The organism is Aquabacterium sp. NJ1, assembly GCF_000768065.1.
Classification (GTDB): Bacteria; Pseudomonadota; Gammaproteobacteria; order Burkholderiales; family Burkholderiaceae_C; genus Aquabacterium.
In genome coordinates, this window is sequence record NZ_JRKM01000001.1 from 285,316 (window position 1) to 342,986 (window position 57,671).

General features: G+C 63.7%; 46 protein-coding genes and 1 tRNA gene (1 of these 47 running past the window's edge). 20 read left to right on the forward strand and 27 right to left on the reverse strand.

Features of this window, described 5'->3' with window-relative positions; genetic code table 11:
- Nucleotides 1-49: 49 nt before the first annotated feature.
- Both JY96_RS01245 and JY96_RS01250 read left to right on the forward strand, forming a co-directional pair.
- On the forward strand, nt 50-1,543 hold the full coding sequence (locus tag JY96_RS01245; RefSeq protein ID WP_035034268.1) for an acetyl-CoA hydrolase/transferase family protein: 1,494 nt from the start codon (nt 50-52) through the stop codon (nt 1,541-1,543).
- A gap of 126 nt (nt 1,544-1,669) precedes the next feature.
- Nucleotides 1,670-4,009 carry a heavy metal translocating P-type ATPase gene (locus JY96_RS01250; protein ID WP_081960946.1) on the forward strand — a complete coding sequence of 780 codons (2,340 nt, stop codon included), beginning with the start codon at nt 1,670-1,672 and terminating at the stop codon, nt 4,007-4,009.
- 74 nt (nt 4,010-4,083) lie between these two features.
- Here JY96_RS01250 and JY96_RS01255 read toward each other — a convergent pair whose 3' ends face one another.
- Nucleotides 4,084-6,429 (reverse strand): Tex family protein, encoded by a 2,346-nt coding sequence (locus JY96_RS01255; protein WP_035034271.1) that lies wholly within the window; start codon nt 6,427-6,429, stop codon nt 4,084-4,086.
- 87 nt (nt 6,430-6,516) lie between these two features.
- The gene (locus JY96_RS01260) at nt 6,517-8,349 is read right to left on the reverse strand and encodes a PAS domain-containing methyl-accepting chemotaxis protein (RefSeq protein WP_052162020.1); all 1,833 of its coding nucleotides are present in this window, start codon (nt 8,347-8,349) and stop codon (nt 6,517-6,519) included.
- A gap of 245 nt (nt 8,350-8,594) precedes the next feature.
- On the opposite strand from JY96_RS01260, the gene JY96_RS01265 reads away from it, so the two are divergent.
- On the forward strand, nt 8,595-9,632 hold the full coding sequence (locus tag JY96_RS01265; protein WP_035034274.1) for a quinone-dependent dihydroorotate dehydrogenase: 1,038 nt from the start codon (nt 8,595-8,597) through the stop codon (nt 9,630-9,632).
- Here the strand turns inward: JY96_RS01265 and JY96_RS01270 are convergent.
- The 3 genes from JY96_RS01270 to JY96_RS01280 all read right to left on the reverse strand — a co-directional run bounded on the left by JY96_RS01270 (nt 9,619) and on the right by JY96_RS01280 (nt 17,767).
- Nucleotides 9,619-11,388, reverse strand: coding sequence for an HDOD domain-containing protein (locus JY96_RS01270; protein WP_052162021.1), 1,770 nt, complete (start codon nt 11,386-11,388; stop codon nt 9,619-9,621). The two genes, JY96_RS01265 and JY96_RS01270, sit on opposite strands and share 14 nt — an antisense overlap.
- A 152-nt stretch (nt 11,389-11,540) precedes the next feature.
- A complete protein-coding gene (locus JY96_RS01275) occupies nt 11,541-14,870 on the reverse strand; it encodes an exodeoxyribonuclease V subunit beta (protein ID WP_035034276.1) in 3,330 nt (1,109 codons plus the stop codon).
- Nucleotides 14,867-17,767, reverse strand: coding sequence for a PD-(D/E)XK nuclease family protein (locus JY96_RS01280; protein ID WP_035034277.1), 2,901 nt, complete (start codon nt 17,765-17,767; stop codon nt 14,867-14,869). The genes JY96_RS01275 and JY96_RS01280 overlap by 4 nt, the downstream gene beginning before the upstream one ends.
- A 157-nt stretch (nt 17,768-17,924) precedes the next feature.
- Between JY96_RS01280 and trxA the strand changes: the two genes are divergently transcribed.
- From trxA to JY96_RS01300, 4 genes are all read left to right on the forward strand, one after another.
- Complete coding sequence (gene trxA, locus JY96_RS01285; RefSeq protein WP_035034279.1) at nt 17,925-18,254, forward strand: thioredoxin TrxA; 330 nt, start codon at nt 17,925-17,927, stop codon at nt 18,252-18,254.
- Between the two features lie 287 nt (nt 18,255-18,541).
- Nucleotides 18,542-19,819, forward strand: a complete 1,278-nt coding sequence (rho, locus tag JY96_RS01290) for a transcription termination factor Rho (protein WP_035034282.1) — start codon at nt 18,542-18,544, stop codon at nt 19,817-19,819.
- Nucleotides 19,820-20,039: 220 nt separating this feature from the next.
- Nucleotides 20,040-20,297 (forward strand): type B 50S ribosomal protein L31, encoded by a 258-nt coding sequence (locus JY96_RS01295; RefSeq protein ID WP_035034285.1) that lies wholly within the window; start codon nt 20,040-20,042, stop codon nt 20,295-20,297.
- 120 nt (nt 20,298-20,417) lie between these two features.
- A complete protein-coding gene (locus JY96_RS01300; RefSeq protein WP_035034287.1) occupies nt 20,418-22,121 on the forward strand; it encodes a hypothetical protein in 1,704 nt (567 codons plus the stop codon).
- 32 nt (nt 22,122-22,153) lie between these two features.
- Here JY96_RS01300 and phoR read toward each other — a convergent pair whose 3' ends face one another.
- From phoR to pstS, 7 genes are all read right to left on the reverse strand, one after another.
- The gene (gene phoR / locus JY96_RS01305) at nt 22,154-23,485 is read right to left on the reverse strand and encodes a phosphate regulon sensor histidine kinase PhoR (protein ID WP_235333819.1); all 1,332 of its coding nucleotides are present in this window, start codon (nt 23,483-23,485) and stop codon (nt 22,154-22,156) included.
- 25 nt (nt 23,486-23,510) lie between these two features.
- Nucleotides 23,511-24,212, reverse strand: a complete 702-nt coding sequence (phoB, locus tag JY96_RS01310) for a phosphate regulon transcriptional regulator PhoB (RefSeq protein WP_035034289.1) — start codon at nt 24,210-24,212, stop codon at nt 23,511-23,513.
- Between the two features lie 38 nt (nt 24,213-24,250).
- Nucleotides 24,251-24,958 carry a phosphate signaling complex protein PhoU gene (gene phoU / locus JY96_RS01315; RefSeq protein ID WP_035034290.1) on the reverse strand — a complete coding sequence of 236 codons (708 nt, stop codon included), beginning with the start codon at nt 24,956-24,958 and terminating at the stop codon, nt 24,251-24,253.
- Nucleotides 24,959-25,009: 51 nt separating this feature from the next.
- The gene (gene pstB, locus JY96_RS01320) at nt 25,010-25,795 is read right to left on the reverse strand and encodes a phosphate ABC transporter ATP-binding protein PstB (RefSeq protein ID WP_035034292.1); all 786 of its coding nucleotides are present in this window, start codon (nt 25,793-25,795) and stop codon (nt 25,010-25,012) included.
- A gap of 39 nt (nt 25,796-25,834) precedes the next feature.
- Nucleotides 25,835-26,692: a phosphate ABC transporter permease PstA gene (pstA, locus tag JY96_RS01325; protein WP_035034294.1), complete on the reverse strand. Its 858-nt coding sequence runs from the start codon at nt 26,690-26,692 to the stop codon at nt 25,835-25,837.
- A complete protein-coding gene (gene pstC / locus JY96_RS01330) occupies nt 26,689-27,648 on the reverse strand; it encodes a phosphate ABC transporter permease PstC (protein WP_035034296.1) in 960 nt (319 codons plus the stop codon). The genes pstA and pstC overlap by 4 nt, the downstream gene beginning before the upstream one ends.
- Before the next feature lie 189 nt (nt 27,649-27,837).
- The gene (gene pstS, locus JY96_RS01335; protein WP_235334009.1) at nt 27,838-28,860 is read right to left on the reverse strand and encodes a phosphate ABC transporter substrate-binding protein PstS; all 1,023 of its coding nucleotides are present in this window, start codon (nt 28,858-28,860) and stop codon (nt 27,838-27,840) included.
- 250 nt (nt 28,861-29,110) lie between these two features.
- Between pstS and JY96_RS01340 the strand changes: the two genes are divergently transcribed.
- Entirely contained in the window at nt 29,111-29,617 is a 507-nt protein-coding gene (locus JY96_RS01340; protein ID WP_035034300.1) for a fasciclin domain-containing protein, read from the forward strand.
- A 68-nt stretch (nt 29,618-29,685) separates the two neighbouring features.
- Here the strand turns inward: JY96_RS01340 and glmM are convergent, their stop codons facing one another.
- The 4 genes from glmM to JY96_RS01360 all read right to left on the reverse strand — a co-directional run bounded on the left by glmM (nt 29,686) and on the right by JY96_RS01360 (nt 34,811).
- The gene (gene glmM / locus JY96_RS01345; RefSeq protein WP_035034303.1) at nt 29,686-31,017 is read right to left on the reverse strand and encodes a phosphoglucosamine mutase; all 1,332 of its coding nucleotides are present in this window, start codon (nt 31,015-31,017) and stop codon (nt 29,686-29,688) included.
- 61 nt (nt 31,018-31,078) lie between these two features.
- Nucleotides 31,079-31,912, reverse strand: coding sequence for a dihydropteroate synthase (folP, locus tag JY96_RS01350; protein WP_035034308.1), 834 nt, complete (start codon nt 31,910-31,912; stop codon nt 31,079-31,081).
- Between the two features lie 94 nt (nt 31,913-32,006).
- Complete coding sequence (gene ftsH, locus JY96_RS01355) at nt 32,007-33,911, reverse strand: ATP-dependent zinc metalloprotease FtsH (RefSeq protein ID WP_035034310.1); 1,905 nt, start codon at nt 33,909-33,911, stop codon at nt 32,007-32,009.
- A 225-nt stretch (nt 33,912-34,136) separates the two neighbouring features.
- Nucleotides 34,137-34,811 carry an RlmE family RNA methyltransferase gene (locus JY96_RS01360; protein WP_035034313.1) on the reverse strand — a complete coding sequence of 225 codons (675 nt, stop codon included), beginning with the start codon at nt 34,809-34,811 and terminating at the stop codon, nt 34,137-34,139.
- Between the two features lie 17 nt (nt 34,812-34,828).
- Between JY96_RS01360 and JY96_RS01365 the strand changes: the two genes are divergently transcribed.
- Complete coding sequence (locus tag JY96_RS01365) at nt 34,829-35,296, forward strand: YhbY family RNA-binding protein (protein ID WP_035034315.1); 468 nt, start codon at nt 34,829-34,831, stop codon at nt 35,294-35,296.
- Between the two features lies 1 nt (nt 35,297).
- Here the strand turns inward: JY96_RS01365 and JY96_RS01370 are convergent, their stop codons facing one another.
- From JY96_RS01370 to carA, 4 genes are all read right to left on the reverse strand, one after another.
- The gene (locus JY96_RS01370) at nt 35,298-35,747 is read right to left on the reverse strand and encodes a DUF4149 domain-containing protein (protein ID WP_035034316.1); all 450 of its coding nucleotides are present in this window, start codon (nt 35,745-35,747) and stop codon (nt 35,298-35,300) included.
- A gap of 19 nt (nt 35,748-35,766) precedes the next feature.
- On the reverse strand, nt 35,767-36,243 hold the full coding sequence (gene greA / locus JY96_RS01375) for a transcription elongation factor GreA (RefSeq protein WP_035034318.1): 477 nt from the start codon (nt 36,241-36,243) through the stop codon (nt 35,767-35,769).
- A gap of 167 nt (nt 36,244-36,410) precedes the next feature.
- Complete coding sequence (gene carB / locus JY96_RS01380) at nt 36,411-39,686, reverse strand: carbamoyl-phosphate synthase large subunit (protein ID WP_035034319.1); 3,276 nt, start codon at nt 39,684-39,686, stop codon at nt 36,411-36,413.
- A gap of 87 nt (nt 39,687-39,773) precedes the next feature.
- Nucleotides 39,774-40,946, reverse strand: coding sequence for a glutamine-hydrolyzing carbamoyl-phosphate synthase small subunit (gene carA, locus JY96_RS01385; RefSeq protein ID WP_035034322.1), 1,173 nt, complete (start codon nt 40,944-40,946; stop codon nt 39,774-39,776).
- Between the two features lie 225 nt (nt 40,947-41,171).
- On the opposite strand from carA, the gene bfr reads away from it, so the two are divergent.
- The 5 genes from bfr (at nt 41,172) to JY96_RS01410 (ending at nt 45,019) form a co-directional block, all read left to right on the forward strand.
- On the forward strand, nt 41,172-41,651 hold the full coding sequence (gene bfr, locus JY96_RS01390) for a bacterioferritin (protein WP_035034325.1): 480 nt from the start codon (nt 41,172-41,174) through the stop codon (nt 41,649-41,651).
- Nucleotides 41,652-41,746: 95 nt separating this feature from the next.
- On the forward strand, nt 41,747-41,974 hold the full coding sequence (locus JY96_RS01395) for a bacterioferritin-associated ferredoxin (protein ID WP_035040704.1): 228 nt from the start codon (nt 41,747-41,749) through the stop codon (nt 41,972-41,974).
- A 174-nt stretch (nt 41,975-42,148) separates the two neighbouring features.
- Complete coding sequence (locus JY96_RS23050) at nt 42,149-42,700, forward strand: hypothetical protein (protein ID WP_152606328.1); 552 nt, start codon at nt 42,149-42,151, stop codon at nt 42,698-42,700.
- Between the two features lie 75 nt (nt 42,701-42,775).
- Entirely contained in the window at nt 42,776-43,783 is a 1,008-nt protein-coding gene (locus JY96_RS01405; protein ID WP_035040706.1) for a D-2-hydroxyacid dehydrogenase family protein, read from the forward strand.
- Between the two features lie 45 nt (nt 43,784-43,828).
- Nucleotides 43,829-45,019 carry an MFS transporter gene (locus tag JY96_RS01410; RefSeq protein ID WP_052162855.1) on the forward strand — a complete coding sequence of 397 codons (1,191 nt, stop codon included), beginning with the start codon at nt 43,829-43,831 and terminating at the stop codon, nt 45,017-45,019.
- A 28-nt stretch (nt 45,020-45,047) separates the two neighbouring features.
- Here the strand turns inward: JY96_RS01410 and rlmB are convergent, their stop codons facing one another.
- Both rlmB and JY96_RS01420 read right to left on the reverse strand, forming a co-directional pair.
- A complete protein-coding gene (gene rlmB, locus JY96_RS01415; protein ID WP_035034327.1) occupies nt 45,048-45,785 on the reverse strand; it encodes a 23S rRNA (guanosine(2251)-2'-O)-methyltransferase RlmB in 738 nt (245 codons plus the stop codon).
- A 9-nt stretch (nt 45,786-45,794) separates the two neighbouring features.
- Nucleotides 45,795-46,508: an ABC transporter ATP-binding protein gene (locus tag JY96_RS01420; RefSeq protein WP_052162856.1), complete on the reverse strand. Its 714-nt coding sequence runs from the start codon at nt 46,506-46,508 to the stop codon at nt 45,795-45,797.
- Between the two features lie 33 nt (nt 46,509-46,541).
- Between JY96_RS01420 and JY96_RS01425 the strand changes: the two genes are divergently transcribed.
- Nucleotides 46,542-47,192, forward strand: a complete 651-nt coding sequence (locus JY96_RS01425) for an arylesterase (protein ID WP_035034331.1) — start codon at nt 46,542-46,544, stop codon at nt 47,190-47,192.
- A gap of 20 nt (nt 47,193-47,212) precedes the next feature.
- Here the strand turns inward: JY96_RS01425 and phaR are convergent, their stop codons facing one another.
- The 5 genes from phaR to JY96_RS01450 all read right to left on the reverse strand — a co-directional run bounded on the left by phaR (nt 47,213) and on the right by JY96_RS01450 (nt 52,331).
- Nucleotides 47,213-47,785: a polyhydroxyalkanoate synthesis repressor PhaR gene (gene phaR, locus JY96_RS01430; RefSeq protein WP_081960948.1), complete on the reverse strand. Its 573-nt coding sequence runs from the start codon at nt 47,783-47,785 to the stop codon at nt 47,213-47,215.
- Nucleotides 47,786-47,868: 83 nt separating this feature from the next.
- A complete protein-coding gene (locus JY96_RS01435; RefSeq protein ID WP_152606329.1) occupies nt 47,869-48,831 on the reverse strand; it encodes a hypothetical protein in 963 nt (320 codons plus the stop codon).
- A 158-nt stretch (nt 48,832-48,989) separates the two neighbouring features.
- Nucleotides 48,990-49,066 (reverse strand) — tRNA-Val (locus JY96_RS01440).
- Nucleotides 49,067-49,086: 20 nt separating this feature from the next.
- On the reverse strand, nt 49,087-51,384 hold the full coding sequence (locus JY96_RS01445; protein WP_035034336.1) for a bifunctional (p)ppGpp synthetase/guanosine-3',5'-bis(diphosphate) 3'-pyrophosphohydrolase: 2,298 nt from the start codon (nt 51,382-51,384) through the stop codon (nt 49,087-49,089).
- Nucleotides 51,381-52,331: an alpha/beta fold hydrolase gene (locus tag JY96_RS01450; RefSeq protein WP_052162023.1), complete on the reverse strand. Its 951-nt coding sequence runs from the start codon at nt 52,329-52,331 to the stop codon at nt 51,381-51,383. Before JY96_RS01450 ends, JY96_RS01445 begins: the two co-directional genes overlap by 4 nt.
- A 76-nt stretch (nt 52,332-52,407) precedes the next feature.
- Here JY96_RS01450 and JY96_RS01455 point away from each other — a divergent pair, with 76 nt between their 5' ends.
- From JY96_RS01455 to dnaK, 5 genes are all read left to right on the forward strand, one after another.
- Nucleotides 52,408-53,190 carry a 3-hydroxybutyrate dehydrogenase gene (locus tag JY96_RS01455; protein ID WP_035034339.1) on the forward strand — a complete coding sequence of 261 codons (783 nt, stop codon included), beginning with the start codon at nt 52,408-52,410 and terminating at the stop codon, nt 53,188-53,190.
- Between the two features lie 14 nt (nt 53,191-53,204).
- Complete coding sequence (gene mnmC / locus JY96_RS01460; RefSeq protein WP_035034341.1) at nt 53,205-55,406, forward strand: FAD-dependent 5-carboxymethylaminomethyl-2-thiouridine(34) oxidoreductase MnmC; 2,202 nt, start codon at nt 53,205-53,207, stop codon at nt 55,404-55,406.
- Between the two features lie 14 nt (nt 55,407-55,420).
- Nucleotides 55,421-55,852, forward strand: coding sequence for an RNA-binding S4 domain-containing protein (locus tag JY96_RS01465; RefSeq protein WP_200883419.1), 432 nt, complete (start codon nt 55,421-55,423; stop codon nt 55,850-55,852).
- 204 nt (nt 55,853-56,056) lie between these two features.
- Nucleotides 56,057-56,602, forward strand: coding sequence for a nucleotide exchange factor GrpE (grpE, locus tag JY96_RS01470; RefSeq protein ID WP_035034344.1), 546 nt, complete (start codon nt 56,057-56,059; stop codon nt 56,600-56,602).
- Nucleotides 56,603-56,744: 142 nt separating this feature from the next.
- Nucleotides 56,745-57,671, forward strand: partial view of a molecular chaperone DnaK gene (gene dnaK / locus JY96_RS01475; protein ID WP_035034347.1) — the 5' end (the start) only. It continues 1,011 nt past the right edge of the window; the window shows 927 of its 1,938 coding nt (coding positions 1-927); its start codon is at nt 56,745-56,747; its stop codon lies off the right edge, out of view.

Consider the following 57,671-nt stretch of genomic DNA (forward strand, 5'->3'; position numbering starts at 1 on the left):
AAACAGGTAGCCGCGCTCACCGACCGCTACCACCGCTCGTGGAGACCACATGTACGAAGACCGAATCCGCCTGGCCAGCTTGCGCAACAAGGTGATGTCCGCCCACGACGCGGCCGAACTGTTCGAAAACGGCATGACGGTGGGCATGAGCGGCTTCACGCGGGCGGGTGACTGCAAGGCCGTGCCCCTGGCGCTGGCAGACCGGGCTCGCCAGGAGCACCTGCAGATCACGCTGATGACAGGCGCCTCGCTGGGCAACGACACGGACAAGACCCTGACCGAGGCCAATGCCATCTCGCGCCGCCTGCCCTTCCAGGTCGATGCCACGCTGCGCCAGAAGATCAACGCGGGCGAAGTGATGTTCCTGGATCAGCACTTGTCTGAAACCGTGGAGCAGCTGCGCAGCAAACAGTTGCCTGGCGTGGACATCGCGGTGATCGAAGCCACGGCCATCACGGAAAACGGCGCCATCGTGCCGACGACTTCGGTGGGAAACTCGGCCAGCTTCGCCATCCTCGCCAAGAAGGTGATCGTCGAGATCAACCTGAAGATGCCGACGCAGCTCGAAGGCCTGCATGACATCTTCATCCCCACCTATCGCCCGCACCGCCAGCCCATCCCGCTGATCTCGCCGGAGCAGCGCATTGGCGTGCCGTACATCGCGATCGACCCGGCCAAGATCGCCGCCATCGTGATCACCGAGAAGGCAGACAGCCCCTCCAATGTGCTGCCACCGGATGCCGAAACGCAGGCCATCGCGGGTCACCTCGACGAGTTCCTGCGCAACGAGGTGCGCGTCGGGCGCCTGTCGGCCTCGCTGCAGCCGCTGCAATCGGGCATCGGCACGATTTCCAATGCGGTGCTGCACGGCCTGATCGACTCGCCCTTCCGGGACATCCGCATGTACTCCGAGGTGCTGCAAGACAGCGCCATCGAGTTGCTGGACAGCGGGCGCATGACCTTCGCGTCGGCTTCGTCCATCACCTTGTCCAAGCCGACGTACGAGCGCGTGCTCAACCACATCAATGACTACAAGCCGCGCCTGGTGCTGCGCCCACAGGAGATCAGCAACCACCCCGAGGTGATCCGCCGCCTGGGCCTGATCACCATCAACACGGCGCTGGAGTTCGACATTTATGGCAACGTGAACTCCACGCACGTGAGCGGCACGCACATGATGAACGGCATTGGCGGTTCGGGCGACTTTGCGCGCAATGCCCACCTGTCGGTGTTCGTGACCAAGTCGATCGCCAAGGGTGGTGCCATTTCAAGCGTGGTGCCCATGGTTTCCCACGTGGACCATACCGAGCACGATGTGGACGTGCTGGTGACCGAGCATGGCCTGGCCGATCTGCGGGGCCTGGCGCCGCGCGAGCGGGCGGTGGAGATCATTCGCCACTGCGCAGACCCCGCCTACCGAGGCGCCCTGGAAGACTATTTCACCACCGCCTGCCGCCTGGGTGGACACACGCCCCACATCCTCACGGAAGCGCTGGCCTGGCACGCACGGTTCAACGAATGCGGCACGATGCAGGCGCGCTGAGCTTGCGCTGAGGATGCGCTGAAGGCGCATGTCAAGCGGGCTTTACCTTGAACCTCGGCGCAAGCCGGGGTGACATGCCAGAATCGGGTGACACCAGGGCAAGAAGGCCCTCAAGCAGCACCCGTCATGAGCAATTCGACCCGCCGCCCGATCAACATTCCCATCCGCGTTGAAGCGCCGGTGCAGCGTGAACACCATCACGCGGAACACCAGCACAGTGGCGACGCGTGCTGCTCACATGAGCACGATCACGGGCACGAACATGGACATGCGCACGCGCAAGAAATCGACTGCTGCGTGCCCGGCGATTTGCTGACGCCGGCGTCGCCCCCACAAGCGGCCCCCGAGGGCGCCAGCAAGGTCCGGTTCCGCATCGACAAGATGGACTGCCCGACCGAGGAGCGGCTCATCCGCAACCGGCTGGAGCCCATGACGGGCGTGATCCGGCTGGACTTCAACCTGCTGGCGCGCGAACTCACCGTTTTTCATGAACTGGAAGGCACGGCCAAGCTGGAGGCCGCGCTGACCGAACTCGACATGGCGCCCCGCCTGCTCGAAGCCGGGCAAGTCGCCGCGCCCTTGCCTGAGGCCCTGCCGCTTCATGCCCGGTTGCAACTGGGCGCAGCGGGCCTGGCGGCACTGGGCGCCGAGGCGCTGCACTGGCACATGGGTGAGGAACAGACCTGGGGCGTCGCCTTGCTGGCCGGGCTGGCCGTGGCCCTCGCCGGTGGCCCCACCCTCAAGAAGGGCTGGATCGCGCTGCGGCACCTCACACTCAACATCTACTTCCTGATGACGCTGGCGGTCGCTGGCGCCGTGCTGATTGGCAACTGGTCCGAGGCGGCCATGGTGATCGTGCTGTTTGCGATTGCCGAAGCCATTGAAGCGCTGTCGCTGGAGCGAGCACGCAAGGCCGTGCACGCCTTGAGCGCCCTCGCGCCGGATACCGCCATGGTGTGGCGTCAGTCGCGCTGGCAAAACAGCGAGGTTGGGCACATTGCCGAGGGGGACATGATCATGGTGCGAACCGGCGAGCGCATCGCGCTGGACGCACGCGTGATCAAAGGCCATGCCAGCGTCAACCAGGCGCCGATCACCGGCGAGAGCATGCCCGTGGACAAGCAGCCTGGTGACACGGTGTACGCCGGCACCATCGTGTCGGATGGCGTCATCGAAGCACAGGTCACGGCCACAGCCGGGCACAGCACCCTGGCGCGCATCGCCTCGGCCATCCAGGAAGCGCAGGCCCAACGCGCACCCACCCAGCGTTTCGTGGATCAGTTCGCGCGCTATTACACGCCCGCCGTGGTCGTGCTGGCCGCTCTGGTCGCGCTGCTGGGGCCGTGGTTGATCGGTGGCGGAGCCCATCACTGGGTCTACCAGGCACTGGTGTTGCTGGTCATCGCCTGCCCATGCGCGCTGGTGGTGTCCACACCGGTCACGGTGGTCAGCGGCCTGGCGAATGCGGCCCGCCAAGGCATCCTCGTCAAAGGGGGCGTGCACCTGGAGCAAGGCCGCCTGATCAAGGCCGTGGCGCTGGACAAGACGGGCACCCTGACCAAGGGGCAGCCTGTGCTCACTGACGTGGTGCCGCTTCAGCGCATGAACGCGCAGCACGCTTTGCGCGTGGCTGCCAGCCTGGAGCAGCGCAGCAGCCACCCCATCGCGCAAGCCCTGGTCGAGGCATGGCGCGAGCGTGATCCACATGGCGCCTTGTGGCCTGTGGATCAGTTCAGCGTGCTGCCTGGGCTGGGTGTCAAAGGGCGGCTGCAGGATCAGGACTGGCAACTGGGCAACCACCGCCTGGTGGAAGACCTGGGCCTGTGCTCGCCAGAACTGGAAGCCCGGCTGGAAACCCTGGAGCTGCAAGGCAAGACCGCCTTTGTGCTGATGGACAGCCAGGGGCCGACGGCCGTGCTGACCATGGCTGACACGCCCCGCCCCGAGAGCCGCCGCGCCATGGAGGCGCTCAAGCAATTGGGCGTGCGGGCCGTGATGCTCACCGGCGACAACCAGGCCACGGCCCAGCACATCGCGCAGCAACTTGGCATCGAAGACGTGCGCGGCAACATGCTGCCGGCCGACAAGCTCAAGGCCATTGAAGAGCTAGCACAAACGCACGGCCCCGTGGCCATGGTGGGCGACGGCGTCAACGACGCCCCTGCCCTGGCGCGCGCCACCGTGGGCATCGCCATGGGCGCCGCAGGCACGGCCACCGCGCTTGAAACGGCGGATGTCGCCATCATGGACGACGACCCGCTCAAGGTAGCCCAGTTCATCCGCCTGAGCCAGGCCACCAGCCAAGTGCTCAAGCAGAACATCGCGCTGGCGCTGGGCATCAAGGCCGTCTTCCTGGCCCTGGCGCTGGCCGGTCAGGCCACCTTGTGGATGGCGGTGTTCGCTGACATGGGCGCCAGCCTGCTGGTGGTGTTCAACGGTTTGAGGCTGTTGCGCGCCAGAGCCTGAAAACAAAAGCGCCCGGTTGTAGCCGGGCGCTTCCACTGCTGCATGCTCAGGCGCCTCAAGCCGCCCGGCTCAGCTCATCGCTTGGGCTGCAACTTCGCAAACGCCGCCGCCATGGCGGATTGCCCCTGGGGCTGAGGTGCGCCGCGCCCTGCCCCACCACCACTGCGCTCGTTGCGCGCCGCCGGCTTGAAGCTGTTGTCTCGCGCGCCACCAGCGGCCTTCTGGCCCGTGGGGGCATCGAGCTTCATGGTCAGCGAGATGCGCTGGCGAGCCAGGTCCACCTCGATCACCTTGACCTTGACGATGTCACCCGTCTTGACCACCTCGCGCGCGTCACTGACGAACTTGTTGGCCAGCTGGCTCACGTGGACCAGACCGTCCTGGTGCACGCCCAGGTCCACGAAGGCGCCGAACTGCGCCACGTTGCTGACCGTGCCCTCCAGCACCATGCCTTCCTTGAGGTCCTTGATGTCTTCCACGCCATCGTTGAAGCGGGCCACCTTGAAGTCGGGGCGCGGGTCGCGACCGGGCTTTTCCAGCTCACCGATGATGTCCTTGACCGTGATTACGCCAAACTTGTCGTCGGCAAACAGCTCGGGTTTGAGCGTGCGCAGCACGTCGCTCTTGCCGATCAGCTCGCTGGCGCTCTTGCCGGTAGAGGTCAGCATCTTTTCGACCACCGGGTAGGTCTCGGGGTGCACGCCCGAGATGTCCAGCGGGTTGTCGCCATCGCGGATGCGCAGGAAGCCGGCCGCCTGCTCGAAGGTCTTGGCGCCCAGGCCAGCCACATCCATCAGCTGCTTGCGGTTCTTGAAAGCACCGTTGGCATCACGCCAGCGCACGATGCTGTTGGCCACGGCCGAGCTCAGGCCCGACACGCGTGACAGCAGCGGCGCCGAGGCGGTGTTCAGGTCCACGCCCACGGAGTTCACGCAGTCTTCGACCACGGCGTCCAGCGTGCGCGCCAGCTCGCTCTGGTTGACGTCATGCTGGTACTGGCCCACACCAATGCTCTTGGGGTCGATCTTGACCAACTCGGCCAGCGGGTCTTGCAGACGGCGGGCAATGGACACGGCACCACGCAAGCTCACGTCCAGCTCGGGCAGCTCCTTGCTGGCGAACTCGGAGGCCGAGTACACCGAGGCACCGGCTTCGGACACCACCACCTTCTCGATGGGCGTGCCCGGTGCCATCTGCTGGATGCGTTTGATCAGGTCGGCGGCCAGCTTGTCGGTTTCGCGACTGGCCGTGCCATTGCCAATGGCGATCAGGTTGACGCCATGCGCCGCACACAGGCGGCCCAGCGTGTGGATGGAGCCTTCCCAGTCCTTGCGCGGCTCGTGCGGGTAGACGGTGGAGGTATCCAGCACCTTGCCGGTGTCGCTCACCACGGCCACCTTCACACCGGTGCGGATGCCGGGGTCCAGGCCCATCACCACGCGCTTGCCGGCGGGTGCGGCCAGCAACAGGTCACGCAGGTTTTCAGCAAACACCTTGATGGCGGTGGCTTCAGCCGCCTCGCGCAAGCGGGTGAACAGGTCGCGCTCCAGGCTCAAGGAGAGTTTGACCTTCCAGGTCCAGGCGATGCATTTGCGGATCAGGTCATCACCCGGGCGCTTCGCATGGCTCCAGCCCAGATGGATGGCGATGCGGCCTTCAGCCATGGTCGGTTTGCCGGGCACCACTTCTTCGTCCAGCACCAGCTTGGCGTCCAGGATCTCTTGCGTGCGGCCACGGAACACGGCCAGCGCGCGGTGCGAAGGCACGGTGCGGATGGGCTCGTCGTAATCGAAGTAGTCGCGGAACTTGGCCACGTCCGCATTGTTCTCGTCCTTGCCGGCCATCAGCTTGGACTTGAACAGGCCCTCGCTCCACAGCCAGTCGCGCATCTTGCCGATCAGGGCAGCGTCTTCGGCCCAGCGTTCCGAGAGGATGTCGCGCACACCGTCCAGCACGGCGAAGGTGTCGGCAAAGCCGCCATCGGCGTTGATGAAGGCGGCGGCTTCAGCCTGCGGGTCCAGCGTCGGGTCAGCAAACAGCTTGTCGGCCAGCGGCTCCAGGCCGGCTTCTCGGGCGATCATGCCCTTGGTGCGCCGCTTTTGCTTGTAAGGCAGGTACAGGTCTTCCAGCTCCTGCTTGGTGGGCGCGATCTCGATGGCCGCACGCAACTCGGGCGTCAGCTTGCCCTGCTCTTCAATGCTCTTGAGCACGGCCGCGCGGCGGTCTTCCAGCTCGCGCAGGTAACCCAGGCGCGCTTCCAGATCACGCAGCTGCGTGTCGTCCAGGCCGTCCGTGGCCTCTTTGCGGTAACGGGCGATGAACGGCACCGTGGCGCCACCGTCCAGCAGTTGAACAGCGGCATTGACTTGGGCGGGGCGAACGTTCAGCTCGGCCGCCAGTTGCATCAGGATCTTGTCCAAAAGAAAGCCCTCTCAAACGAGACTCAGTGGTTGAGGGGGCGCAGTTTGCCATAGGCCCACGCCGGGGCCGGCGGCCTGGACGGCGAATCAGAGCGAGAAGAAGGACACCGCCTGCTGCAGCTCGATGGCTTGCCCGGACAACTCTTCCGACGTGGCAGCCAGCTCCTCCGAGGCCGCAGCGTTCTGCTGCGTGGCCAGGCTCAGTTGGGCCATCACCCGGTCGATCTGGCCAACCGACTGGTTTTGATCCTGCGAGGCCACCGAGATCTCCTGCACCAACCCGCTGGTTTTCTGGATCGAGGGTACGATTTCATCTAGCAGCTTGCCCGCATGTTCCGCCGTCGACACGCTGCTGGACGCCAGATTGCCGATTTCCCTGGCGGCCTCCTGGCTGCGTTCGGCCAGCTTGCGCACCTCGGCCGCCACCACCGCGAAGCCCTTGCCGTGCTCGCCTGCTCGCGCCGCTTCAATGGCCGCGTTCAAAGCCAGCAAGTTGGTCTGGTAGGCGATGTCGTCGATGATGCCGATCTTCTGGGCGATCTGCTTCATGGCCTGCACGGTCTTGCCCACGGCCTGGCCGCCGTCCACAGCTTCCTTGCTGGCCTTGGCGGCAATGCCATCGGTGATGGTGGCGTTGTCCCGGTTCTGGGCAATGGAGGTGGCCATGGCCCCAATCGAGGTTGAGACCGCATCCACCGACGTGGCCTGCTCGCTCGCGGAGATCGACAAGGACTGCGCCGTGCTGCTGACCTGATTGGCGGCGCTCGTCAAGGCCAGCGAGGCGGCATGCACCTGGCTGAGCACGCCAGAGAGCTTGTCGCAACTGGCATTGGCGTCCAGCTTGACCTGGTTGAAGACGCCCTGGGCATCTCGCGTGATGCGCTGGCGCAGGTCACCCGAGGCCAGCCCACTGAAGATGCGGCCGATGTCGAAGAAGATGTCGGCGTTGGTTTCCATCAAGGCGTTCACGCCGGCGCACATGGCAGCGATCGGGCCGCTCTTGCCCTCCAGCGAGATGCGTTTGGACAAATCCCCGTTCTGGGCGGCAGCCGTCACCTGCTGGGCTTGCTCGACGGCGTCACGCAGCATGTTGGCGGCCTTGACCTCGGCCGTCACGTCGGTGGCGTACTTGACGACCTTGAACGGCTTGCCATTCATGTCCATGATCGGGTTGTAGGAGGCCTGGATCCAGACCTCCTTGCGGTTCTTGCCAAACCGCTTGTACTGCCCGGCGTCGTACTCGCCCCGCCCCAGCTTTTCCCAGAAGCGTTGGTATTCAGGGCTGTCACGGTAGGCAGGGTCCACGAACATGGCGTGATGCTGCCCCTTGATATCGGCCAGCGTATAGCCCATCACCGCCAGAAAATTGTCATTGGCCCACAGCACGCATCCGTCCAGCCCGAATTCGATCACGGCTTGCGCCTTGCTGATGGCGGCAAGCTGCCCCTCGAAATCGGCATTGCGCAGCTTCGCCGCGGTGATGTCGGTCGCGTACTTGACCACTTTGACGGGGCGTCCGTTGGTGCCGATGATGGGGTTGTAGGAGGCCTGAATCCAGACCTCCTTCCCACCCTTGCCCACGCGCTTGTATTCACCAGCGTCGAATTCGCCATGGTTGAGCTTGACCCAGAACTGACGGTACTCGGAGGTGTCCGCATAGCCTGGCGCGGCAAACATGCTGTGGTGTCGCCCCTGGATCTCATCCAGCCGGTAACCCATCAGCTTGCAGAAGTTGTCGTTGGCGGTCAGCACCGTGCCGTCGAGGTTGAACTCGATCACCGCTTGCGCGCGGCTGATCGCGGCAATCTGGGCAGCGTGGTCGCTGGCGACATCACGTTGTGCCTGCAGCGCGTCCAGATCGGCGCCGGGTCTGAAGAAAGTCTGCAACCAGCGGGGGCGGGCATTTTGAAGGGCGGCCATGGGGGGACTCCAGGGAGTAGCGTGGTCAACATCAACCCTGCACAAGCAAACTTCGCTGACGGACACGGGGCTTTTTGCGGCAACAGGCAGGTTAGCGGGCCACCTTGAGGACGGCCGGTGAAATAAGCCCGGAAACGGCCCCCTGTCCGGACGACGCAGACGTGGGAGGCCCTGGCCGCGCCGGAACCACGATCAGATCAGGGACAATACGCGGTTCAACCTTCCACCCGACTCCTTTCGCCGCCATGGCCCTGCTGCCCTATTCCCTGCCGAAATCCGTGCTGTTCAACCTGGACCCGGAGGCCGCTCACGAGCTGACCATGGCTGGCCTGGCCCGTTTCCAGAACACGCCCCTGGCTTGCCTGTGGGGCGCCGCCCGCGTGCAGGACCCGGTCGAGGTGGCCGGCATCACTTTCCCCAACCGCATCGGCATGGCCGCGGGCCTGGACAAGAACGGCCGCGTGATCGACGGCCTGGGCGCCATGGGCTTTGGTTTCGTGGAAGTGGGTACCGTGACGCCCAAGGCCCAGCCTGGCAACCCCAAGCCGCGCATGTTCCGCCTGCCCGAGGCCAACGCCCTGATCAACCGCCTGGGCTTCAACAACGAAGGCCTCGACAGCTTCCTGGCCAATGTCAAACGCGCGCAGTTCCGCAGCAAGGGTGGCATCCTCGGCCTGAACATCGGCAAGAACGCCGTCACGCCCATCGAGAACGCGGTGGACGACTACCTGATCTGCCTGGAAGGCGTCTACCCGCACGCGGACTACGTCACCGTCAACATCTCGTCGCCCAACACCAAGAACCTGCGCGCCCTGCAAAGCGACGAGGCGCTGGATGCCCTGCTGGGCCAGTTGCAGGAGCGTCGCCAGGCCATGATCAAGCGCCACGGCCGCACGGTGCCCATGTTCGTGAAGATCGCTCCTGATCTGGATGAAACGCAAGTCGGCGTGATCGCCGCCACGCTGCAGAAAAATGGCATCGATGGCGTGATCGCCACCAACACCACGATCTCGCGCGAGGCCGTCAAGGGCTTGAAGCATGCCGAGGAAACCGGGGGCTTGAGCGGTGCACCCGTTCTGGAAGCCAGCAACCAGGTGATCCGTCAACTGCGTGCGGCCCTGGGCCCGCGTTACCCGATCATCGGTGTGGGTGGCGTGATGAGCGCGGCCGATGCACGCTCCAAGCGCGATGCCGGCGCCGATCTAGTCCAGATCTACACCGGCCTGATCTACAAAGGCCCGGCACTCGTCAAGGAGTGCGCGCAGGCGCTCAAGCTGGGCTGACCACCTTCGCGGACCTGAGGGCTGCGCTGTCCACCAGGCGCGTGGCGTGCTCCAGCGTGAGGGTGCACTCCTTGGCCGTCAGGCCCAGTGCGCGGGCGTAACGCACGTAGACCTGGTGCATGGACTGGGCCGATTTCTGCGGCTCCAGTGACAAGGTCTGGACCATCTCATTGGCCAGGCTGGCCACCACGCGCAAGGTGTCTTCTGGTGTCGTGGGCGTGCGCACCGGCGTGCTGCGGCTCAGCGGCCTGCAGGCGTGCAACAAGCGCTCGTGCATGCCCCAATGTTTCATCACCGAGATGGACAAGTCATCCAGGTTCACACCCAGTACGGCACTGGCCGCCGCCTCGATGCCCATGCCCGGCGTGGGCGTGGTGCTGTCCTCGTCCGCTGGCGGGCCTGGCTGCATCAAGCGCTTGATCTGAGCGGCTTCATCCGGGAAGTGGTAGAGCACCAGCAACCACCCCAGGCGCTGTGACATGGCCGTGATGGAGGCCTCTTCGTCGCTGATGGAAAACGGCGCCATCAGCCGGGCGATGTGGCCCGCCAGGCAGGTCAGCCGCAATTCCTTGTCCAGATCGGCGATGGCCTGTTGCCCGTCCTCGCCTGACAAGCTGGTTTGCGCACCCAAGGCACCAGGCCAGGCACGCACACCGCCCGCGACCTTGCGCAAGCCTTGCTGCCCCAGCAACATGATCGCGCGAGACAAGGTCGTCACGCCGTCGTCCACCGTCTGGCTGCGGTAAGAGGCCACATTGACCGAGCGCAGCATCTCCCAGCACAAGGCCGGGTTCTTGACGATGATGTCGACGAAATCGTCCACACGCAGCGTTTCCTGCGACAGGGTCGCGATCAGCGCACGCTCGGTCTGAGGGCGGCCTGGCAGCGTCCCCACCGCGTTGAGGCGGTCCAGCAGCAAAGCCAGGGGGCCGCCGGTGTCTTCTGCATTGGTCTTGATCCAGCCCTGCAAGGCGCTCAGCAGCGTGCGGGCGTTGAGGTAACGCTGGCGATGCTGCCGGTCGGTGGCGCGGTTGACGATCGCCCGCAGTGTCTCGGGCACCGGGTGCGGTGTCGTCCAGGGCAGGCGCACGATCTCCGTGCCGATGCGGCTGGCGGCGTGGCCCAGGTCCGGGTCGTCCAGCGCAGGGCTGTTGACCAGCAGGCGGTACATCAGCAAGCCGACCATGAGCACATCACGCTCGGCCGCCAGGCGCATCTGCTGGCGGCCATAGGGTGGCCTGGACAGCTCACCTGGCGCCAGTGGTGCGAGGCAGCAACTCAAGCCTGCGACACGGGCGCGGCCAGCCTTGTCGACCAGCAGGTTGTGCAAGGCCAGATCCTGGTGTGCCACGCCGGCTTCGTGGGCATAAGCCAGGCCTTCGAGGATGTCGCACACCATGGTCACCACTTCCAGCGGCGTGGGTGACGGGCCAGAGGACAGGCGTTCGAACAAGGTCACGCTCTGCCCACGTGCGTAGCTCACAAAGGGCCAGCCATCGTGGGATGACACCTCCAGCACATCCGCCAGTTGCGGGTGCTTCAGCCGGGCGCCGGACAGCACTTCCTGCGTCCAGGCATCCCGCTCCCTGTCGTTTTGCGGTTGTGCACGGGGCACGCACAGCAAGACCTCCTGCTGCAGGCGCGGATCGACCGCGAGCCAGGTGCCCGAGGCATGGCTGCGCCCGAGCAACTGCCGCAGCTCGAACCGCCCGAAATATCGGGGCGCCGTGGTCGTAGGGGGCGAGACAGCGGCCATGTGGGTGTGCAGGACTGTGGATCTCCGGGGATGAATGTATCCCCATGTAAACACTTTGATTGCACTACAGGCCGGGCATCTGCAAAACCCCGTCTAGGGCCACAAACGCGGTCCTTTTTCACAGAGACCGCGCCATCCAGCATGCTTGGCACTCAATCCAGGGGCACCCACTCACCCGCCCCGGTGATGAACGCGGCCCGTACGCGCTCCCCAGCCTGCAAGGCAGACACGGCGGCCACGTAGCGGCTCATCTGGGCGCGGTAGGCCTCCAGCGCCTGTGGGCGGTGCTGCAGCTTGTAGTCCAGCACCCACCATTGACGGCCGGCATCCGTGTCGACGGCCACCAGCCGGTCGATGCGCAACACCTGGCCCTGGTCGTGCAGGGCCACCTCGTTGCCGGCCCAGGCCAGGCGGGCGGGGTCGAGCCAGGGTTGCAAGGCTGGCGCGCTCAAGATCGTCTGGACCAGGTGCCGGGCGGCGCCATGGTGTTCGGCTTCCAGCAACAAGGCCTTGCTGGCGGCCAGTACCGCGCGCTCGATGCGCTCCGGCGTGCGTTGTTTGACGGGCAAAGGCGTGAGCCATTCCAGCACCCGGTGAACCACTTGCCCCAGCAGCTGCTGGGTGCTGCTTTTCTCTGCAGCTGCCGCCGGCTTGATTTCATCCTGACCCGGCCGCGGAGCCAGTGCCGGCAAGGTCGACAAAAGCACCGGTGTCTCGGCCGCAACCTCATCGTTCTGAACCGCAGCTTCAGGCAACGCCACCTGCCAGACCTGCTCGGGGTCGATCGCGCCGCTGCTGGCCAGCCGCTGCCACCAGCTGTCCGCGCCCTGCCCTCTGGGCTGCGTGCGGCTGAACACCAGTTGCTCCCGCGCCCGGGTGAGCGCCACATACAAGGCATTCAGCTCTTCACGCTGATCCGCCTCACGGTCTTCATCCAGGCTGGCAGCCAGGCTGGGTGGCGGGTTGCTCTGCGAACGGATGAAGGCACAGCGCCTGGGCCGCTCGTCGCTTTCGGGCCAGTCCACCATCAGGGCATAGCTGTCCTTGCGTGCGGGCTCCGGGTCCGTGTCCACCATGAAGACCACCTTGGCCTCCAGGCCCTTGGCGCCGTGGATGGTCAGGAGTTGCACGGCATCGGCCTGCGAACGTGGTGGCAGGTTCAAGGGCAAGCGCTTGAGCGCACGCACCCAGCGGTAAGGCGTGGCATCCCGGCCAGCGTCCATCTCCAGGCTCTGCGACAAGAGCGCGTCCACATGAAACAAGGCCTGCACACGGCGGCTGGCTGGCACACAGGCCAGCACACGGGCGCGGTAGTCACCCTCCGTCACGATGCGTTCCAGCAGGTCGTGCGGCGGCGCCACGCGGGTGAGTTCTGACCACGCCGGCAACAAGGTGGCCGCACGCACCAACGCCTGCGGGCAATCAGCCTGCGTGGCGATGCGCAGCAAACCATCCCACCATGAAGTCTTGCCTTGCGACTGCTTCACCACAGCCGCCAGTTGCAGCAGCTGGCCATCCGTGGCGCCAAACAGCGGGCTCTTCAAGGCGTGGGCCAGCGCCAGATCGTGGTGTGGCGACACCAGCGCATCCAGCACGGCGACCAGATCCCGCACCTCGGGCGTGTCGATCAGGCGCGTGTCCTCGGGCGCAATGTGCGGCACGCCATGCTCGTCCAGCGCCTGCGCCACCATGGCCAGCGTGGCCCGCTTGCGGCCCAGCACAAAAATCTCGGAGGGCGCCAGGCCTTCCTGCCGCACCATCGCGGTGATGGCCTGCGCCACCTGCTCGGCCTCGACCTCCTTGATCGTCGTGTGCGCCTGTTCGCGTGGCATCAGCAGGCTGTCGCGCCAGGCCTCATCGGGCTCGGCCTTGGTGGCCGTTGTGCGCATCACCGATGGCAACACCCGGATGCGTGCGGCATCTTCGGAAGCCGTGGTGTGCGTGCGGAAGCCAGGGAAGCGGCCCTCGGCGCAAGCCTGTCCCATCACCAGATTGAGGGCGTCGATGATGCCTGGCGCATTGCGGCGCGTGTGATCGCAAGCCAGAAGATCGCCGTCCAGCGCCTCCAGCACAAAGGTCTTGGCCGCGCTGAAGACGCGAGGGTCTGCCCGGCGGAAGCGGTAGATGCTCTGCTTGGGGTCCCCCACCAGGAAGACGCTGATGGGCTGGCGACCGCTGTGCCCGCCACCGGCCCCGGCATAGGCCGACAACCAGGATTTCAAGGTCTGCCATTGCAAGGGGCTGGTGTCCTGGAATTCGTCCATCAACAATTGCCGGACCTGGCTGTCCAGGCGCTCCTGGATCCAGCCCGACAAGATGGGATCCCCCAACAACCGGGCTGCCGCCAGCTCCAGGTCCACCATGTCGGCCAGCCCGCGTTCGGCCTTGAAGCGCGCGTACTCGTCAAACAGCAGGCGCGACAGGCTCACCATGTGCTCATGCAGCACGTGTGCCTCTTGCTGCACCATGGCCTGCTGCAAGTCGATCAACCAGGACTGCGCCCAGGCCAGGTCGGCCATGTCACCCAGCTGCTTGCGCGGCTCACCCTTGTCCGTCAACAGCGCCTTGGCCAAGGCCTGCGCCTGCGACTCGACATCCGCCAGGCCCAGCGCCTGCTCGATGGCCACACCGGCCTTTTGCGCCTTGGCCCCTTTGGCGGTAGCCAATTGCCGCGCCAGTGACCAGAACTGATCCAGCACACTCTGGCGCGCCAGGGCCTCACACGGGTGCGCCAACCCGGACCACTGCGCCGACCAGTCCGCCGCGCAAGCCACGCCACCGGCAAGCCGCTCGCCTTGATCAGCCAGCGTCAACTCCAGCCGGTTGTCCAGCGCCGTGTGCAGCCAGGCCTCGGCATTGAAGCGCCCCACCTCGCGCACCACGGCCATGAAGGCCAGGTACTCTGGCCCGGCCTCGTCACCGTTCTTGCGTGATGGCGTCTGTGCATCCAGCCGGCGCAGCAAACGCCCCCACACCTCGGGCCAATGCTCGCTGGTGTCTTCGACCAGGTTGAGCTCGGGCGGCAGGTTCAGCTCATTGAGGATGTCCAGCGGCGCGGCCTTCACCAGGCGCGAAAACCAGCCGTGGATGGTGTGGATGTCCACGCCCCGCCCCTCTTCCAGCCAGCGTGCATACAGTTGCTGCAAGCGCGGTGCCATCTCGGCAATCTGCGAAGGCGCCACCCCGCGGATGCGTAACTCCATCTCGCGCTGTGCATCCGTGGTTTGCGCGAAGTCCCGCAACCAGCCATGCAGACGCTCGCGCATCTCGCCCGCGGCCTTCTTCGTGAACGTGATGGCCAGGATCTGATTGGGCGGCACGCCATCGAGCAGGGCCCGCAAGATGCGCGACACCAGCATCCACGTCTTGCCGGCGCCCGCACAGGCCTCGACCACCACACTGCGATGCGGATCACACGCCACCTGGTAGAACAGGTCGGCCGGTACGACCTCGCCATTGACTTCGTATGCGGCCTGGCTCATGCCGACACCTCCTGCAGGGTCCAGTGGTCCTTGCGGCACAGTCCGCGCGCCTGGCAATACGTGCAGGCGCTGCCCTCGCCCAGGGCCGGCATGGCTGCACCGGCATGCAGGCGCGCCCAATCCTGGGCCAGCCCCTCCAGCAGCACCTGCGCGCTGCGCTCGACATCCGGGTGATCAAGCTGCTTCACATCCTGAACATCCAGGTGCAGGTAGGCCGCAGACACCGCCCATTGCGGATCTGACAAGGCCGCATAGAAGGCCAGTTGTGTGTCCTCCAGCGGTGCGGCCACCTTGCGCTTGAGCCCGTCCAGGCTGCCCGTCTTGTAGTCCAGCACCAGATGCTGCTTGCTGCCCTCGTGATGCCGCGCGTCGATACGGTCGATCTGGCCGTAGAGCTTCACGGACAAGCCTTCGCTGACCTGCAGATCAAGCTGCTCGACGCGCTCGGCATCCTGCAAGGCCCAGCCGCCCTCCTCGTGTCCTCGCAGCCACTTCACATAGGCACGAGCCAGCCGATCCAGGTCAGCCTGGAAGGGCAGGAAATAAGGCCGCTGGCTGTCACGGTCCAGCCCCGTTTCATGGATCACACGCTGAGCGGCGTCCAGCCAGGCCTGCACATCTGCCGCCTCGGTGCTGATGGCCAGCTGGCCCTGCCTCTGGTCATGGAAGCTGCGCAGTACCTCGTGCAGCCAGATGCCGAAGTCGGATCGGTCCAGGCCCTCCTCCAGCTCATCGTGCTCGCGCAGCCCCAGCACGCTGGTCGCAAAGAAGCGATAGGGGCACTGCCGCAAAGCCTCGTAAGACGTGGCCGTGACCTGCGCAGGCAAGGCCCACAGGGCCTCGCGCAAGCTGGGCAAAGGCGGTGCCACTGGCTTGGGCTGGACGGATACCGGCAAGCGCACATCCTGCGCTAGCCCGATGCCCACGCCGGACTGTGCTGCCCAACGCTCCAGCCAGGCGCTGGGCTCCAGCGGTTCGCTGCCCTGTGCGTGGCGGTGCAGGCAGACCACACCCGGGCGGCTCATCAACAGGCTGAACGCATCCCACTGAGCAGCGCGCTGGGTGGCCGGCGTGGCCAGGTCCAGTGCTTCGCGCAAGCTGGCGCTCATCCAGCCAGACTGGCTGCCCATCGCCCCCAACTGGCGCTCATCCGCACCGGGCAAGACGATGGCGTGAAAAGGCCGCAAAGCCGCGCGCGCCATGGGGGTGATCACCACATCGGCCGCTTGCTCTGGCGCTGGTGGGCGAAACGTGGTGGCCTCCAGCACGGTGCCCACCCAGCGCAAAAACGCCGGACCATCCAGGCGCGTCTGGCTGGACAAACCGGCCCACATGCCACCCGCCGGTTCAACGGCGTCCAGCGCCTCGAAGCGCAAGGACTGCAGCGCCAGCTCGCCAGCCGCGTCGGCCATCAGCGTTGACAAGGCGCCAGCCCGCGTCAGTGCTGCCTGCAGGCCCAGCAACCAGTCCCGCAAGGAGGGCCGCTTGCCTGACCACAACACCTGCAAAGGCTCGACCACATGCAAAGCCCAATGCCACAAACGCGCCGCTTGGGCCGGCATGGCCTGCCTGCCGCTCGGGATCAACTGGGCGTCCTGTGCGACCTGCGCGACATGGGCGGGCGAGGCGCCATCCGACTGCTCCTCGGCCACATTGGCCGCCACATTGGCTGCCACCTGCAACCCCCAGGCGCCCAACATGCCATGACGGCGACACCAGCTTTCCAGCTCACCGGTGGCTTGCGGCAGGCTAACGCCGTCCGGGCGCGCGTGCTCGCCGCCGTCCGCCGCCCAATCCAGCCAGCCCGACTTGAGCCAGTCCAGCAAATCATCGGTCGAGGCGCGCGGGTGCGAGGCCTGCAGCAAACGTGTCAGCACCGCCGCCGCCCGCGTGGTCGACAAGAGCCAGCCGGTTTCATCGGCCATCGACAAGCCTGCGCCTTCCAGCATGGCCCGCACCCGGCGGATCAAGCTGCGGTCCAGCGCAATCAAGGCCACCGGTGCATCGGCATCCAGCTCACGGCCGGCATTGACGGCAGCAATCACTTGCGCAGCGGCCTGCTGGGCCTCGTCCTCCGCGTTGCCGCAAGGCAGTGCCAAGGGCACGCGCTCACGCGGCAAACCCGACACCTGCGCCTCACCGGAGGCCGAACGCCAGCACACCGGCACACCCTGGTCCGCCAGATGGCTCATCACCCCCAGGGAGAGATGGATCTCCGTGCCAGGGGACACCGCCTCGCCAGCCGTCACCACCACCAGCGCCGACGGCCGCAAATCAAACAAAGGATCGCCAGGCAGGCCCGCCACGGCCGTTGCCCCTGCCCACTCCAGGGCCCAGGCCAGCAACAAACGCTCGCGGCCCCCCGGGCCCTGCGGCACGCCCATCCCCTGCCCGACACCCAACACCTCCCGGGCATGCGCCAGATAAGCCGGGCGCTGCGCCGGCGCCATCGCTTGCATGCGCCTGACCCAGGTCTGCGCCGCATCCACCACCTGGTCCAGCGCAAACTCGAAGCCGCGCCGATCGCGCTGTGCCCACTGCTTGCCCCAGGCCTCGGCCCCCAGGGCGCGCGCCGCCTGCAAGCGGTCGACCACGGCGTCCAGGGTCACAGGCGGCAAACCGGCCTCGCTGTGCATCGGCTCAGGTGCCCAGGACCAGGCCAGGCTGTCAGACACGGCCGCGATGGTGTCGATCCGCGGCACCCAGCCACCAACGGCAGTGGCCCAGGCCTGGCGAGCCTGCGCCAGCACCGCGCCCACGGGCAACACGATCAGCGCATCGCGCACGTCGGCCTGCTGCGCCCTGAGCCAGGTCGCCGTCTCGCCAGCCCACGCCTGCCAGCATGCCTGGGCGCTCGCTTGCGGCGCCCAGTACCAGGGGCTGGGCTCGATCGTCATGCTGCGGGTGTCAAAGAATCTGGCTATCGCGGTCATTGAAGAAGGTCTCTTGGAATGCGACCGATCGATCACATCTTCTGTGTCAGAATCTTTGCATTCCTGCTGGGAAAACACCCATGGGTGCCGCCATCGCGCCAGCAAACTGAAGGATAGTTAAATGAGCAGCGACCTGATCAAACACATTTCCGACGCCTCTTTCGACGCCGACGTCCTGCAATCTGCCCAGCCCGTGCTGGTGGATTATTGGGCCGAATGGTGCGGCCCCTGCAAGATGATCGCCCCGATTCTGGACGAAGTCGCCACGAGCTACTCCGGGCGCCTGAATGTGGCCAAGATGAACGTCGACCAGAACCGCGAAGTGCCCGCCAAGTTCGGCATCCGTGGCATCCCCACGCTGATGATCTTCAAGGGCGGCCAACTGGCGGCCACCAAGGTCGGCGCGCTCTCGAAGGCCCAGTTGACGGCCTTCATCGACGGCAACCTGTGATTTTTCTGTTTATTTCGTCCCTATAATGCGTCCACCGGCTGATAGACTTCAGCCGGTGTTCGTCGGGCCAGCCTGATACTGCAGGCGGCCGGTGCAGAGAAACAACAGCCCGATCGTTGTCAGGCCATATCTCTCGAAAACGCACCACGACAAACCTTCGGCCTGGTTTCAGTTGTTTCCCGGCCATTTGTCTGCCCACCCCATTCACCCACGATTTGTCCACCTGCTTGGCGTAGCGTCACCGTTGACGACTCACTGACAGCCGGTTTCGTTCAGGGTCTCAATCCATGCATCTTTCAGAACTGAAGGCACTGCACATCTCCAAATTGGTGGAGATGGCAGAGGGTCTCGAAATCGAGAACGTCTCTCGCATGCGCAAGCAGGAGTTGATGTTCGCCATCATGAAGAAGCGTGCCAAGGCAGGCGAACAAGTCTTCGGCGATGGCGTGCTCGAAGTGCTGCCTGACGGCTTCGGCTTCCTGCGCTCGCTGGACACCAGCTTCCTGGCCAGCACCGACGACATCTACCTGTCGCCCAGCCAGGTTCGCCGCTTCAACCTGCACACCGGCGACATGATCGAAGGCGAAGTGCGCGTCCCCAAGGACGGCGAGCGCTACTTCGCTTTGGTGAAGGTGGACCGCGTCAACGGCCTGTCGCCCGAGGTGAACAAGAACAAGCTGATGTTCGAGAACCTCACGCCGCTGTTCCCCGATGAGCAGTTCAAGCTGGAGCGCGAGACGGCTGCCACAGGCTCCAAGGCTGACGACAACGTCACCAGCCGCATCATCGACCTCATCGCCCCGATCGGCAAAGGCCAGCGCGCCCTGCTGGTGGCCCCGCCCAAGAGCGGCAAGACGGTGATGATGAAGAACCTGGCTCACGCCCTGGTTGCCAACCACCCCGAAGTGCATCTGATCATGCTGCTGGTGGACGAGCGCCCCGAGGAAGTGACCGAGATGCAGCGCACCGTGCGCGGTGAAGTCATCAGCTCGACCTTCGACGAGCCCGCCCAACGCCACGTGCAGGTCGCCGAAATGGTGATCGAACGCGCCAAGCGCCTGGTTGAACTCAAGATGGACGTCGTGATCCTGCTGGACTCGATCACCCGTCTGGCCCGCGCCTACAACAACGTGCTGCCCAGCTCCGGCAAGGTGCTGTCTGGCGGCGTGGACTCCAACGCCCTGCAACGCCCCAAGCGCTTCTTCGGCGCGGCCCGCAACATCGAAGAAGGTGGTTCGCTGACCATCATCGGCACCGCCCTGATCGATACGGGCAGCCGCATGGACGAAGTGATCTACGAAGAGTTCAAGGGCACCGGCAACTGCGAAATCCACCTGGATCGCCGCATGGCCGAAAAGCGCGTGTACCCCTCCATCCTGATCAACAAGTCCGGCACACGCCGTGAAGAGCTGCTCCTGAAGGCGGAAATCCTGCAAAAGAGCTGGATCCTGCGCAAGCTGCTCTACCCGATGGACGAAATCGAGGCGATGGAGTTCGTTCTGGACAAAATGCGCTCGACGAAGAACAACCACGATTTCTTCGACATGATGCGTAGAGGGGGCTAACCCCCTACGCGCTGCGCGCGCCCCCTTTGAAAAGGGGGGCACCACTGGCGGACCGGCGGAGCCGGATCCGCGGTGGTCGCTTGGTGAGAGTGCGTTTCTCCACCATATTTTTCAGCAACCCTGGGTTCTCGTGCTAGAATCTCTGGTTTTCCGGCTGTCGGAAAGTGCCAGGCATGGTGCCTGGTGGCTCCCGATGATGCAAACAGCAAGAGGTTTTCATATGCCCAAGCAAGGTATCCACCCCAACTACCGCGAAGTCGTTTTCCTGGACCAATCCAACGGTTTCAAGTTCGTGACCCGCTCCTGCGCTCCTACCAAGGAAACGATCAAGCTGGAAGACGGCCGTGAACTGCCCCTGTTCAAGCTGGAAACCTCGTCCGAATCGCACGCTTTCTACACTGGTACCCAGAAGTCTGTGGACTCCCTGGGCGGTCGCGTGGAAAAGTTCCGCAACAAGTTCGCTCAGTTCCGCAAGTAATCAGGCCACTCGGGCGCTGTTTCGCAACGCCCGATTCCCTGATTCACACCGAAAGGGTAGCTCTGGCTGCCCTTTTGCATTTCTGCCCCATACTGCACTGCCCTGGTTGATCGCACAGACATGAACGCCCGTTCACAGGCCCCGGTCATCTCCCCTGCCCTGGTCACCCAGAAGGCCGTGCAACGCCTGCCGCGCTGGGCCCTGCTGCTGTTTTGCGCGGCCTACGTGATCCCCGGCCTGCTCGGGCGGGACCCCTGGAAGAACGAAGACATCGCCTCTTTCGGGCACATGTGGAGCCTCGCCCTGGGGCAGGCATCCTGGCTGCACCCCAATGTGGGCGGCGTCCTGCCCACATCAGGCGGCGTGCTGCCCTACTGGCTGGGCGGTGCCTTCATTTCCGTCTTGAGCCCTTGGGTGGACCCGGCACTGGCCGCGCGCATCCCCTTTGCGTTGCTGCTGTCAGCCATCCTGGCGCTGACCTGGTACAGCACCTACCAACTGGCCCTGACCGATGCCGCACAGCCCTTGCCGCTGGCATTTGGGGGCGAAGCCAAACCACGCGATTACGCCCGGGCCGTGGCCGATGGCGGCCTGCTGGCCCTCATCGCCAGCCTGGGCCTGCTGCAACTGGGGCATGAGACCACGCCCGAGCTCCTGCAACTGCTGGGCAGCACCCTGTTCCTGTTCAGCCTGGCCGCGGTTCAAAGGCAGCCCGCTCAAGCCCGCGTAGCCGCCCTGCTGGCCCTGCCGGTGATGGCCGCCAGCGGCAGCCCGGCTGTGGCGGCAATGCTGGGCGTCACCGGCATCATCGTCTGCCTGCGTTCGCACCAGCCAGAGATGAAGGCCCATCTAGCCTGGAACGCGGGGGCCTTGGTTCTGGCCCTGGGCCTGGCCACGGCCTTGACCACTTCGGGGCTCTCCGGCTGGGCCTGGCGCATTGATCAGGGCATCAGCTTCAAGGAGGCCATCCAGCTGATCAGTTGGTTCACCTGGCCCACCCTACCCCTGGCCGTGCTGACCATCTGGCACTGGCGCCGCCAGGTCTGGCGCCGCCACATCGCCGTCCCCATGCTGGCTGCAGCGGTTGGCTTCATCGCCTCGGTGGCCATGGGCGCCAACGAACGCGCTCTGCTCGCGGCACTGCCACCGCTGGCCGTGCTGGCCGCCTTTGCCCTGCCCATCCTCCAGCGCAGCCTGGGCTCCGCCATCGACTGGTTCTCGGTGTGCTTCTTCACGGCCTGCGCCGGCGCCATCTGGGTCATCTACGTGGCCATGCACACAGGGGTCCCGGTCAAGGTGGCCGCCAACGTGGCCAAGCTGGTTCCGGGCTATGTGCCCCACTTTTCCTGGCTGGCGCTGATCCCGGCCATCATTGGCACGATCCTGTGGCTGGGCCTGGTCCGCTGGCGCACCGCCCGCCAGGCTCACGCACTGTGGAAGAGCCTGGTGCTGCCCGCTGGCGGCGTGGCATTGTGCTGGCTGTTGTTCATGACCTTGTGGCTCCCCCTGCTCGACCAGGCAAAAAGCTATCGGCTCGTGATGGCCCGCATGGCACCGCACATTCCAGGCGGTGAACAGATCTGCGCCCCGGATGCCCCCGTGGGCCTGCTCACGGCCATGGAGTACTTTGGCCACTACCGGGTCGATGGGCTGAGCACGTCTACCAACCCCGCCTCCACCAGCTGCAGGTGGCTCGTGCTGCGCACACCGGCCCACACCCGGGCCCCACACGCACCCGGCTGGGCCAGGGTAGCCCAGTACAACCAGCGTACCCACAACTCCGAGCAGATCGTCATCTACCGGCGCCTGGCCCCCACTGACTGATCAGGCAAGCAGGCAGCCCTGGCCGCACGCAATCAAACCTGCCGCACCCGCGAGGCCGGCACCGTCAGCGTGAAGGTCGAGCCCTTGCCAGGCTCACTGCTGATCCGCAATTCGCCACCGTGGCGCTGCACCACGTGCTTGACGATGGACAGCCCCAGCCCCGTGCCACCCGTCTCGCGCGAGCGGCTGCCATCGACACGGTAGAAGCGCTCCGTCAGGCGTGGGATGTGTTCCGGTGCAATGCCGATGCCGCCATCCTTCACGCTGAACTCGGCGCCGCCATTGGGCAAACGCGCCCAACGCACCTCGATGGCCTTGCCCTCGGGCGTGTAGCGAACGGCGTTCGACACCAGGTTGCCCATGGCGCTGAGCCACTCGCTTTCAATGCCGGCGATCTCGCACAACTTGCCGTCGCACTCCAGCACGAAGGACATGGGATGGCGCTCACGTGACAAGGCCCTGCCGTCCGACTCGATGCGCTGCATGAGGCCATCCACCTTGATCCAGCGATCCGACGCTGGCCGTGGGCTGCCCTCGATCTGGGCCAGCGTCAGCAAGTCACTCACCAGGCTCTGCATGCGCTCGGCCTGCTGCGTCATCAGCGTGATGACCCGCTTGCGCTCCACCTCGGTCAAGGGCAAAGCGCCCAAGGTCTCGATGAAGCCATTGAGCACGGTCAGCGGCGTGCGAATCTCGTGGGACACATTGGCCACGAAGTCGCGTCGCATGGTGTCGGCCCGCTCGCGCTCGGTGATGTCCTGTGACAGCACCAGCTTGAGCCCCTCGCCATAAACGCGCACCTGGATCTGCAACACCATCTGCGTGCCATGGCTCATCTGGCACTTGACCGCATCCCGGTAGTCCCCCGCCGCCAGGTACTGCACGAAGGTGGGCTGACGAACCAGATTGGTCACGCGCTGCTGCAGGTCGCGCTGCCGACTCAAACCGAAGTGGTCAGCCGCCGCGGCGCTGATCCAGGTGATGTGCTCCCGCGCATCGAGCAGCAGCACGCCGTTGGGCGAGGCCTCGATGGCCGACAGGAACTCCTGCAGGCGAGCCTGCTCCTGTGCAATCTGTTCATCCTTGACGTGGATGACACGCTGCACCCGGTGCGCGACCTCGCCCCACAACCCAGGCAGATCAGGTGGCGCGGCCTCTGGCGTTCTCAACCAGTCCAGCAGTCGATGCCCCTTGAGCGTGTCCATCACGGACAGGATCAGCACGGCCGATGTCGCCGCGCCCATGCACAGGGTGACGGGATAGCCGATCTGGCTACCAACCCACCACCCGGCCAGCCCACCGGCCGACGCTGTCAACAGGCGTGCGCCGACACGTGACAACAGCCACGAATTGCTTGAATCCACGATGACTCTTTATGAAGAGGAATCTTCAGGCCGCGACGTCAGCCACCTGTTGCGTCAGGCGGTAGCCTGCACCACGCACCGTCTCGATCAGCTGCGAACGCTGAACAGGCGACAAGGCCTCTCGCAGGCGCTTCACATGCACGTCCACCGTGCGCTCTTCGATGAAAACGTGATCCCCCCAGACCCGATCCAGCAATTGCGCACGGCTGTGCACCCGCTCCGGGTGGGTCATGAAGAAGTGCAGCAACTTGAACTCGGTCGGGCCGATCTTGATTTCCTGATCACCACGACACACACGGCGGGTCGCCGGGTCCAGGCGCAAGCCTGCCACCTCGACCGCCGCATCCAGCGCCTGGGGCGCCTTGCGACGCAGCACCGCACGCACACGCGCCATCAGCTCGTGCGTCGAGAAAGGCTTGGTCAGGTAGTCGTCCGCCCCCGCATCCAGGCCAGCCACCTTGTCCACCTCTTCGGCACGTGCCGTGAGCATGATGATGGGCAGATCACGCGTGCGCGACGCACCGCGCCAGCGCTTGGCCAGCGCCAGCCCGGACTGCCCAGGCAGCATCCAGTCCAGCAAGACCAGATCCGGCAAGACCTTGTCGATCTCGACTTGCGCGTCATCGGCGTTGTGCGCCACGACCACATCGAAACCAGAGTGACGCAGGTTCAAGGCGATCAACTCGGCAATCGCCATTTCGTCTTCAACAACCAGCACACGACTCATGGGTGTTCTCCGTGCTTGTACGTACGTAAATCTGTGTGTTACTTGATGATCGACTCAACCGCCTCGGGCGTGTTGTGGCGAACGTCGGTACCCTTGACGATGTAGATAACCTGCTCGGCGAGGTTCTTGGCGTGGTCACCCACGCGCTCGATAGCCTTGGCCACGAACACCAGATCGATCGAGGCGGAAATGGTGCGCGGGTCTTCCATCATGTAGGTGATGAGCTTGCGCATCAGCCCATCGAACTCGGCGTCGATCTCGTTGTCGCTCTTGATCACTTCCAGCGCGGTCTGCGTATCCAGGCGCGCAAAGGCATCGAGCGCGCGGCGCAGCGAGGCCGTGGCCAGCGAAGCCTCGAACGACACGTCGCTCACCGGCAGGCGCAGGCGGCTCGACACACCGGTGTTGATGAGGCGCTGCACCGTGCGTGCAATGCGCGCAGCCTCGTCGCCCACGCGCTCGAGGTTGCCGATGGTTTTGGAAATGGCGATCAGCAAACGCAGATCACGTGCAGTGGGCTGGCGACGCGCGATGATGGTCGACAGGTCGGCATCGATGTCCATCTCCATCTGGTTGACGCGCTCTTCGCCTTCCAGCACCTGGCTGGCGGTTTCGCCGCTGAAATGCGTCAGGGCGTAGATGGCCTGCGCCACCTGCGATTCAACGAGCCCACCCATCTCCAGCACACGTGTGGAAATGCCGCTGAGCTCGACATCAAACTGGCTGGACAAATGCTTCTCGGACATGGAAAAACTCCTTCGAAAACCTGTTTTTGCTATTGATTGGAGTGGGCGTCATCAACCGAAACGGCCGGTGATGTAGTCCTCGGTTTCCGTACGCTTGGGCTTCATGAAGATGTCGGTGGTGGCACCGAACTCGATCAGCTCGCCCAGGTACATATAGGCCGTGAAGTCCGAGCAACGCGCGGCCTGCTGCATGTTGTGGGTCACGATCAGCACGGTGTAATCGTTCTTCAACTCATGGATCAGCTCTTCGATCTTGCCGGTCGAGATCGGGTCCAGTGCGGAGCATGGCTCGTCCAGCAACAGTACTTCAGGCTTGATGGCAATGCCGCGTGCAATGCACAGGCGTTGCTGCTGACCGCCCGACAGGCCGGAGCCGCTCTGATTGAGCTTGTCCTTGACCTCGTTCCACAGCGCCGCCTTCTTCAAGGCCCATTCCACGCGCTCGTCCATCTCGACGCGCGACAGGTTCTCGAACAAGCGCACACCAAAGGCGATGTTCTCGTAAATGGACATCGGGAACGGCGTGGGCTTCTGGAACACCATGCCAACACGGGCACGGATCAGCGACACGTCTTCCTTGGTGGTCAGGATGTCCTGGCCATCCAGCAGGATCTGCCCCTCGGCGCGCTGCTCGGGGTAGAGCTCGAACATGCGGTTGAAGGTGCGCAACAAGGTGGACTTGCCGCAACCGGACGGGCCGATGAAGGCCGTCACCTTGTTCTCCGGCAACTCCATGTTCACGTTCTTGAGCGCGTGGAACTTGCCGTAGTAGAAGTTCAGGTTGCGCACGGCCAGCTTGGCCTTGTTGGGGGTCTGGGTTTGAACCTTGGCATCCATGGTGCAGGGTCTTTCTTGAATCTTGTGAGGCCGCGCCTATCAGCGCTGACGGAACATCGTGCGGGCGATGATGTTGAGCACCAGCACCCCGGCAGTGATCAGGAACACGCCAGCCCAGGCCAGCTTCTGCCAGTTTTCATACGGGCTCATCGCGAACTTGAAAATCGTCACGGGCAAGCTGGCCATCGGGTGGCCCAGGTCTGCCGACCAGAACTGGTTCGACAAGGCCGTGAACAACAAGGGTGCCGTCTCACCGGAGATACGAGCCACAGCCAGCAAAATGCCGGTGATCACCCCGGCACGCGCCGACTTCAAGGTGATCGTCAGGATCACGCGCCACTTGGGTGTCCCCAGTGCATAAGCGGCTTCACGCAAGGCATTGGGCACCAGCGACAGCATGTTCTCGGTGGTGCGGATCACCACCGGCACCACGATCAAGGCCAACGCCAGCACACCCGCCCAACCCGAGAAGGTATGCATGCGCGCCACCACCATCGAGTAGATGAACAAGCCCACCACGATGGACGGCGCCGACAGCAGGATGTCGTTGATGAAACGCGTGACACTGCCCAGCCAGCCCTTCTGGCCGTATTCCGCCAGGTAGATGCCGGCCATGATGCCCACCGGCGTGCCGATGGCCGTGGCCAGCCCCACCATCATCAGCGAGCCCATGATGGCGTTGGCCAGGCCGCCGGCTTCCTGAGGCGGCGGCGTCATCTGTGTGAAAGTGGCCAGCGTCAGGCCATCCACACCCAGGCGAACCGTCTCGATCAGGATCCAGACCAGCCAGACCAGGCCAAAGGCCATGGCCAGCAGTGACATGGCCAGCGCGATGAAATTGGTGCGTTTGCGCCCGGCGTGGCGGCGTGCTCGAATGGCTTGCAATTCGGCGCTCATGCTCGCGCTCCTTCAGACTTCTTCAAACGGGCCAGCAAGACCTTCGAGAAGGCCAGCACCACAAAGGTGATGAAGAACAGGATCAGGCCCAGGTAGACCAGCGAGGCCTGGTGCAGGCCTTCACCCGCTTCGGCAAACTCGTTGGCCAGGGCCGAGGTGATGCTGTTGGCCGCCTCGAAGACAGACAGCGAATTGAGCTGGTTCATGTTGCCGATCACGAAGGTCACGGCCATGGTCTCGCCCAGCGCGCGCCCCAGGCCCAGCATGATGCCGCCCACCACACCGGTCTTGGTGTAAGGCAACACGACCTTCCAGACCACCTCCCAGGTGGTCGAACCCAGGCCGTAGGCCGATTCCTTGAGCAGCGGCGGCGTCACCTCGAACACGTCACGCATCACCGACGCAATGAAAGGGATGATCATGATGGCCAGGATGATGCCGGCAGACAGGATGCCAATGCCCACCGGGGGGCCGCTGAACAGGGCACCGATATAAGGCAGGCCTTGCGAGGCGTTCTGCAGGGGCTGCTGCACATACGTGGCCAGCAGCGGCCCGAACACCAGCAAGCCCCACATGCCATACACGATGGAAGGCACGGCGGCCAGCAACTCGACTGCGATACCGAGCGGGCGCTTCAACCAGGAGGGCGACAACTCGGTCAGGAACATGGCGATGCCAAAGCTCACCGGCACGGCGATCAACAGCGCGATGATCGATGTCATCAAGGTGCCGTAGATCATGACCAGGCCACCGAACTGCTCTTGAACCGGATCCCACTCCGTGCGCCACAGGAAGCTGATGCCGTAGGCCTTGATGGCCGGCCAGGCGCCCACGATCAGCGAGCCGATGATGCCCACCAGCAAAGCCAGGGTCAAAACAGCTGCCGCGCGAGCGAGCATGGCAAAGGCGGTATCGGCCCACGGGGTGGCCACGCGTCGAGCAGGTGGGTTGGTCATAGGTCGGCCCTTGACGCCGCGAGAAGGGGGAACATCGGCGTCATCAATGTCAGCAGGAAGAATGGCAGTCATCGAAAGCCTCCGTCAGCGAGGAACATCGGGGTCATGTACGACGGGCACAACTGAAACAAAAGGCCGGACACCGTTCAAACCAGCGCCCGGCACACAGAGAACATCAATTCAAGGCGATCACTTGTACGAAACAGCCTTGCCAGCCGTGTCGGCAATGCCAGCCCACTGCTTGCGGACCAGATCCTTGACCGATGCGGGCAGCGGCACGTACTCCAGGTCCGAAGCCGTCTTGTCGCCATTGACATAGGCCCATTCGAAGAACTTCAGGGTGCTGGCTGCCTGGGCAGGCTTGTCTTGCGACTTGTGCATCAGGATGAAGGTGGCGCCGCTCAGAGGCCAGGCATTCTTGTCGACCTGGTTGGTCAGCACCTGGTAGAAGGACTTGTTCCACTCGGCGGACGCAGCTGCAGCCTTGAACGTGGCGTCATCCGGCTCCACGAAGTTGCCAGCGGCGTTCTTCAGCGCCACGTGCGACATCTTGTTCTGCTTGGCGTAGGCGTACTCCACATAGCCGATCGAGTTGGGCAGGCGCTGCACGAAGGCCGACACGCCCTCGTTGCCCTTGCCACCCGCGCCCGTAGGCCAGTTCACGGCGGTGCCTTCACCCACTTTGGCCTTCCACTCGGCGTTCACCTTGGACAGGTAGTTCGTGAAGATGAAGCTGGTGCCCGAACCATCAGCGCGGCGAACCGGTGCGATGGCGGCGTCAGGCAGCGCCACGCCGGGGTTGAGCGCAACCAGGGCGGGGTCATTCCACTTGGTGATCTTGCCCAGGTAGATGTTGCCCAGCACTTCGCCGGTCATCTTCAGCTGGCCTGGGGCGATGCCCTTGATGTTCACCACCGGCACAACACCACCGATCACGGTGGGGAACTGCATCAGGCCGTCCTTGGCCAGTTCGTCGTCCTTCAAGGGCATGTCGGAAGCACCGAAGTCAACCGTCTTGGCCTTGATCTGCTTGATACCAGCGCCAGAACCCACCGACTGGTAGTTGATGCGCACATTGGTGGCGGCATTGAAAGCCGAGGCCCACTTGGCGTACAGCGGCGCAGGGAAAGTCGCGCCGGCGCCAGTGACGTCCTCGGCAAAAACAGTACCGGACACCAGAGCCAGGGCCACAGCCGCGGCGGTGCGAATCATCTTGAAGCTCATGTCTACGCCTTTCTTGTCATGTGACAGACAAATTTCTATGGGGCGGACTTTAGAGCGCGATTGTGACGCGTATGTGACAGCAAATTCCAGCCTTGTCACAAAAAGACAGTCCGGACGGCGCACCATTTCCGTGACAACGTCGTCACGACTTCGTCACGCAAACGTCATGTGACAAACCTATCGTGCCAGCACGCTCCTCGGATTCTGCTGGAGCCCATACCTCGTACGGAGACCGCATATGACCCCTCGCCGCCCCCACCTCCTGCTGCTGAGCAGCCTGCTTGCCCTCACCTTGTCTTTTGCGGGTTGCGCCAACACCAACGCCGTTGCCAAGCCGGCCAACGTGCTCGCGGCTGCCAGCGCCAATCCGGAACTGAGCACTTTCAGCAAACTGATTCAGCAAGCCGGGCTGCAGGACACACTGCAGGGCAACGGCCCCGTCACCGTGTTTGCGCCGTCTGACGAGGCCTTCAAGGCCCTGCCGGCTGCCACGCTGGACAAGCTGGCCAAGGACCCTGCCCGGCTCAAGGCCGTCCTGGGCTACCACGTGGTGCCAGGCCTGGTGAAGTCGAGTGACATCGACAGCGCCCAACCCCTGACCACCTCGACCGGCGCCAAGATGAATGTGGCCAAGGCCGGCGACTTCGTGACCGCGGACGATGGCCTGGTCACCAAGGCCGACCTGCCTGCGAGCAATGGCGTCATCCACGTGATCGACCGTGTGCTGACCCCGCCCAAGAAATAAGCCACGTCAGACGTGAAAAAGCCGGATGGAGTAGCCGGCTTTTTCATTTTCGGTGTCGACCTGCAGGATCAGGCCTTGACCGCATCCGCCAGTGCTTGTGCGCACTGGTCAGCCAGGGCACGGTCCTCGGCCTCCACCATCACACGCAGGAGCGGCTCGGTGCCGGAGGGGCGAATCAACACCCGCCCGCGACCATTGAGTTGCGCCAGCACCGTTTTCTGGGTGTCGGCCAATGTGGCGCTGGCGCGCCAGTCCTGCCCGGGCGTCAAGCGCACATTGATCAGCCGCTGCGGGAACAGGTTAACCCCTTCCAGCCATTGATCCAGCCGCTTGCCGCTGCGCGCCACGGCCTGCAGCACCTGCAGCGCACTCACGATGCCGTCGCCGGTGGTGTGCCGATCCAGTGCGATCAGGTGGCCAGAACCCTCGCCACCAAGCTGCCAGCCGCGGCAAACCAGCTCTTCCAGCACATAGCGGTCGCCCACCTTGGCACGCACGAAATCCACGCCCCGGTTTTGCAGCGCCAGCTCGACCGCCATATTGGTCATGAGCGTGCCCACCGCACCCGGAACAACTTCGCCCTGGTCGATCCGGTCAGCCACCATGACATACAGCAGTTCGTCGCCGTTGTAGAGGCGCCCTTGCGCGTCCACCAACTGCAGCCGGTCTGCATCGCCATCCAGCGCGATGCCGTAATGCGCACCGTGCTCGGCCACAGCCTTGATCAAGGCCTCAGGATGTGTAGCGCCCACACCTTCGTTGATGTTCACCCCGGTGGGCGAACAGCCGATCGAAATCACCTCGGCGCCCAACTCGTGGAACACCTCCGGCGCGACCTGGTAGCCCGCCCCATGAGCGGCATCGATCACCAGCTTCAGGCCCTTGAGCGACAGGTTGGAAGAAAACGTGCCCTTGCAGAACTCGATGTAGCGGCCGCGCGCATCGTTGAGCCGCCTGGCCCTGCCCAGATTGGGTGAGTCAACCCAGCTTGGCGCGTCATTGAGTGCAGCCTCGACCGCCAGCTCCCACTCGTCGGGCAACTTTTCGCCCTTGGCCGAGAAGAACTTGATGCCGTTGTCGGCAAACGGGTTGTGCGAGGCGCTGATGACCACGCCCAGGTTCAGACGAAGGGCCCGGGTCAGGTAAGCCACACCCGGCGTCGGCAACGGCCCGGTCAACAGCACGTCCACGCCCGCCGAGGCGAACCCCGCCTCCAGCGCAGACTCCAGCATGTAGCCGGAAATGCGGGTGTCCTTGCCGATCAGGACGGTGGGACGCTGCTCGGTGCGACGCAGCACCTGCCCCACGGCATGCCCCAGGCGCAAGACGAAGTCCGGCGTGATCGGTGCCTGCCCCACCGTGCCACGGATGCCATCGGTTCCAAAATATTGACGAGCCATGTTGTTCTGAAAATAGATAGCGCTTTACCCGAAGGCGCATTGTGCGCCCACAAGTGTTGTTTCAGTTTGATAAATTCGCAGCCACCCAGACCTTCAAGGCGTCTGATGTCGCCGCCACATCGTGCACCCGCACAATGCGAGCCCCCCTGCTGATCGACGCCAGCGCAGCGGCCACACTGGCCACCAGACGCTCCTCGACTGGCCGCCCCGTGATGTGCCCCAAGGTCGACTTTCGAGACCACCCGAGCAGCAAGGGGCGCCCCAGATCCAGCAGCGCTTCCTGACGTTGTAACAACTCGATATTGTGCGCTGGCGTCTTGCCGAAACCGATACCCGGATCAAGGGTGATCCGAGCAGAATGAACGCCCTGGGCGAGCAGCGCATCCAGCCGCTGCGCCAGATAGGCCTTGACCTCGGACACCACATCCGGATAGCTCGGCCGGTTCTGCATCGTGGCAGGGTCTCCCTGCATGTGCATCAGGCAGACACCGCAGCGCGCATGCGACGCCACCACAGCCTCGGCACCTGGCGCCTCCAGCGCACGGATGTCGTTGATGATGTCCACACCCGCATCCAGCGCACGGCGCATGACTTCGGTTTTGCAGGTGTCCACCGACACCGGCACCCCCAGCGTCACGGCAGCCTTGAGCACCGCCTCCAGACGAGCCCATTCTTCTTCGGGGCTGAGCGTGGGCGCCCCCGGGCGGCTGGATTCACCGCCGATGTCGAGGATGTCGGCCCCCTCTCGCACCAGGCGCTCGCATTGCCGGAGGGCGTCCTTGGCGCTGAGGTATTGCCCACCATCTGAAAAGGAGTCGGGGGTGACATTGACAATGCCCATGATCCTGGGGCGACTCAGGTCGATGTCAAAGCGGGTGGTCTGCCAGATCGTCATGTTCAAGAAGGCTTTCAGATCGCGCTCTGCGCCAGCGCCTGCGCCATGAAAAACGGGGCCGAAGCCCCGTGTGGTTTGATGCCTGGGTCTGAGGTCAGACGGCAGCCGGCGCGCCATCAGTGCTCATCGGGGGCTTGTTGCCACCGCTGGGGCGGTTGCTGGGAGGCGTCCAGTCCTTGGGCGGGCGAGGCTCACGGCCTTCCATGATGTCGTTGATCTGGTCTGCATCGATGGTTTCCCATTCCAGCAAGGCCTTCGCCATGGCGTGCATCTTGTCCTGGTTGTCCTCGATGAGCTTGCGCGCAATGGCGTACTGTTCGTCGATGATCTTGCGGATCTGCTTGTCGACCTTCTGCATGGTCTCTTCAGACATGTTGTTGGTCTTGGTGATCGAGCGACCCAGGAAGACTTCGCCTTCGTTGTCGGCATAGACCATGGGGCCCAACTCGTCGGTCATGCCGTAGCGGGTCACCATGTCGCGGGCGATGGCTGTGGCACGCTCGAAGTCATTCGATGCCCCGGTGGTCATCTGGTCCATGAAGACCTCTTCGGCGATACGGCCACCAAACAGCACCGAGATGGTGTCCAGCATGCGGGTCTTGTCCATGCTGTAGCGGTCACCTTCAGGCAACTGCATGGTCACACCCAGCGCACGGCCGCGCGGGATGATGGTGACCTTGTGCACAGGGTCGGTCTTGGGCAGCAGGCGCGCCACCAGTGCGTGACCCGCCTCGTGATACGCCGTGTTCTTGCGCTCTTCCTCGGGCATGATCATGGACTTGCGCTCGGGGCCCATCATGATCTTGTCCTTGGCCTTCTCGAAGTCCTGCATCTCGACCACGCGGCCATTGCGGCGTGCGGCAAACAAGGCAGCTTCGTTGACCAGGTTGGCCAGATCGGCACCAGAGAAACCGGGGGTACCACGCGCCAGGATGTCGGCACGGACGTCCTGCCCCACCGGCACCTTGCGAATGTGCACGTTCAGGATTTGCTCGCGGCCACGCACATCAGGCAGGGTCACGTAGACCTGACGGTCGAAACGGCCGGGACGCAGCAGGGCCGGGTCCAGGATGTCAGGGCGGTTGGTCGCGGCGATCACGATCACACCCGCGTTGGTGTCGAAGCCGTCCATCTCGACCAGCATCTGGTTGAGGGTCTGCTCGCGTTCGTCGTTACCACCACCCAGGCCTGCACCACGGTGGCGACCCACGGCGTCGATTTCGTCCACGAAGATGATGCAAGGCGCATTCTTCTTGGCTTGCTCGAACATGTCACGGACACGGGCCGCACCCACACCCACGAACATTTCAACGAAGTCAGAGCCGGAGATTGTGAAGAACGGCACCTTGGCTTCACCCGCAATGGACTTGGCCAGCAAGGTTTTACCGGTACCGGGAGGGCCAACCATCAACACGCCACGGGGAATGCGGCCGCCGAGTTTCTGGAATTTCTGAGGGTCACGCAGGAAGTCGACCAGTTCCTTGACTTCTTCCTTGGCCTCGTCACAACCCGCCACGTCAGCAAAGGTGACGTTGTTGTTGTTCTCGTCGAGCATGCGGGCTTTGCTCTTGCCGAAGCTGAACGCCCCGCCTTTGCCGCCGCCCTGCATCTGCCGCATGAAGTAAATCCACACGCCGACCAGCAGCAGCATCGGGCCCCAGGACACCAGCAGGCTCATGAGCAGCGAGGGCTCTTCGCGGGGCTTGACGTCGAACTTCACACCGTTGTTGATCAGGTCGCCCACCAGACCGCGGTCCAAGTAGGTGGCCGTGCTGCGGATGCGCTTGTCATCCGTGGTGGTGGCGATGATTTCGGTGCCGCCGCCGCCCTCTTGCAGGGTGACGCTCTTGATGCGTTTGGCACGCACTTCCTCGAGGAAGTCTGAGTAGCCGATCTGGCTACCACCTGTGCTGGCACGGTCGAACTGCTTGAACACGGTGAACAACACCAGCGCCACAACAAGCCAGACTGCGATCTTCGAGAACCATTGATTGTTCACCGCGGCTCCTTCATCCCATTCACACCTGCCCCGGCTGACGCTGTATGCATCAACCCACCGCGGCAGGTTTCAAAAATCACGCTCAAACCCATCAGACTGAATAAGCCAAACGCAATCTTCGCGGTACATGGGGATGATTCTAGAACAGTCAAGAGAGACCCTGCAGAAATCAAGCCCCTGTGAAACACCTGTTTTCGGCACTTAAAAGACGGCCATCAACAAAATTCATCGGGATTTGAGCCCGATGCCCACCAGGAAAGTCTCGGCCGACTTGTCCCGAGAGGCCTTGGGCTTGATGGGCTTGACCACGCGGAAATGCTCGCGGAACAACTCGACCAGCTGGCTATAGCCGCTGCCGTGAAACACCTTGCAGACCAGTGCCCCGTCCTTTTTGAGGTGATTTTGTGCGAAATCGATGGCAAGTTCGATCAAATGCTCAATACGTGCGCTATCTGTTACCCCGATGCCGCTCAAATTGGGCGCCATATCCGAGATGACGACGTCAACCTGGCGCTCGCCCACGGCCTCACGCAACTGCGCCAGCACCGCGTCTTCGCGGAAGTCACCCTGGATGAACTGTACGCCGTCAACCGGCTCGAAATCCAGCAAGTCCAGCGCGATGATGGTGCCGTTGAGCTGGCCGGTTGCCGCGCCACCAGCGCCGGCGTCCTTGGGGGCAAACTTGCGGCGCACGTACTGGCTCCAGGCGCCGGGCGAAGCTCCCAGGTCGACCACCAACTGGCCTGGCTTGATCAGGCTCAGGGCTTCGTCGATTTCCTTGAGCTTGTAAGCGGCACGCGAGCGATACCCCTCTTTCCCGGCCAATTTGACGTAAGTGTCATGGACATGGTCATGCAACCATGCTTTGTTCACTTTTTTGCTTTTCGTTTGGACTTTCATGGCTCGATAATAGAGGGATGCCTGCTATTCAATTGACAACTGCCGAGCGCAAAGCCTATCGGGCTGATGCGCACCACCTGGACCCCGTCGTGATGATCGGCGGCGACGGGCTCACCCCCGCCGTGCTGAAAGAAGCCGATGCCGCCTTGAAGGCCCACGGCCTGATCAAGGTGCGCGTGCTGGGTGATGACCGCGCTGCCCGCGAAGCCATCTACACCCAGATGTGCGACCAACTGGACGCCGCCCCGATCCAGCATATCGGCAAACTGCTGGTGCTGTGGCGCCCGATTCCTGAAAAAGCCTCCGCCGAGCCCAAGGATGACCGGATGCCTGGCCCGCGTGAGGTCAAGATCCTGAAGTTCTCCAAGAGTGGCCTGCGCCGCCCGGAAGTGAAGAAGGTTCAGGTCATGGGCAACCAGCGCGTGACCGCTGGCGGCCTGATCAAGCGCGCCAAGAAGCGCGTGACCAGCAAAAAGCCCGCCTGAGTCAGGCCCGGTTGGCTGTCAGCCGCCAGGCCAGGCAGCCAACCATCACGGCGCGCACCCAGTACAGCGCCGACGAAATCCCGTGCAAGGCCCCGAAGGACAGCGCCACCGGCTGGCCCGCCTTGGCGGCCTCGATCATCGGGTGCAGCACGAACTCGCCGAAGATCGCCAGGAACAGCGCCCCCAGGATGAGCAGCAGATTGCCGGTCATCACCGTGGTCGTCTGCCCTGATTCAGCCAGATCACGCACACGACGGCGCTCGATCATGAAGGACACGATGGCCAGCGCCAGCGTGAGCTTGGCTTCCAGCGTGAACATGCGGCCCGCCACCTTGCCGGCCAGATCGCGCTCCAGCACCAGGAAGGCGGCCGGGGCACCCAAGCCGCCCACCGCCACGGTGATACCAGTCCAGACAGCTGCCAGCCAGGCCTGAAAACGCAAGAGCTTCATGGCGTACTGAGCAGGCTGATTATTCGTAGCGGACTTCGATGATCTCGTAGTCACGGGCGCCACCTGGGGCCTGCACCGTGGCGACATCACCGGCTTCCTTGCCGATCAGCGCTCGCGCGATGGGCGAACCGATGGAGATCTTGCCTTCCTTGAGGTCGGCCTCGTCATCACCCACGATCTGGTAGGTCACCACATCGCCCGTGGCTTCGATTTCCATTTCGACCGTGGCACCGAACACCACGCGGCCGCCAGCGTCCAGCGACGAAGGATCAATGATCTGCGCGGCGGACAGCTTGCCTTCGATTTCCTGGATGCGGCCTTCGATGAAGCCTTGCTTGTCCTTGGCGGCGTCGTACTCGGCGTTTTCAGAGAGGTCACCCTGGGCGCGGGCTTCGGCAATGGCCAGCACCACGGCAGGACGCTCGACGTGCTTGAGGCGATGCAGTTCTTCCTTGAGCTTCTCGGCGCCGCGCTTGGTAAGGGGAATGGTCGACATAGTGCGTGTCTCTCTTGAATCGAATCGGTGCCCTGCTCTTCACAACACGAACAGGGCCTCACAAAAGAATGGAGCCGCGACCTTGACCATCTGTTGACGGTGCCGGGCGCGGCCCTCTTGCTTGTCTGGACTCCGCGAGGCTGGACGGCCCCGACGGAGCTCGCAGTTTAGTGCAGTTTGGCGTGCAACTCTTGCAGCGAATACACCACCAGATCGTCCTGGTGCTTCATGGCCTCCACGGCGGCTTCGCAACCGGCCATGGTGGTGTAGTAGGTGATCCGGTTGGCCAGGGCGGCCTGACGGATGCTGCGCGAATCGGCAATGGCGGTGCGGGTTTCGTCCACGGTCGTGAAGACCAGCTGGATTTCACCGGCCTTGATCGCATCGCTGATGTGCGGACGACCGTCCTTGACCTTGTTCACCGGCTTGACCGGCACGCCGGCCGCAGCGATGGCCGCAGCGGTGCCCTTGGTGGCCACCACGTTGAAGCCCAGCGAGACCAGGTCCTTGGCCACGGCCACGGCACGCGCCTTGTCACCATCCTTGACCGAGATGCACACGGTGCCCTTGGTCGGCAGGCGCGAACCGGCACCCAGCTGGCTCTTGAGCATGGCTTCACCGAAGGTGACACCCACGCCCATGACTTCACCGGTCGAACGCATTTCAGGGCCGAGGACGGGGTCCACACCCGGGAACTTGTTGAACGGGAAGACGGCTTCCTTGACGGTGAAGTAAGGCGGCACGACTTCGCGAGGCGCCTTGCCATCCGGCGACTTCTGCGTGTTCAGCTTCTGGCCGGCCATGCAGCGCGCGGCAATCTTGGCCAGCGGCTGGCCGGTTGCCTTGGACACATAAGGCACGGTGCGCGAAGCGCGTGGGTTCACTTCCAGCACATAGACCGTGGCGTCGTTCAGACCCTTGGTCACGTCGCCCTGGATGGCGAACTGCACGTTCATCAGGCCGACCACGTTCAGGGCCTTGGCCATCAGTGCGGTCTGGCGACGCAGCTCTTCCTGCAAGGGTTGCGACAGCGTGTACGGAGGCAGCGAACAGGCCGAGTCACCGGAGTGCACGCCAGCTTGTTCGATGTGCTCCATGATGCCGCCGATCATCACGTCGGTGCCGTCGGAGATGCAGTCCACGTCCACTTCAACCGCGTCATTCAGGAAGCGGTCCAGCAACACAGGCGACTTGTCAGACACACGGACGGCTTCGCGCATGTAGCGCTCCAGATCCTTGTCGCCATGCACGATTTCCATCGCGCGGCCACCCAGCACGTAAGAAGGACGCACCACCAGCGGGTAGCCGATCTCTTGTGCCAGTTGCAGTGCGGCTTCTTCGGTACGAGCCGTGCGGTTGGGCGGCTGCTTCAAGCCCAGCTTGTGCAGCAGAGCCTGGAAGCGCTCGCGGTCTTCGGCGATGTCGATGCTGTCAGGCGAGGTGCCGATGATGGGCACGCCGTTGGCTTCGAGGTCGAGCGCCAACTTCAATGGCGTCTGACCGCCGTACTGCACGATCACGCCAACCGGCTTTTCCTTGTCCACGATTTCCAGCACGTCTTCCAGCGTCACGGGCTCGAAGTACAGGCGGTCGGAGGTGTCGTAGTCGGTGGAAACTGTCTCGGGGTTGCAGTTGACCATGATGGTCTCGTAACCATCTTCGCGCATGGCCAGTGCAGCGTGCACACAGCAGTAGTCGAATTCGATACCTTGACCGATGCGGTTCGGGCCACCGCCCAGCACCATGATCTTCTTCTTGTCGGTTGGCTCGGCTTCGCACTCGCCGCCCAGCGTCTCGTAGCACGAGTACATGTAGGCGGTTTGCGTCGAGAACTCGGCAGCGCAGGTGTCCACGCGTTTGTAGACCGGGCGCACATTCATGGCGTGACGAGCGCGACGCACGTCGTGCTGGTTGGTGCCCATCAGCTTGGCCAGACGGCGATCCGAGAAGCCCTTTTGCTTCAGGTAGCGCATCTCTTCAGCGCTCAGGGTCTCCAGCTTGCGGGCCTTGACGTCGGCTTCGGTCTTGACGATGTCTTCGATCTGAGCGAGGAACCAGGGATCCACCTTGGTTTCTTCAAAGACCTCTTCCAGGCTCATGCCCAGGCGGAAGGCATCACCCAGGAACAGGATGCGCTCCGGGCCGGCATTGCCGATTTCTTCCAGCACTTCCTCGCGGTCGTTGCTGCGTTCGGTCAGGCCATCGATGCCGGTTTCCAGGCCACGCAGGGCCTTCTGGAAGGACTCCGGGAAGGTACGGCCCATGGCCATCACTTCGCCCACGGACTTCATCTGCGTGGTCAGGCGGCTGTCAGCCTGAGGGAACTTCTCGAAAGCGAAACGCGGGATCTTGGTGACCACGTAGTCGATAGAAGGCTCGAACGAAGCGGGGGTAGCGCCGCCGGTGATGTCGTTCTTCAGCTCGTCGAGCGTGTAGCCGACCGACAGCTTGGCTGCGATCTTGGCGATCGGGAAGCCCGTGGCCTTGGAGGCCAGCGCCGACGAACGCGACACGCGGGGGTTCATCTCGATCACGACCATGCGGCCGTCAACCGGGTTGATCGAGAACTGCACGTTGGAGCCGCCGGTTTCCACGCCGATTTCGCGCAGGATGGCGATGGAGGCGTTGCGCAGCAACTGGTATTCGCGGTCGGTCAGGGTCTGAGCCGGGGCCACGGTGATGGAGTCACCGGTGTGGATACCCATGGGGTCCAGGTTCTCGATCGAGCACACGATGATGCAGTTGTCCGCCTTGTCGCGAACCACTTCCATCTCGTACTCTTTCCAGCCGATGAGCGACTCTTCGATCAGCAGTTCGTTGGTAGGCGACAGGTCGATACCACGCTTGCAGATCTCTTCGAACTCTTCGGGGTTGTAGGCAATGCCACCACCGGTGCCACCCAGCGTGAAGCTGGGGCGGATCACCATCGGGAAGCCGGAGCCACCGATTTCGGCCTGGATGCGTTTCTGCACCGCCCAGGCTTCTTCCAGCGTGTGGGCGATGCCAGACTTGGCCGAGCCCAGGCCGATGGAGGTCATCGCGTCCTTGAACTTGAGACGGTCTTCGGCCTTCTCGATCGCGTGCTCGTTGGCACCGATCATCTCGACCTTGTACTTGTCCAGCACGCCGTGCTTGTGCAGGTCCAGCGCGCAGTTCAGCGCGGTCTGGCCGCCCATGGTCGGCAGGATCGCGTCAGGGCGTTCCTTGGCGATGATGCGCTCAACCACCTGCCAGGTGATGGGCTCGATGTAGGTGACGTCGGCCGTATTCGGGTCCGTCATGATGGTCGCAGGGTTGCTGTTGACCAGGATGACCTTGTAACCCTCTTCACGCAAGGCCTTGCAGGCCTGGGCGCCGGAGTAGTCGAATTCGCAGGCCTGACCGATGATGATCGGGCCGGCGCCGATGATGAGGATGCTTTTAATGTCTGTGCGCTTAGGCATTTCGTGTCTCCTGCCGAGCCGCCTCAAAGGAGGCACGCTCCCCCTTGGGGGGCTGCGAAGCGGCAAAGCCGCAAGCTTGGGGGCTAATCATTTTTTCTCCATCAGCGCAGTGAAACGATCGAACAGGTAGCTGATGTCATGCGGTCCAGGCGAAGCTTCCGGGTGACCCTGGAAGCAGAAAGCGGGCTTGTCGGTACGGGCCAGGCCTTGCAGCGTGCCGTCGAACAGGGAGATGTGCGTGGCGCGCAGATTGGCGGGCAGCGTCTTCTCGTCCACAGCGAAACCGTGGTTCTGGCTGGTGATGCTGACGCGACCAGTGTCCAGGTCCTTCACGGGGTGGTTGCCGCCGTGGTGGCCGAACTTCATCTTGAAGGTCTTGGCGCCCGAAGCCAGCGCCATGATCTGGTGACCCAGGCAGATGCCGAAAGTCGGGATGCCGGTTTCGATCAGTTCCTTGGCTGCGGCAATGGCGTAGTCACAAGGCTCCGGATCCCCAGGGCCGTTGGACAGGAAGATGCCATCAGGCTTGTACTTGAGCACTTCGGCAGCGGGCGTCTTGGCAGGCACCACGGTGACCTTGCAGCCGCGCTCGGCCAGCATGCGCAGGATGTTGCGCTTGACGCCAAAGTCATAGGCCACCACGTGGAATTTCGGGGCGGTCTGCTTGCCGAAACCGGGCTTGCCACCCAGCTCCTTGTTGGCCAGCTTCCATTCGGTTTCGGCCCACTGGCCGACATCGGCGCGGGTCACGACCTGGGCCAGATCCAGGCCGGCCATGCTGGGCGCAGCCTTGGCCTTGGCAATCGCATCGGCGATCACGGCATCGGTCACGGCCTGACCAAGCTGCAGGGCCACGATGGCACCGTTCTGGGCGCCCTTGGTGCGCAGCAGTCGGGTCAGCTTGCGGGTGTCGATGTTGGCGATGCCGACGGTGCCTTGTGCTTGCAGGTATTGCGACAGCGTCTGGGTCTGACGGAAGTTGGAAGTGCGGATGGGCAGATCCTTGATGATCAGACCAGCGGCATGGACTTTCGAGGCTTCGACGTCTTCACCGTTGACACCGTAGTTGCCGATGTGCGGATACGTCAGCGTGACGATCTGGCGGCAATAGCTCGGGTCGGTGAGGATTTCTTGGTAGCCGGTGAGCGAGGTGTTGAACACCACTTCGCCGACAGTGTGACCGGCAGCGCCGATCGAAGTGCCTAGAAAGACCGTGCCGTCTGCGAGGGCCAGAAGAGCTTGGGGCAGTACGGGCAGCACGGGTTCATTCTCCGTTTGTTGTGCGCGCCCAGCTCTGCCCTCGTCTGACCTGCTTGACGCGTGCAAGCGTCGTACGGGCGTGACAAGTTCGAGTCCAGTAAAGGAACCGATTGGGGTTTCGCTAGGCGGGGGGGTGGTTGCGGGTAAACCTTAGGAGTATAACCGATCCTGTCACCGTCAAGTCATCATCCCCCGCAACCACGCACCCGCATCAGTGAGGATTCCATGAAAGGCGACCCCAAAGTCATCGAGCACCTCAATGCTCAATTGAAGAACGAGCTGTCCGCCACGAACCAGTATTTCCTGCACTACCGCATGCTGAAACACTGGGGCTTCGACAAGCTGGCGAAGAAGGAGTACGAAGAATCCATCGGCGAGATGAAGCACGCGGACAAGCTGATGGAGCGCATCTTCATGCTGGACGGGCTGCCCAATCTGCAGGACCTGGGCAAGATCATGATCGGCGAGGATGTGCCGGAGATCCTGGCCTGCGACCTCAAGCTGGAAAGTGGCGCCCAGGGCACCATCAAGGACGGCATAGCCTACTGCGAGTCGGTGCGCGATTTCGTGTCACGCGACCTGCTGCAAGCCATTCTGGACGACACCGAAGAGCACATCGACTTCCTGGAGACCCAGATCGAACTGGTCGACAAGGTGGGCCTGCCCAACTACCTGCAGTCCATGATGGGTGAAGTCAGCAGCTGAACAATGCCCCCACCGGGCACCTGATCAAGCGATTGCATACGAATCATTCTCATTTAGAATGATGCCATTGCTTCTTCTCTTGCCTGGTGGTGAACATGATCGTCTGTGTCTGCAACCGCGTGTCTGACCGCGACATCAAGCGCCTGGCCGCGGCTGGCTGCGATTCTTTCGAAGACCTGCAGATGGAAACCGGCGTCGCGACCTGCTGCGGTCGCTGCGAAACCTGTGCGCGCGAAACGCTGGCGGGCGCCTGCGCGGACGAGGCTACCCGCCAGGCTGCCCGCGTCATCCCGCTCACCTCCGCCCCCGTCATCCCCGCCTGATTCAGCGGCCGAGACAAATTCACGCCCTGAACAAGTTCATCGTCAAACGTTTCAAGGTGTGAGAACCGCGCCCTTTCAAGGCGTGTTTCGAGCCTCAAGGGCCCTCAAGCCTGCGCCCCAAGCAGCCGATACCAAGGACGAACCGCTGGTCAAAGCGGAATCCTTGAGGGCGACATGGCTTCATTCTTCTTCTCGAACGACGACGCAGCAGCGCCCGCTGAGCAATCAGCGGATCAAACTCAAGCACGCCCCGCGCTGACTTCGGTCAAATGCGGCCCGACATCTGTGGATGATTCTTTTGTTCACAGCGAAGGCACGCCTTCGGGCCTGGGCCACCGTCGTGCCCAAGTGGTACCCCCTTCTCTTTTCTCGCGCAGCCGCCCGGTATGGAAAGCCTGGCTTTCCGGCTTCTGGTGCTGGCTGTGGGACATGGACGAACTGCCTCGTACCCCCGCGCCGGCCACCGGTTTGCGCAAGGTGAAATCGGAGTTCAACTCCGCGATGTGGGATCTGCAATCCATGCGCGCCAACCAGGTCCGCAGCCTGGTCGAACAAGCCCGCTCGCTGCGCGAACTGTGGCACCTGCGCGCGGACGTCTTCCGCGTGATCTCGGTCCACCGTGGCCAGATCGAGGCCCAGTTGCGCCTGGACGCACTGGACAGCCATTTCCCGGTGCGCTCGTCGAACCGCGAAGAACAACGCCACGGTAAAGTCACGTCCTGGTGAACACAAATCTTGCCCTCACTGGGCAGGTTTGTTGTCAGCCGTAGCAAAATGACGGGCTGGACTGCCGACAGCCCCATGAACATCATCATTTTGGACGACTACCAAGACGCCGTCCGCAAATTGCAGTGCGCCTCCAAGCTTGATGGCTTGGCCGCCAAGGTCTTCACCAACACGGTCAAAGGCACAGGGCAACTCGCCGTGCGCTTGCGCGATGCCGAAGCCCTGGTGCTGATACGCGAGCGCACGCACTTCCCCAGGTCCTTGCTGGAAAAGCTGCCCAAGTTGCGGCTGATCTGCCAGACCGGCCCGGTAGGGTCTCACATTGACCTGGAAGCCTGCACGCAGCGCGGCATTGCCGTGGCCGAAGGGCTGGGCTCGCCGTATGCACCTGCCGAGCTGACCTGGGCCCTGGTGATGGCCGCCATGCGCCGGCTGCCTCAATACATCGGCAACCTCAAACATGGTGCGTGGCAACAGTCGGGGCTCAAGTCTGCGTCGATGCCCGTGAACTTCGGGCTGGGCATGCTGCTGCGTGGCAAGACGCTGGGCGTGTGGGGCTATGGGCGGGTTGGCCAACTGGTGGCCGGTTATGGCAAGGCCTTTGGCATGCACGTGACCGTGTGGGGCAGCGAGGCCTCGCGGGCCAAGGCCAAGGCAGATGGCTGCATCCCTGCACCGACACGCGAAGCCTTCTTCGAGGCCTGCGATGTGCTGAGCCTGCACCTGCGCCTGACGGATGACACGCGTGGCCTGATCACGCTGGACGACCTCAGCCGCATGAAGCCCACGGCCCTGCTGGTGAACACCTCGCGTGCCGAGTTGCTGCAAGACGGCGCCCTGGTGGCCGCACTCAACCGTGGCCGCCCAGGCCTGGCGGCGGTGGACGTGTTTGAGAGCGAGCCCATCCTGCAGGGGCACCCGCTGCTTCGGCTGGAAAACGCCGTGTGCACACCGCACATTGGCTTTGTGGAGCAAGACAACTACGAGCAGTTGTTCAGCACGGCGTTCGACAACCTGCTGAACTTCATGGCTGGCACACCGACGAACATCGTCAACCCAGAGGCCTTGAAGGTTCACCACTGAGGCCGGGCTTACTTGGAACTCGAACGCGCCCTTTCCCGCCAGAGCATGAACGCAGCGCGATGGGCGCTGCTGGCGGGCAATTTCGTGATTGGCTGCGGTGTGATGGTCGTGGGCGGCACGCTCAATGACCTGACCCGCTCGCTCGGCATCAGTGTGACGCAAGGCGGGCACCTGATCGCCATTGCCGCCGTGATGATGGGCGTGGGTGCACCGCTGCTGGCCGCAGCCGTGGCCCACATTGACCGCCGCAAGCTGCTGACATGGGCGATGGTCTGGTATGCGCTGGGCCACGCGCTGTGTGCCTTGGCGCCCAATTACGAGTGGCTGTGGCCTGTAAGGGCCTTGACCGTGCTGTCAGCGGCCGTTTTCACCCCGCAGGCCGCGGCGACCATGGGCTTCATGAGCACCCCGGCGCACCGCGGCAGACACATCACATTCGTGTTCATGGGCTGGTCCATTGCCTCTGTGGCGGGCATGCCGATGGCCGCGTGGATTGGCGAGCGCATGGGGTGGCGGCTTGCCATGATGCTGGTGGCAGTGGGCGGCCTGTTTGCAGCCTGGATGGTGCACAAAAGCCTGCCGGCGGGTATTCGGCCGCCAGCCCTGTCGATGCGGGCGTGGCGCAAGGTGTTTCGCTCGCCCCTGCTGATGGCCGTGGTGCTGGTAACGGCCTGCCAGAGTGCGGGCCAGTTCACGGTGCTGGCCTACGCCGCCCCACTGTACAAACATGAGTTTGGTGCCAGCCCGGAGCAGATCAGCCTGATGTTTGCGTGGTTCGGCTCGCTCGCGCTGGCCGGCAACCTGGTGCTCAACCGCGTGGTGGACTCCATGGGTGCGGCGCCAGCTGTGACGATCACGCTGAGCATGATGGCGCTCAGTTTGCTGGCCTGGCCGCTGGGCCACACCCTGCCCTTGCTGGCGCTGGTGCTGGTGCCATGGGCCTTGAGTGGCTTTGCCAGCAACTCGGGCCAGCAGGCGCGCCTGGGTGGACTCTCACCACGCCTGGCCCCTGCCTTGATGGCGCTGAACACCTCAGCCATCTATTTGGGCCATGCCGTGGGGGCATCAGGTGGCGGCTGGGTGTTGACACACCATGGTTATGGGCAGTTGCATTGGCTGGGCCTGGCCCTGATGATCGTGGCGTGGGCCCTCAGCTGGTGGGCACAGAAAATGGCCCACCCCCGAAGCGCCTTCGGCGCTCCCCCTCAAGGGGGCGACGCCAGCAGACCGGCGTAGCCGGATCTGCGGCGTCTGCTGGAGACGATCACGCCAGGCGTTGACGGCGCGCCTCGTACAGGCACACACCGCTGGCCACGGACACATTGAGACTGGAAACGCCGCCCATCATCGGGATGCTGACCAGCTCATCGCAGTGCTTGCGCGTCAGCTGGCGCATGCCTGAGCCCTCGGCGCCCAGCACCAGGGCCACCGGCCCCTTGAAGTCCCGGCCTTCGTACAGGCTGTGCGGCGCATCGTCCGAGGTGCCGATGATCCAGATGTCGCGCTCCTTGAGCTCGGTCAGCGTGCGCGCCAGATTGGTCACCATGAAATAAGGCACCGTTTCGGCCGCACCACTGGCCACCTTGGCCACCGTGGCGTTGATGCCCACGGCGTGGTCCTTGGGTGCGATCACCGCGTGTGCACCGGCACCGTCGGCCACACGCAGGCAGGCGCCCAGGTTGTGCGGGTCGGTCACACCATCAAGCACCAGCAACAGCGCGGGCTCGGTCAAGGCGTCCAGCAGGTCATCCAGGGAGTTGCTCTGCTGGATGGCCTCCACCCGCGCCACCACGCCCTGGTGGCGATGCGTGCCGGCCAGTTTCTGCAGCTTGTCGTCATCGCTGTCGATGACACGCAGGCCCGCCTCTTCGGCTTTGGCCAGAAACTGTTTCATGCGTTGATCACGCCGGGTGGCGTCAACGTGCAGTTCGCGGATGGACTTGGGCGCCACCTTCAGGCGCACGGAGACGGCATGGAAGCCAAATAGCAGTTTGAGACTCATGCCGGCATCCTAACCGCTGATGTCGTGGATGATCTCGCCGGCACTGATCCGGATCTGGCTGTGGCAGCGCTGCGCGATGTGGGTATCGTGCGTCACCAGGATCAGGGTGGTGCCGTTTTCGCGATTGAGTTCGAACATGAGGTCCATGATGGCCTGCCCGGTGGCGTGATCCAGGCTGCCCGTGGGTTCGTCGGCCATCAGGATGTCCGGGTGCATGACAAACGCACGCGCCAGGGCAACGCGCTGCTGCTCACCGCCAGACAAGAGCGTGGGCTTGTGGCGCAGGCGCGCACCCAGCCCGACACGCTCCAGCATGGCCGTGGCCTTGCGCCGCGCTTCACGGTCACCGCGCAACTCCAGGGGCAGCATGACGTTCTCCAGCGCGCTGAGGTGCGCGATAAGCTGGAAGCTCTGGAAGACAAAGCCGACATGCGTGGCACGGTGCGCGGCACGTTCGTCTTCGCTCAGGTCAAACAAGCTGCGCCCGCACATCAACACCTGCCCGCCCGTGGGCGTATCCAGGCCCGCCAGCAGGGACAGCAAGGTGCTTTTACCCGAGCCTGATGCACCGACGATGGCCAAGGACTCCCCTGCAGGCACGGTCAGCGAGATATTGTGCAAAATGGTCAGGGGCCCGCTGGCGTCCTCCACCACCTTGTTGAGGTCGTGCACCACGATGGCGGGTGCGGGCAATGGAGTCGGGCTGGATGCAGTGGGCGTCATGTGCGCGATCAATGGAAGGCTTCGGCTCGAAAGATGAATCAGACCAAGTTGGACTTTAAGCGACGCGCGTTGATCCTGGCGGCCACGGGGTTGTTGGCCACCACGACCAGTTTGCAAGCCAAGGCCCGCGCCTGCACCATCCTGGTCATGGGCGACAGCCTGTCGGCGGAGTATGGCTTGCCTCGGGGAACGGGCTGGGTCAACCTGCTGCAAGCACGGCTGAAGGACAAGGGCCTGGCGGGCGAGGTCATCAACGCCAGCATCAGCGGCGAAACCACGTCGGGCGGGCGAACGCGCCTGGCTCCCCTGTTGCAGCAGCACAAGCCCACACATGTGGTGATCGAACTGGGTGCCAACGACGCGCTGCGGGGCTTGTCGCTCAAGAGCAGCCGGGGCAACCTGCTCGCCATGATCCAGGCCAGCCAGCAAGCCGGTGCGCAAGTCGTGCTGGTGGGCATGATGGTGCCGCCCAACTATGGCAAGCGCTACACCGATGATTTCGCGGCCATGTTCGGGCAACTGGCCAAGGAAAAGCACACCGCGCTGGTGCCCTTCCTGCTCAAGGGCATCGCCGACCGGCCGGATGCCCGTGACTGGTTCCAGGCGGACGGCATCCACCCCTTGCCCAAGGGCCACCCGATCATGCTGGATCAGGTTTGGGCTGCCCTGCAGCCTCTGCTGTGAGACAGCGGCGATAACGCCCGTTATTTTTTGGGTGTCAGCCCAGCGCCCAGGTTGCCCATCAGGGTCTCAGCCTGCTTGCTCATCTGCTCCTGCATTTGCGTGAACATCTGGCGGGACTGCTCGATGTAGCCGCCCATGAAGTTCTGCATCAAGGGGTTCTGCAGGTTCATCACCGAGCTCTCGGTCAGGCGCGATTGCAGATCGATGAAGGACTGGATGTTCTGCTCCAGGTAGTTGCCCATCAGACCCTGCATTGTGTGGCCATAGAAGCGGATGATCTGGGCCAGTGCCTGGGTCGAGAACATGGGCACGCCGGCGGTTTCTTCTTCCAGGATGATCTGCAGCAGGATGCTTCGGGTGATGTCTTCACCCGTCTTGGCGTCCATCACCACGAAGTGCTCGCACGCCATGACCATGTCCTTGACGTCGGACAAGGTGATGTAGCTGCTCGTCTGAGTGTCGTAGAGGCGACGGTTCGGGTACTTCTTGATGGCCCGAATGCCGGCCGGCGCCTCAGCCGCTGTATCGCCTTCAGGCGGCAACGCGTCGCCGTCCTCAGCGTTCGTGCGGCGACTTTTCGGGGCTGCGCTCATGACCGGTCTCCTTTAGGTTGATTGCATTGTAGGAGCGTAATGAGGCCTGCGGTCGCGATTGGCACCATCTTGCCGGCCACCCGTTACCGATCTGACACGCTGGAGACCACGGCATCCGGCGCAGTCGAGGCGAGCGCCATCAACAGCAGTCCTTGCGCGGTTGCGTGAAACGCCGACTCCTGTGTTCCCTGCGCAAACCTGCCGGGCATGAGCGCGCTCATCAAGCGCCTGAACGACGAGGGCTGCAACCAGTCAGGTACCCCGATCAGCAAACGATCGCCACTCCATCCGCCGTCGGCGCGCTGCGCCGCCAACACCTGCCGGATCCAGGCTGGCTTCACGCGTGACGCCCCACCCACCCATTGCATGGCCAGCACACGCTGGACATAACCGTCCTGGAAAACTGGATCGATGCGCAGTTGCCATTCGATGTCCCCCAGCAGTTCCTCCTCCAACCTGCTCACACCGGCCTCCAGCTGGCAGCCACTCTGCCTGGCCATGCGGATGCCGTACAGCTGGTGCGTGCTGCAGACGGTATCGGCCAGGAACACCTTGCGCCACAAAGGCCGGCATTGATTGCGCTCCAGAAACTGCTGCGACCCTGGGCCACCTTGATCAGCTTCGACCACACGGCAGGTGGCCGCGTAGTAATAGAAGCGCTGATAGGCAACCAGCTCATCGACCAACAGATCATTGGGAACGATGACGGCTTGGGGGTCGACCAACTTGCGCCAGGGTGAACTGGCCTTGTTGCCGGCGTAGATCAAATTGATGGACCTGCTGACCAGGTCTGTCAGATAGGGATCTTGCGTGCGATCGGCCGCCGCCTTGACCATCCACCACAAAGCCGAGTTGCCGTCTCCCAAGACCGTGGATTCGTGAGCCTTCATCCAGGCCACGCTGCGCTCAAACGATGCGCGGGTATCAGCCCGAGAAATGGGCGCCATGTCCGCGTTGGCCTGACGAACCAGCGCGAACCAAGCGCCGCAGAAGGCCAATAACAAGACGAGGCCTGCCAACAAGCCGCGTAATAGCCATTTGCTCATGTCTCCCCTCCGTGTTTGATGGGGAGCGATTCTGCCCTGGGCTGTGTGACAGCAAAAGTGCGTCGGAAATAAAAAAACCGCCTTGTGAGCGGTTTTCGGTTTTGCCAGCTAAGCCCTTGGTAGGGAGGCCGGAAGAGGGGTATCTGGCAATGAGAATTTGGTAGGCGCTATTGGATTCGAACCAACGACCCCCACCATGTCAAGGTGGTGCTCTAACCAACTGAGCTAAGCGCCTGCAAGACCGCTACTATAGCATCATTTTCTGCGTGCGCGCAAGACACCGTTGATTTGTGACACTTTCGCCAACATGGCGCCGAGCCGGGCCGTGTCCGCGGTCTGCACCGTGAGGGTGATGGTGATGCGTTCTCGCGCCACCTGGCTGTGCAGCGACAGCACATGGATCTTGCCCTGTGCCAGCACATCACACACATCGCGCAGCAGGCCTGTGCGGTCGTGCCCCTCCACCAGCAGGTCCACGGCATATTGCGCGGAATCGGCAGAGGCTTGACGACCCCATGCGACCGGGATGACGCGCTCGCCATGGCGCCCGGCCATCTGCCTGAAGTTGCTGCAATCCACCCGGTGTACGGCCACGCCCTTGCCACGGGTCACGAAACCGCCGATGGCGTCAGGGGGGGCGGGCTTGCAGCAACGCGCGAGTTGCGTGAGCAACGAATCCATGCCGACCACGAGCACCCCACGGCCTTGCCCGCCGCCCAGTTTGGCATCGCCCTTTGACAGGCGGTGGGCCAGGAACTCGTCGGGGTCGGGCTCAGGCTCGGCCGGGCGCAGATGCTGCTCGATGTTGCGCAAGGAGTACTCGTCCTTGCCCACCACGTCGAACAGCGCATCGGCGTTGCGAAAGCCCAGGCTGGCAGCCAGATCTTCCAGTTTGGTGGCGGTTTTGCCTTCGCGCTGCAACAGCTTTTCAACGGCCTCGCGGCCCCGCGCAATGCAGGCTTGCTGCGCCAGCGCATTGAACCAGGCCCGTACCTTGGAGCGCGCACGGTGGCTGCGCACATAACCCAGGTCGGCATTGAGCCAGTCCATGGAGGGGCCGCCATCCTTGATGGACACGATCTCGATGGTCTGGCCGCTTTGCAAGGCCGTGTTCAAGGGCACCATGGCACCGTCGACCTTGGCGCCGCGACAACGGTGGCCCAGGTTCGTGTGCAGCGCGTAGGCGAAGTCGATGGGCGTGGCACCGGCCGGCAGGTCGATGATCTCGCCACCGGGTGTGAACACATAGATGCGGTCTTCGAACAGGCCGCTGCCTGCGGCGCCTTGCTGCTCGCCGTCCGCGGCGGCCAGGTCGCGTTCCCATGCCAGCAGTTGGCGCAGCACGGTCTTGCGCGCCTCGGCCACGCGGCTTTCGAAATCGCCGGCCGCCTGCACACCGGCATAACCTTTGGTGCCGGCTTCCTTGTAGGCCCAGTGCGCCGCCACGCCACTCTCGGCATGGTCGTGCATGGCCTGCGTACGGATCTGCACCTCGATGAAGCGCCCCTGTTCATCCTTGACGATGGTGTGCAGGGACTGGTAGCCGTTGGGCTTGGGTCGGGCGATGTAATCCGAGAACTCGTCGGCCACGGGGTGCCAGACCTCGTGCACGCGGCTGAGCGCCGCATAACACGCGGGTACGTCATCGACGATCACGCGCAGCGCACGGATGTCGAACACCTTGTCGATGGACAAGCCCTTGCCCTGCATCTTCTTCCAGATGCTGTAGAGGTGCTTGGGGCGGCCCTGCACCTGCGCATGGATGCCCGCGTCGTGCATGGCCTGGGCCAGTTGATGGCGCACCTGCTCGATGTGTTGCTCGCGCTCCAGCCGCTTTTCGTGCAGCGACTTGGCGATGTCCTTGTACGCATCGGGCATCAGGAAGCGGAAGGACAGGTCTTCCAGCTCCCATTTGATCTGCCAGATGCCCAGGCGGTTGGCCAGCGGCGCGAACACCTGCATGGATTCGCGCGCCAAGGCTCGCGGGCAAGGCAGCTTGCTTTCAGCGTAGTGCCGCAAGGTCTGCAGGCGCGAAGCCAGACGCAACAGCACCACCCGCAGGTCACGCGAAAAGGCCAGCAGCATCTTGCGGATGCGCTCGACTTGCTCGGCCGGCAAAGGCCCCTCTGACTCATCGCCTAATGCGTCGCGCGCATTGCGCTGGATCTGCACCAGCTTGCGCGTGTGGGCCACCAGACCGCCGGCATCCAGCCCAAAGGCGCGAGTCACCACTTCTTCTGGCTGGTTCAGGTACTCGCTGGCATAGACCAGATACGCGACAGCCCTCAAGGACGGCGGCGCACCAATGCCATGCAGGATGAAGCTCACGCCATCCGCATGGTGCAGCGCCTCTTCGCCCGTGTCGAAACGTTGGCCGGTGAGCAAGGGTTCGGCAAATGCACGTGCCTTGGCCAGCAGTTGATCAGGCAGCGAACCGCCGGGCTGAGGATCACCCGCATCGACGCCCGGCGCCATCTCGGCCAACTCCACGATGGGGGCATGCGCGGGGGCATCGGCGTTCGATGTGACCGGGTTCAGGAGACCAGTTTTCATGCAAGCAGGAACTTCTTCAGGGGTTCGAGTTGAGTCGGGTTGTTCAACATCGGGGCGTGGCCCACGCCTTCGAATTCGATCAATTGCGCCTTGGGGCCACGTTGGGTCATGGATGTGGCGGTGTCGGTATCCAGCAAGTCCGAGTTCTTGCCGCGCAGCAACAGCACGGGGCACTTCAGCGCGTCATACACCTGCCACAACATGGCCTCGCCGCTGACCGCGCTTTCTTCCGTGATGGTCTTGAAGGGCTCGGCCAGGGCCGGGTCGTAGTGCAGCACCAGGCCCTGGCCATCGGGCGCGGGGCGCAGCAAGGGGCGAGACAAGGCCAGCCATTGCTCGGGAGTGTGGGGGCCAAAGCCCGTCGAGATGCTCCAGAGGTAATCGGCGGCCTGTTGCTCGTTGTCAAAGCGCATGGGCTGGCCCAGGTATTCGCCAATGCGCACCATGGCTTCATAGCGCAGCTTGGGGCCTACGTCGTTGAGCACGAACTTGTGCAGCTTCACACCACTGACTTCCGCCGGCAAGGTCGAGAAACCCAGGCCGATCAGACCGCCCATGGATGTGCCCACCCAGTCGATGTCCAGTGGTGCCGTGGCTTTGACCTGCGCGCGCAACTGTTGCATCAAGGCAACCATGTCCGACACATACGAGAACACCTGGTAGCCCTTCGGGTCCGCCAGCCAGTCCGAATGACCACGGCCCACCACATCCGGGCAGATGACTTGATACTGGTCGCACAGGCTGCGCGCCACGCTGTCGAAGTCCCTGCCCTGGCGGCTCAGGCCATGCACACAGACGAGGATGCGCGGATTGGACTCATCACCCCACTGCCAGTAAGCCATGCGGTGCGTCTGGGCATCCGTCTTGCTCGCACCAGGGCAGGTCACATATTTGAGGACCGGCTCGATGGCGGATACGGCTGATGTGTCGATTTGAGTGCTGGTCATGGCAATACGCTTGGATGTGTCGTCAGATAATGGGCCAGTCCACATTGTGTTTCTTCTTGCCGACAGGAGGCCCGAGATGTTGAAAGGAAAAACCGCCCTCGTGACTGGATCCACCAGCGGGATCGGTCTGGGGATTGCCGAAAAGCTGGCCGCCCAAGGCGCCAACATCATTCTGAACGGATTTGGCGATGTCGAGGCGCCCAAGGCTTCTGTCATGGCCGCAGGCCAGGCCCATGGCATCAAGGTAGGCTACAACGGGGCAGACATGTCCAAGCCGGCCGAGATCGAAGCCCTGTTCGCCTATGCCCAGGCCGAGTTCGGTGGCATCGACATCCTGGTCAACAACGCGGGCATCCAGTTCGTGGCTAATGTCGAGAACTTCCCCATCGAAAAGTGGGACGCCATCATCGCCATCAACCTGAGCTCGGCCTTCCACACCATGCGTCTGGCCGTGCCCGGCATGCGCGCCAAGAACTGGGGGCGCATCATCAACCTGGCCTCGGCACATGGCCTGGTGGCCTCAGCGGGCAAGTCGGCCTATGTGGCGGCCAAGCACGGCCTGCTGGGTCTGACCAAGGCGGTGGCGCTGGAGACAGCGACCACGGGCGTCACCGTCAACGCCATCTGCCCCGGCTGGGTGCTCACGCCACTGGTGCAAAAACAGATCGATGACCGCGCCGCAAAGGAAGGCATCTCCGTGGATCAGGCCAAGAAGGAACTGCTGGGTGAAAAGCAACCTTCGCTGCAGTTCGTCACGCCAGAGCAACTGGGTGACCTGGCCGTGTTCATGTGCTCACCTGGCGCAGACAACGTGCGCGGCGTGGCCTGGAACGTGGATGGTGGCTGGGTGGCCCAGTAAGTCATGACCGAAGCATGAGCGTGTTGCCCGCGGCCCTTGGGGAGATCTCCGAGGGCTACGCGGCGGGTGTGCCCTACTCGCCGCTTTACGACGATCTCTACCACGCCGCCGTGGGCGCCTGGGCCCAGGCTCGGCACGTGTTCATGGCCGGCAATGGCTTGCCCGAACGCTGGCAAGGCCGCACCCGTTTCGTGATCCTGGAAACCGGCTTCGGGCTGGGCAACAATTTCCTGGCGACATGGGCGGCCTGGCGCGCGGACCCGCAGCGGTGTGACCATCTCGTCTTCATGTCGATCGAGAAGCACCCCTTGCGTCGCGAAGACCTGGCGCGGGTGCATGGTCTCTCGCGCCAAGACGGTGGCGAGGCCGCCACAGAGCCCCTTGGTCAGCCTGCTCGTGATCTCACGCATGAGCCGACTCGTGAAGCGGTGGTCGACCTCAACAAGATGAGCGAAGCAGACCGGGCGGCACGCCTGGAGCTTGCAAAGCAGCTGGTTGACGCCTGGCCCGCCCTGACGCCAGGCATGCACAGCCTGCATTTCGATCTGGATGAAGCCAGGAATGGGCCAGGGCAAGAGCACCCACAACGTATCAGCCTGATGCTCGGCCTGGGCGATGTGGCTGACTTGCTGCCTCGCCTCATCGCCAGCGTGGATGCTTTTTACCTGGATGGCTTCGCGCCAGCCAAGAACCCGCAGATGTGGGACGAAGGCATGCTGTCGCGCCTGAACCGCCTGGCGGCGCCGGGCAGCACGGTGGCCACCTGGTCCTGTGCCCGGCCGGTTCGTGACGCCTTGACCACGGCCGGCTTCGAGGTGGAGCGCATTCAGGGCTTTGCGTACAAGCCGCACATGCTGCGTGCGGTCTACAAGCCCCGCTTCACGCCGCCGCTGCAAGCCGGTGGCTGGCAACCTGAGCCCAAACAAGAAGCAGATCGCCACGCCATCATCATCGGCGCGGGCCTGGCAGGTTGCGCAGCAGCCCGCGCGCTGTGCCTCGAAGGCTGGCGCGTGACCTTGATCGACCAGCATGAGGCGCCAGCCATGGAGGGTTCGGGCAACCCGGGCGGCATGTTCCACAGCGTGCTGCATGCGCAAGACGGTATCCATGCGCGGGCTCACCGAGCGGCGGCCATGGCCACCTGGCGGCTGGCGTCAAGGTGGATCAAAGAAGGGCTTCTGGCCGGCCAGGTGGATGGCCTGCTCCGGCTCGACGGCAAAACCACCCCGAAACAGGCGCAGGACTGGCTCACGCGCCAAGCCCTGCCACCCGACCATGTGCAATGGCTGGATCAGGCCCAGGCACAAGCCGTGTCGGGGCTGCCGGTCGACAGTGCGGGCTGGCTGTTTTACCAAGGCGGCTGGGTGCACCCTGCGGGCATGGCGCGCTTGATGCTGCAGTCGGTTGAAGGATTGACGCGACATGGCCAACCCCTGCTGCAAGGCGTATGGGGTCAGGCCGTCGGCAGCATCCAGCAGACCGAGCAAGGCGACTGGCAGGTGTGCCACCACGGCAAGGTGCTGGCCTCGGCGCCGACCCTGGTTGTCTGCAGCGCCATGCAGTCCGCCGCCTTGCTCGATGGTTTGCCAGCAGAGCAGGCCGTTCACCCTTTGCCCCTGAGTGCGGTGCGAGGCCAGATCTCGCAGATGCCCTTGAACGCACACGCGGGTTTCAAGCGCACCTTGCTGCCCGTGGCCGGCAGCGGCTATGTGCTGGCTCTGCCTGGTGGCAGCTTGTTGTGTGGCGCCACCACCCAACACCACGACGCCGACCCCAGCGTGCGCGAAGCCGACCACCGCCACAACCTGCGTCAGGCCGCGCGGCTGGGCGCCGTGCCGGCCTGGCCCGAAACTGCCGCCCTGCCCGCACAGTTGCAAGGCCGCACCGCCTGGCGTGCCACCACACCTGACCGGCTCCCGCTGGTGGGGGCCCTGCCCTGGAACCAGGCTCGGCTCGCGTCTGCGCAAACATCTGCACAATCAGCCCGACGCCTGGACCAGGTCCGCCTGATTCCGCGCCAGCGCGGGGAACGTGGCGGGTTGTATGCGCTGACGGGCCTGGGCTCGCGCGGCATCACCTGGAGTTGCCTGGCCGCCGAGCTGCTGGCCCATTGGGTCACCGGCGCGCCCTGCCCTGTGGAGGCTGATCTGCGTGACGCGCTCGACCCCGCTCGCTTCCTCGTGCGCCAGGTGACACGAGGCGGCCACGCGCAGTAAAGTCAAGCCTGACGATGAAAGAAGACACCCGCCCCCTGCCCGGATTGACCGACCGCCTGCGCCTGGACAAATGGCTCTGGGCCGCCCGGTTCTACAAGACCCGCAGCCTGGCTGCCGAAGACATCGACAAGGGCCGCATCGAGGTCAACGGCCAGGTGGCCAAGCCGTCTCGCGAGTTGAAGGCGGGTGACCGCGTCGACATCCGCCAGGGCGGCCTGACCCGCACCATCATGGTTCGCGCCCTGAGCACCGTGCGCGGGCCCGCCCCGCAGGCCCAGCAGTTGTACGAAGAAACCGCAGAAAGCATCGCCCGCAAGGCGCTGTTCACGGAGCAACGCAAGCTGGCCCATGAGCCCGCCGAGAGCATCGAGCAAGGTCGCCCCACCAAACGAGACCGCCGCCAGCTCGCGGACTGGCAGCGCTGGTCGGCCAGCGTCGACGAGTAACGACAGACTGCAACGAACGGCGTCGAACCCACACGTCCGAAAAATCCCCAGCCAGATCAAGCTGGGCACAGCAAAGGCCTGCGACAATCCCACGCTTGGCCTTGTTACAAATTTATTGGAATCCCAGGCTTGAAATGGGCACCCTCGCCCTGACATGCGCATGGCTTTCGCAATCAACAAACCTTTATTTCGAGAAACAGCGAGATGAGCGACACGTCTGCCACCCCTGAGCACCAAGCCGAACCCGGTACGCCCGGCGCGCCTGAAGAAGTTGGCTTCGTTCCCGTCGAGCAGCAACTGGCCGAACTGATCGCCAAGCACGCCGAGGTGTCCGACGCCTACCTGCGCGCCAAGGCTGAAGGCGAGAACATCCGCCGCCGTTCGGAAGAAGAGATCAGCAAGGCCCGCAAGTTCGCGGTCGAATCCTTCGCCGACAGCCTGCTGCCCGTGCGCGACAGCCTGGAAGCCGCCCTGGCCACCCACGCCGCCAAGCCCGATGCCCCCGTCGAGACCGTGATCGAAGGCGTGCAGGCCACGCTGCGCCAGCTGGCCTCGGCCCTGGAGCGCAACAAGGTGCTGGAGATCAACCCGGCCGCCGGCACGAAGTTCGACCCCAACATCCACCAGGCCATCAGCATGGTCCCTGCCGACCAGGAAGCCAACACCGTGGTGGGCGTGCTGCAAAAGGGTTACTCCATTGCCGATCGCGTGCTGCGCCCTGCCCTGGTGACGGTGGCTGCACCCAAATAACGACGCTGTTTCACGCTGATTTCGCCCTGTTTTGTCCAAAAAGGGCCTTGAAATAAATACAGCTGTTCACATATCAGACAACAAGCGGAAGCCGACCTCAACCAAGCAGGCTTCCAGATCAAATTCGATAGGAGCTATCTAAATGGGCAAGATCATTGGTATCGACCTGGGCACCACCAACTCGTGCGTGGCCATCATGGAAGGCAACACCACCAAGGTGATCGAGAACAGCGAAGGTGCACGCACCACGCCGTCGATCATCGCCTACCAGGAAGACGGTGAAGTGCTGGTCGGCGCCTCGGCCAAGCGCCAGGCCGTGACCAACCCCAAGAACACGCTGTACGCGGTGAAGCGCCTGATCGGCCGCAAGTTCACCGAGAAGGAAGTGCAGAAGGACATCGACCTGATGCCCTACACCATCGCGGCTGCCGACAACGGCGACGCCTGGGTGGAAGTGCGCGGCAAGAAGCTGGCGCCCCCTCAAGTGTCGGCCGAAGTGCTGCGCAAGATGAAGAAGACCGCCGAAGACTACCTGGGTGAAGAAGTCACCGAGGCCGTCATCACGGTGCCCGCCTACTTCAACGACGCACAACGTCAGGCCACCAAGGACGCCGGCCGCATCGCCGGTCTGGAAGTCAAGCGCATCATCAACGAACCCACCGCGGCTGCCCTGGCTTTCGGCCTGGACAAGCATGGCGCCGGTGACCGCAAGATCGCTGTGTATGACCTGGGTGGCGGTACGTTCGACGTGTCCATCATCGAAATCGCCGACGTGGACGGCGAAAAGCAGTTCGAAGTGCTGTCGACCAACGGCGACACCTTCCTGGGCGGCGAAGACTTCGACCAGCGCATCATCGACTTCATCATCTCCGAGTTCAAGAAGGAACAAGGCGTTGACCTGTCCAAGGACGTGCTGGCCCTGCAACGCCTGAAGGAAGCTGCTGAAAAGGCCAAGATCGAGCTGTCGAGCAATTCGCAGACCGACGTGAACCTGCCCTACATCACGGCTGACGCCACCGGCCCCAAGCACCTGAACGTCAAGCTGACCCGCGCCAAGCTGGAAAGCCTG

Coding starts and splice junctions, on each gene's coding strand:
- JY96_RS23050 (WP_152606328.1), top strand. CDS start 42,149: ATGGCTTCATTCTTCTTCTCGAACGACGACGCAGCAGCGCCCGCTGAG.
- JY96_RS01420 (WP_052162856.1), bottom strand. CDS start 46,508: ATGACGCCCACTGCATCCAGCCCGACTCCATTGCCCGCACCCGCCATC.
- JY96_RS01275 (WP_035034276.1), bottom strand. CDS start 14,870: ATGAGCCAGGCCGCATACGAAGTCAATGGCGAGGTCGTACCGGCCGAC.
- JY96_RS01280 (WP_035034277.1), bottom strand. CDS start 17,767: ATGACGATCGAGCCCAGCCCCTGGTACTGGGCGCCGCAAGCGAGCGCC.
- JY96_RS01410 (WP_052162855.1), top strand. CDS start 43,829: ATGAACGCAGCGCGATGGGCGCTGCTGGCGGGCAATTTCGTGATTGGC.
- rlmB (WP_035034327.1), bottom strand. CDS start 45,785: ATGAGTCTCAAACTGCTATTTGGCTTCCATGCCGTCTCCGTGCGCCTG.
- phoU (WP_035034290.1), bottom strand. CDS start 24,958: ATGTCCGAGAAGCATTTGTCCAGCCAGTTTGATGTCGAGCTCAGCGGC.
- folP (WP_035034308.1), bottom strand. CDS start 31,912: ATGACGATCTGGCAGACCACCCGCTTTGACATCGACCTGAGTCGCCCC.
- JY96_RS01265 (WP_035034274.1), top strand. CDS start 8,595: ATGGCCCTGCTGCCCTATTCCCTGCCGAAATCCGTGCTGTTCAACCTG.
- pstS (WP_235334009.1), bottom strand. CDS start 28,860: ATGATTCGCACCGCCGCGGCTGTGGCCCTGGCTCTGGTGTCCGGTACT.
- mnmC (WP_035034341.1), top strand. CDS start 53,205: ATGAGCGTGTTGCCCGCGGCCCTTGGGGAGATCTCCGAGGGCTACGCG.
- glmM (WP_035034303.1), bottom strand. CDS start 31,017: ATGGCTCGTCAATATTTTGGAACCGATGGCATCCGTGGCACGGTGGGG.
- JY96_RS01295 (WP_035034285.1), top strand. CDS start 20,040: ATGCCCAAGCAAGGTATCCACCCCAACTACCGCGAAGTCGTTTTCCTG.
- phoB (WP_035034289.1), bottom strand. CDS start 24,212: ATGAGTCGTGTGCTGGTTGTTGAAGACGAAATGGCGATTGCCGAGTTG.
- pstA (WP_035034294.1), bottom strand. CDS start 26,692: ATGAGCGCCGAATTGCAAGCCATTCGAGCACGCCGCCACGCCGGGCGC.
- phaR (WP_081960948.1), bottom strand. CDS start 47,785: ATGAGCGCAGCCCCGAAAAGTCGCCGCACGAACGCTGAGGACGGCGAC.
- JY96_RS01360 (WP_035034313.1), bottom strand. CDS start 34,811: ATGAAAGTCCAAACGAAAAGCAAAAAAGTGAACAAAGCATGGTTGCAT.
- JY96_RS01435 (WP_152606329.1), bottom strand. CDS start 48,831: ATGAGCAAATGGCTATTACGCGGCTTGTTGGCAGGCCTCGTCTTGTTA.
- JY96_RS01245 (WP_035034268.1), top strand. CDS start 50: ATGTACGAAGACCGAATCCGCCTGGCCAGCTTGCGCAACAAGGTGATG.
- JY96_RS01260 (WP_052162020.1), bottom strand. CDS start 8,349: ATGGCCGCCCTTCAAAATGCCCGCCCCCGCTGGTTGCAGACTTTCTTC.
- JY96_RS01450 (WP_052162023.1), bottom strand. CDS start 52,331: ATGACCAGCACTCAAATCGACACATCAGCCGTATCCGCCATCGAGCCG.
- pstC (WP_035034296.1), bottom strand. CDS start 27,648: ATGACCAACCCACCTGCTCGACGCGTGGCCACCCCGTGGGCCGATACC.
- JY96_RS01340 (WP_035034300.1), top strand. CDS start 29,111: ATGACCCCTCGCCGCCCCCACCTCCTGCTGCTGAGCAGCCTGCTTGCC.
- greA (WP_035034318.1), bottom strand. CDS start 36,243: ATGTCGACCATTCCCCTTACCAAGCGCGGCGCCGAGAAGCTCAAGGAA.
- JY96_RS01425 (WP_035034331.1), top strand. CDS start 46,542: ATGAATCAGACCAAGTTGGACTTTAAGCGACGCGCGTTGATCCTGGCG.
- rho (WP_035034282.1), top strand. CDS start 18,542: ATGCATCTTTCAGAACTGAAGGCACTGCACATCTCCAAATTGGTGGAG.
- JY96_RS01270 (WP_052162021.1), bottom strand. CDS start 11,388: ATGGCCGCTGTCTCGCCCCCTACGACCACGGCGCCCCGATATTTCGGG.
- JY96_RS01405 (WP_035040706.1), top strand. CDS start 42,776: ATGAACATCATCATTTTGGACGACTACCAAGACGCCGTCCGCAAATTG.
- JY96_RS01370 (WP_035034316.1), bottom strand. CDS start 35,747: ATGAAGCTCTTGCGTTTTCAGGCCTGGCTGGCAGCTGTCTGGACTGGT.
- JY96_RS01455 (WP_035034339.1), top strand. CDS start 52,408: ATGTTGAAAGGAAAAACCGCCCTCGTGACTGGATCCACCAGCGGGATC.
- pstB (WP_035034292.1), bottom strand. CDS start 25,795: ATGGATGCCAAGGTTCAAACCCAGACCCCCAACAAGGCCAAGCTGGCC.
- JY96_RS01365 (WP_035034315.1), top strand. CDS start 34,829: ATGCCTGCTATTCAATTGACAACTGCCGAGCGCAAAGCCTATCGGGCT.
- JY96_RS01465 (WP_200883419.1), top strand. CDS start 55,421: ATGAAAGAAGACACCCGCCCCCTGCCCGGATTGACCGACCGCCTGCGC.
- carB (WP_035034319.1), bottom strand. CDS start 39,686: ATGCCTAAGCGCACAGACATTAAAAGCATCCTCATCATCGGCGCCGGC.
- trxA (WP_035034279.1), top strand. CDS start 17,925: ATGAGCAGCGACCTGATCAAACACATTTCCGACGCCTCTTTCGACGCC.
- JY96_RS01250 (WP_081960946.1), top strand. CDS start 1,670: ATGAGCAATTCGACCCGCCGCCCGATCAACATTCCCATCCGCGTTGAA.
- bfr (WP_035034325.1), top strand. CDS start 41,172: ATGAAAGGCGACCCCAAAGTCATCGAGCACCTCAATGCTCAATTGAAG.
- JY96_RS01445 (WP_035034336.1), bottom strand. CDS start 51,384: ATGAAAACTGGTCTCCTGAACCCGGTCACATCGAACGCCGATGCCCCC.
- JY96_RS01395 (WP_035040704.1), top strand. CDS start 41,747: ATGATCGTCTGTGTCTGCAACCGCGTGTCTGACCGCGACATCAAGCGC.
- JY96_RS01300 (WP_035034287.1), top strand. CDS start 20,418: ATGAACGCCCGTTCACAGGCCCCGGTCATCTCCCCTGCCCTGGTCACC.
- grpE (WP_035034344.1), top strand. CDS start 56,057: ATGAGCGACACGTCTGCCACCCCTGAGCACCAAGCCGAACCCGGTACG.